The organism is Bacillus sp. NEAU-CP5 (assembly GCF_026420705.1).
Taxonomy (GTDB): Bacteria; Bacillota; Bacilli; order Bacillales; family Bacillaceae; genus Bacillus; species Bacillus velezensis.
Window position 1 is genome coordinate 230,687 of sequence record NZ_JAPMOV010000005.1, and the last position, 57,671, is coordinate 288,357.

50 protein-coding genes (2 of these 50 running past the window's edge) are annotated in these 57,671 nt (G+C 46.8%); 35 read left to right on the forward strand and 15 right to left on the reverse strand.

Features of this window, described 5'->3' with window-relative positions; all coding sequences use genetic code 11:
• The 3 genes from treC to OTK50_RS16475 form a co-directional block, all read left to right on the forward strand.
• On the forward strand, positions 1–114 hold the end of the coding sequence (gene treC, locus OTK50_RS16465) for an alpha,alpha-phosphotrehalase (RefSeq protein WP_007408498.1). It extends 1,572 nt beyond the left edge of the window; 114 of the gene's 1,686 nt are visible here — the last part of the coding sequence; its start codon lies beyond the left edge, outside the window; it ends in the stop codon at positions 112–114.
• Positions 115–135: 21 nt separating this feature from the next.
• Positions 136–852, forward strand: coding sequence for a trehalose operon repressor (treR, locus tag OTK50_RS16470; RefSeq protein WP_007408499.1), 717 nt, complete (start codon positions 136–138; stop codon positions 850–852).
• Between the two features lie 132 nt (positions 853–984).
• Positions 985–1,650 (forward strand): NAD(P)H-dependent oxidoreductase, encoded by a 666-nt coding sequence (locus OTK50_RS16475; protein ID WP_020955501.1) that lies wholly within the window; start codon positions 985–987, stop codon positions 1,648–1,650.
• Positions 1,651–1,685: 35 nt separating this feature from the next.
• On the opposite strand, the gene OTK50_RS16480 is transcribed toward OTK50_RS16475, so the two are convergent.
• The 3 genes from OTK50_RS16480 to OTK50_RS16490 form a co-directional block, all read right to left on the reverse strand.
• Positions 1,686–2,447, reverse strand: coding sequence for a YibE/F family protein (locus tag OTK50_RS16480; RefSeq protein WP_007408500.1), 762 nt, complete (start codon positions 2,445–2,447; stop codon positions 1,686–1,688).
• On the reverse strand, positions 2,444–3,583 hold the full coding sequence (locus OTK50_RS16485) for a YibE/F family protein (protein WP_007408501.1): 1,140 nt from the start codon (positions 3,581–3,583) through the stop codon (positions 2,444–2,446). The genes OTK50_RS16480 and OTK50_RS16485 overlap by 4 nt, the downstream gene beginning before the upstream one ends.
• 208 nt (positions 3,584–3,791) lie before the next feature.
• Positions 3,792–8,084 carry a multifunctional 2',3'-cyclic-nucleotide 2'-phosphodiesterase/3'-nucleotidase/5'-nucleotidase gene (locus OTK50_RS16490; protein ID WP_266121964.1) on the reverse strand — a complete coding sequence of 1,431 codons (4,293 nt, stop codon included), beginning with the start codon at positions 8,082–8,084 and terminating at the stop codon, positions 3,792–3,794.
• 220 nt (positions 8,085–8,304) lie between these two features.
• On the opposite strand from OTK50_RS16490, the gene OTK50_RS16495 reads away from it, so the two are divergent.
• Positions 8,305–8,820 carry a type 1 glutamine amidotransferase domain-containing protein gene (locus OTK50_RS16495; RefSeq protein ID WP_003155578.1) on the forward strand — a complete coding sequence of 172 codons (516 nt, stop codon included), beginning with the start codon at positions 8,305–8,307 and terminating at the stop codon, positions 8,818–8,820.
• Between the two features lie 20 nt (positions 8,821–8,840).
• Here the strand turns inward: OTK50_RS16495 and OTK50_RS16500 are convergent, their stop codons facing one another.
• The 5 genes from OTK50_RS16500 to OTK50_RS16520 all read right to left on the reverse strand — a co-directional run bounded on the left by OTK50_RS16500 (position 8,841) and on the right by OTK50_RS16520 (position 13,492).
• Positions 8,841–9,872: a LacI family DNA-binding transcriptional regulator gene (locus tag OTK50_RS16500; protein WP_150941072.1), complete on the reverse strand. Its 1,032-nt coding sequence runs from the start codon at positions 9,870–9,872 to the stop codon at positions 8,841–8,843.
• Positions 9,873–10,007: 135 nt separating this feature from the next.
• Entirely contained in the window at positions 10,008–10,892 is an 885-nt protein-coding gene (locus tag OTK50_RS16505) for a shikimate dehydrogenase (protein ID WP_007408504.1), read from the reverse strand.
• A 65-nt stretch (positions 10,893–10,957) separates the two neighbouring features.
• Complete coding sequence (gene aroD / locus OTK50_RS16510; protein ID WP_039062774.1) at positions 10,958–11,719, reverse strand: type I 3-dehydroquinate dehydratase; 762 nt, start codon at positions 11,717–11,719, stop codon at positions 10,958–10,960.
• A 26-nt stretch (positions 11,720–11,745) separates the two neighbouring features.
• On the reverse strand, positions 11,746–12,939 hold the full coding sequence (locus OTK50_RS16515; RefSeq protein ID WP_003155573.1) for an MFS transporter: 1,194 nt from the start codon (positions 12,937–12,939) through the stop codon (positions 11,746–11,748).
• A gap of 337 nt (positions 12,940–13,276) precedes the next feature.
• On the reverse strand, positions 13,277–13,492 hold the full coding sequence (locus OTK50_RS16520) for a DUF1128 domain-containing protein (protein ID WP_003155571.1): 216 nt from the start codon (positions 13,490–13,492) through the stop codon (positions 13,277–13,279).
• 155 nt (positions 13,493–13,647) lie between these two features.
• On the opposite strand from OTK50_RS16520, the gene OTK50_RS16525 reads away from it, so the two are divergent.
• The 3 genes from OTK50_RS16525 to OTK50_RS16535 are packed head-to-tail and all read left to right on the forward strand — an operon-like array spanning position 13,648 to position 15,312.
• Positions 13,648–14,121: a low molecular weight protein-tyrosine-phosphatase gene (locus OTK50_RS16525; protein WP_012117078.1), complete on the forward strand. Its 474-nt coding sequence runs from the start codon at positions 13,648–13,650 to the stop codon at positions 14,119–14,121.
• Between the two features lie 13 nt (positions 14,122–14,134).
• Positions 14,135–14,461, forward strand: a complete 327-nt coding sequence (locus tag OTK50_RS16530; protein ID WP_012117079.1) for a hypothetical protein — start codon at positions 14,135–14,137, stop codon at positions 14,459–14,461.
• An 11-nt stretch (positions 14,462–14,472) separates the two neighbouring features.
• Positions 14,473–15,312: a YihY family inner membrane protein gene (locus tag OTK50_RS16535; protein WP_032872320.1), complete on the forward strand. Its 840-nt coding sequence runs from the start codon at positions 14,473–14,475 to the stop codon at positions 15,310–15,312.
• A 185-nt stretch (positions 15,313–15,497) separates the two neighbouring features.
• On the opposite strand, the gene OTK50_RS16540 is transcribed toward OTK50_RS16535, so the two are convergent.
• Complete coding sequence (locus OTK50_RS16540; protein ID WP_224224109.1) at positions 15,498–16,676, reverse strand: MFS transporter; 1,179 nt, start codon at positions 16,674–16,676, stop codon at positions 15,498–15,500.
• 158 nt (positions 16,677–16,834) lie between these two features.
• Between OTK50_RS16540 and cax the strand changes: the two genes are divergently transcribed.
• Both cax and OTK50_RS16550 read left to right on the forward strand, forming a co-directional pair.
• On the forward strand, positions 16,835–17,890 hold the full coding sequence (gene cax, locus OTK50_RS16545) for a calcium/proton exchanger (RefSeq protein WP_007408511.1): 1,056 nt from the start codon (positions 16,835–16,837) through the stop codon (positions 17,888–17,890).
• Between the two features lie 70 nt (positions 17,891–17,960).
• The gene (locus OTK50_RS16550) at positions 17,961–18,755 is read left to right on the forward strand and encodes a YfkD famly protein (RefSeq protein ID WP_094031586.1); all 795 of its coding nucleotides are present in this window, start codon (positions 17,961–17,963) and stop codon (positions 18,753–18,755) included.
• A 28-nt stretch (positions 18,756–18,783) separates the two neighbouring features.
• Here OTK50_RS16550 and OTK50_RS16555 read toward each other — a convergent pair whose 3' ends face one another.
• Together OTK50_RS16555 and yfkAB are read right to left on the reverse strand one after the other, a co-directional pair.
• The gene (locus tag OTK50_RS16555) at positions 18,784–19,617 is read right to left on the reverse strand and encodes a mechanosensitive ion channel family protein (protein WP_224224110.1); all 834 of its coding nucleotides are present in this window, start codon (positions 19,615–19,617) and stop codon (positions 18,784–18,786) included.
• Positions 19,618–19,623: 6 nt separating this feature from the next.
• A complete protein-coding gene (gene yfkAB, locus OTK50_RS16560; RefSeq protein WP_094031587.1) occupies positions 19,624–20,745 on the reverse strand; it encodes a radical SAM/CxCxxxxC motif protein YfkAB in 1,122 nt (373 codons plus the stop codon).
• Positions 20,746–20,891: 146 nt separating this feature from the next.
• Between yfkAB and OTK50_RS16565 the strand changes: the two genes are divergently transcribed.
• Positions 20,892–21,077, forward strand: coding sequence for an SE1561 family protein (locus OTK50_RS16565; RefSeq protein ID WP_003155558.1), 186 nt, complete (start codon positions 20,892–20,894; stop codon positions 21,075–21,077).
• 100 nt (positions 21,078–21,177) lie between these two features.
• Positions 21,178–21,969: a delta-lactam-biosynthetic de-N-acetylase gene (pdaA, locus tag OTK50_RS16570; protein ID WP_003155556.1), complete on the forward strand. Its 792-nt coding sequence runs from the start codon at positions 21,178–21,180 to the stop codon at positions 21,967–21,969.
• A gap of 37 nt (positions 21,970–22,006) precedes the next feature.
• Here the strand turns inward: pdaA and OTK50_RS16575 are convergent, their stop codons facing one another.
• The 3 genes from OTK50_RS16575 to corA form a co-directional block, all read right to left on the reverse strand.
• On the reverse strand, positions 22,007–22,867 hold the full coding sequence (locus OTK50_RS16575) for an NAD(P)-dependent oxidoreductase (protein WP_094031588.1): 861 nt from the start codon (positions 22,865–22,867) through the stop codon (positions 22,007–22,009).
• 48 nt (positions 22,868–22,915) lie between these two features.
• The gene (locus OTK50_RS16580) at positions 22,916–23,563 is read right to left on the reverse strand and encodes a hypothetical protein (RefSeq protein WP_094031589.1); all 648 of its coding nucleotides are present in this window, start codon (positions 23,561–23,563) and stop codon (positions 22,916–22,918) included.
• 63 nt (positions 23,564–23,626) lie between these two features.
• Positions 23,627–24,586 (reverse strand): magnesium/cobalt transporter CorA, encoded by a 960-nt coding sequence (gene corA, locus OTK50_RS16585; RefSeq protein ID WP_007408518.1) that lies wholly within the window; start codon positions 24,584–24,586, stop codon positions 23,627–23,629.
• Between the two features lie 106 nt (positions 24,587–24,692).
• On the opposite strand from corA, the gene OTK50_RS16590 reads away from it, so the two are divergent.
• The 21 genes from OTK50_RS16590 (at position 24,693) to cyoE (ending at position 53,300) form a co-directional block, all read left to right on the forward strand.
• A complete protein-coding gene (locus OTK50_RS16590; protein WP_094031590.1) occupies positions 24,693–25,556 on the forward strand; it encodes a DNA-3-methyladenine glycosylase family protein in 864 nt (287 codons plus the stop codon).
• A gap of 134 nt (positions 25,557–25,690) precedes the next feature.
• Positions 25,691–27,091: a 23S rRNA (uracil(1939)-C(5))-methyltransferase RlmD gene (gene rlmD / locus OTK50_RS16595; RefSeq protein WP_007408520.1), complete on the forward strand. Its 1,401-nt coding sequence runs from the start codon at positions 25,691–25,693 to the stop codon at positions 27,089–27,091.
• Between the two features lie 223 nt (positions 27,092–27,314).
• Positions 27,315–28,484: a hypothetical protein gene (locus tag OTK50_RS16600; RefSeq protein ID WP_052941788.1), complete on the forward strand. Its 1,170-nt coding sequence runs from the start codon at positions 27,315–27,317 to the stop codon at positions 28,482–28,484.
• Positions 28,485–28,806: 322 nt separating this feature from the next.
• Entirely contained in the window at positions 28,807–30,861 is a 2,055-nt protein-coding gene (locus OTK50_RS16605; RefSeq protein ID WP_206701121.1) for a hypothetical protein, read from the forward strand.
• A 719-nt stretch (positions 30,862–31,580) separates the two neighbouring features.
• Positions 31,581–32,564: a tRNA dihydrouridine synthase gene (locus OTK50_RS16610; protein WP_094031591.1), complete on the forward strand. Its 984-nt coding sequence runs from the start codon at positions 31,581–31,583 to the stop codon at positions 32,562–32,564.
• A gap of 145 nt (positions 32,565–32,709) precedes the next feature.
• On the forward strand, positions 32,710–33,189 hold the full coding sequence (locus OTK50_RS16615) for a DUF6884 domain-containing protein (RefSeq protein WP_061581195.1): 480 nt from the start codon (positions 32,710–32,712) through the stop codon (positions 33,187–33,189).
• Between the two features lie 275 nt (positions 33,190–33,464).
• A complete protein-coding gene (acoA, locus tag OTK50_RS16620; protein ID WP_003155540.1) occupies positions 33,465–34,466 on the forward strand; it encodes an acetoin:2,6-dichlorophenolindophenol oxidoreductase subunit alpha in 1,002 nt (333 codons plus the stop codon).
• Between the two features lies 1 nt (position 34,467).
• Positions 34,468–35,496, forward strand: coding sequence for an acetoin:2,6-dichlorophenolindophenol oxidoreductase subunit beta (gene acoB, locus OTK50_RS16625; RefSeq protein ID WP_052827183.1), 1,029 nt, complete (start codon positions 34,468–34,470; stop codon positions 35,494–35,496).
• 14 nt (positions 35,497–35,510) lie between these two features.
• Positions 35,511–36,704 (forward strand): dihydrolipoamide acetyltransferase family protein, encoded by a 1,194-nt coding sequence (locus OTK50_RS16630; protein WP_094031592.1) that lies wholly within the window; start codon positions 35,511–35,513, stop codon positions 36,702–36,704.
• Between the two features lie 14 nt (positions 36,705–36,718).
• The gene (gene lpdA, locus OTK50_RS16635) at positions 36,719–38,098 is read left to right on the forward strand and encodes a dihydrolipoyl dehydrogenase (RefSeq protein WP_094031593.1); all 1,380 of its coding nucleotides are present in this window, start codon (positions 36,719–36,721) and stop codon (positions 38,096–38,098) included.
• A gap of 106 nt (positions 38,099–38,204) precedes the next feature.
• Positions 38,205–40,013, forward strand: coding sequence for a sigma-54-dependent Fis family transcriptional regulator (locus OTK50_RS16640; protein WP_266121965.1), 1,809 nt, complete (start codon positions 38,205–38,207; stop codon positions 40,011–40,013).
• 65 nt (positions 40,014–40,078) lie between these two features.
• Positions 40,079–40,261: an H-type small acid-soluble spore protein gene (locus OTK50_RS16645; protein ID WP_003155535.1), complete on the forward strand. Its 183-nt coding sequence runs from the start codon at positions 40,079–40,081 to the stop codon at positions 40,259–40,261.
• A gap of 170 nt (positions 40,262–40,431) precedes the next feature.
• Entirely contained in the window at positions 40,432–41,781 is a 1,350-nt protein-coding gene (glvA, locus tag OTK50_RS16650) for a maltose-6'-phosphate glucosidase (RefSeq protein WP_007610111.1), read from the forward strand.
• Positions 41,782–41,849: 68 nt separating this feature from the next.
• Positions 41,850–42,611, forward strand: a complete 762-nt coding sequence (locus tag OTK50_RS16655) for a MurR/RpiR family transcriptional regulator (protein WP_266121966.1) — start codon at positions 41,850–41,852, stop codon at positions 42,609–42,611.
• 16 nt (positions 42,612–42,627) lie between these two features.
• The gene (locus OTK50_RS16660; protein ID WP_012117097.1) at positions 42,628–44,214 is read left to right on the forward strand and encodes an alpha-glucoside-specific PTS transporter subunit IIBC; all 1,587 of its coding nucleotides are present in this window, start codon (positions 42,628–42,630) and stop codon (positions 44,212–44,214) included.
• Positions 44,215–44,390: 176 nt separating this feature from the next.
• On the forward strand, positions 44,391–46,718 hold the full coding sequence (locus OTK50_RS16665) for a peptidase G2 autoproteolytic cleavage domain-containing protein (RefSeq protein WP_266121967.1): 2,328 nt from the start codon (positions 44,391–44,393) through the stop codon (positions 46,716–46,718).
• A 296-nt stretch (positions 46,719–47,014) separates the two neighbouring features.
• Complete coding sequence (locus OTK50_RS16670) at positions 47,015–48,748, forward strand: ABC transporter ATP-binding protein (protein WP_094031595.1); 1,734 nt, start codon at positions 47,015–47,017, stop codon at positions 48,746–48,748.
• Entirely contained in the window at positions 48,729–50,546 is a 1,818-nt protein-coding gene (locus OTK50_RS16675; RefSeq protein WP_266121968.1) for an ABC transporter ATP-binding protein, read from the forward strand. The genes OTK50_RS16670 and OTK50_RS16675 overlap by 20 nt, the downstream gene beginning before the upstream one ends.
• Positions 50,547–50,712: 166 nt before the next feature.
• Positions 50,713–51,117, forward strand: coding sequence for a DoxX family protein (locus tag OTK50_RS16680; protein WP_007408534.1), 405 nt, complete (start codon positions 50,713–50,715; stop codon positions 51,115–51,117).
• Positions 51,118–51,133: 16 nt separating this feature from the next.
• Entirely contained in the window at positions 51,134–51,991 is an 858-nt protein-coding gene (locus OTK50_RS16685; protein WP_082999103.1) for a VOC family protein, read from the forward strand.
• 361 nt (positions 51,992–52,352) lie between these two features.
• Positions 52,353–53,300 carry a heme o synthase gene (gene cyoE / locus OTK50_RS16690; RefSeq protein ID WP_032872371.1) on the forward strand — a complete coding sequence of 316 codons (948 nt, stop codon included), beginning with the start codon at positions 52,353–52,355 and terminating at the stop codon, positions 53,298–53,300.
• 37 nt (positions 53,301–53,337) lie between these two features.
• Here the strand turns inward: cyoE and OTK50_RS16695 are convergent, their stop codons facing one another.
• The gene (locus OTK50_RS16695; protein ID WP_014304649.1) at positions 53,338–53,889 is read right to left on the reverse strand and encodes a PadR family transcriptional regulator; all 552 of its coding nucleotides are present in this window, start codon (positions 53,887–53,889) and stop codon (positions 53,338–53,340) included.
• A 233-nt stretch (positions 53,890–54,122) separates the two neighbouring features.
• Here OTK50_RS16695 and OTK50_RS16700 point away from each other — a divergent pair, with 233 nt between their 5' ends.
• From OTK50_RS16700 to OTK50_RS16710, 3 genes are all read left to right on the forward strand, one after another.
• Entirely contained in the window at positions 54,123–54,725 is a 603-nt protein-coding gene (locus tag OTK50_RS16700; RefSeq protein ID WP_032872373.1) for an NAD(P)H-dependent oxidoreductase, read from the forward strand.
• Positions 54,716–55,804, forward strand: coding sequence for an acyltransferase family protein (locus OTK50_RS16705; RefSeq protein WP_224224119.1), 1,089 nt, complete (start codon positions 54,716–54,718; stop codon positions 55,802–55,804). Before OTK50_RS16700 ends, OTK50_RS16705 begins: the two co-directional genes overlap by 10 nt.
• A gap of 325 nt (positions 55,805–56,129) precedes the next feature.
• Positions 56,130–57,671, forward strand: the 5' portion of a protein-coding gene (locus OTK50_RS16710) for a PEP/pyruvate-binding domain-containing protein (protein WP_224224120.1). The gene runs 870 nt beyond the window's last position; the window shows 1,542 of its 2,412 coding nt (coding positions 1–1,542); it begins with the start codon at positions 56,130–56,132; the stop codon falls past the right edge of the window.

Here is a 57,671-nt window from a genome sequence, read left to right on the forward strand (position 1 = left end):
GACGGCTGGCGGTTTACGGTGCTGCTGACGAATGATGAACCGAGGGAAGGGCGGCCGGAACGATTGACGCTCCGTCCGTATGAATCGATCGTTTATCATCTGACAAAAGCGTGATACACTAATCTGGGTGGTCAAATGAAAGTGAATAAATACATCACAATCTATAAAGATATGGTGCGGCAGATCGAAAGCGGCCAGCGGCAGGCTGAAGACGTTCTTCCGTCTGAAAATGATTTGTGCGATCAATACGGCACATCACGAGAAACCGTCCGCAAAGCGCTCAATATGCTGGCGCAAAACGGCTACATCCAGAAAATCAAAGGCAAAGGCTCCGTCATATTAGACAGAGAAAAAATGCGTTTTCCCGTCTCAGGCCTGATCAGCTTCAAAGAGCTTTCGGAAACGCTCGGAAAAGAGACGAGAACGACGGTTCACCGTCTCGGGCTGATCCTGCCTCCCTCAGAAGCCGCAAAAGAGCTTGGTACAGAAGCGGATGAAAAGGTGTGGGAAGTCGTCAGATCAAGACGGATTGACGGAGAACATATTATTTTGGACAAGGATTACTTTGTGAAAAAACATGTGCCTCTATTGACGAAGGCGATTTGTGAAGATTCGATCTATGAGTATCTCGAAGGAGAACTTGGCCTCTCCATCAGCTACGCGCAAAAGGAAATTGTCGTGGAGCCGGCGGGGGAGGAGGACCGGAAGTATTTGGATCTAGGCGGGTTCAGCCATATGGCGGTCGTGAAAAACCGCGTCTTTTTGGAGGATACCAGCCTCTTTCAGTACACGGAAAGCCGGCACAGGCTCGATAAATTCCGTTTCGTCGACTTTGCGAGAAGAGAAAAATAAAAACGGACTGCCGCGGCAGCCCGTTTTTTTGTCAGTATCAAAATGAATACTATCCAACAAAAATGTGCGTACTGGTACTTTCAAAAATAATGGCTACAATAGTACATAACGATTGAAAAGGAGAGATCATGAATGTCAGATAAAAAACAGCAGATCATCGAAGCGTATCAATTCAGACACGCCACAAAGGAATTTGATCCTGAGAAAAAAATTTCAGAAAGCGATTTTGAATTCATTTTAGAAACGGGAAGATTATCCCCAAGCTCACTCGGTTTGGAGCCTTGGAAATTTGTCGTCGTTCAAAATCCGGAGCTTCGTGAAAAACTCCGCGAGTTCACATGGGGCGCGCAAAAGCAGCTGCCGACCGCAAGCCATTTCGTACTTCTGCTTGCCCGGACGGCAAAGGATATCCGTTTTGACGCCGACTATGTCAAAAACCACTTGCGGGAAGTCAAAAAAATGCCGGAAGATATGTATGAAGGCTATATCAGCAAAACGGAAGATTTCCAGAAAAATGATTTCAATCTGATTGAATCAGATCGCGCGCTGTTTGACTGGGCATCCAAACAGACATACATCGCTCTCGGCAATATGATGACAGCCGCTGCGCAGATCGGAATCGACTCCTGCCCTGTAGAAGGCTTCAACTACAAAGAAATTCACCGGATTCTTGAAGAAGAAGGGCTTCTGGAAAACGGAAGTTTCGACATCTCTGTTATGGCCGCATTCGGCTACCGTGTCAGAGAACCGCGCCCGAAAACAAGATCTGCCTCAAAAGACGTTGTAAAGTGGGTATAAGATAAAAAAGGCTGCCGGGCGTGTCCCGGCAGCTTTTAACGTTTATTTGGTTTTGCTAAAAAACAGGCGGTGATCCAGGACGTAACGGGAATGATGATGCCGATCCCGATTCCGGCACAAAGAATGGTGACGGCTTCCGCACTGAATACTTTTGAGTTCACTATTTTTTCAGCTGAGTATGATAAGTCTTTAAACCAGATAATTAAAGCCAAATAGCTGCCGAAAAAAGCAAAGAATAACGTATTCGTATTCGTTCCTAAAATATCTCTCCCGATGCTTAATCCGAATGTGTACAGATCTTTTCTGCTCATGGACGGATTATGACTGTAAATTTCCCGCATGGGTGAAGTAATGGAAATCGCGACATCGGTAATCGCCCCTATCGTGCCCATGATGATCATGGCTGCGGTAACCTTCACAAAATCCACCCCGACAAACAGTGTGAATATGCCGATATCACCCAATTCTTCTTCACCGAATCCTTGAATTGAAGTATGTTTTGTTACAGACATAATAAAAAACAGCAGCAGTACAATCGTCAGCATTGCAGAAATAAAGGCGGTTACGGTTTTGACGTTTCCTCCATTTATATAAAAAAGAGTAATGCTGCAAATCACGGCGGAAGAGAGCAATGTTAAAACAATCGGATTGATATGCGGGTCTGTCATGAAAATGATGGTGAGAAAGAGAACACCGAAATTTAAGAATAACGCAATAAAAGACCTCGCTCCTTTTTTTCCGCCGATGATGACCATCAATAGAAATAAAATCGCCGCGAGAATTACGATGACATTCATGAGCTTGCCTTCTTTCGTTTAATAAAAAAGATAGAAGCATACAGACTGGCGGGTATGGCTAATACGATTCCGATCCCTCCGGCCAATGCTCTGGCTATTTCCAAGGAAATGTTCATAGAAAGAGTGAATCCTATCGGGGAATCATTTTTCAAATACAAAAGCATCATCGGAATAGAGCCGCTTATATAAGCAAAAAACAGAATGTTGGTCATCGCCCCCATGATGTCTTTTCCGATCTCCATCCCGGAACGTCTGAGAGCTTGTAATGAGATTCCCTTGTTTTCTTCATATAATCCGAAGACAGATGACGTCATGGTAATGGCTACATCCATGACCGCTCCCAGTGATCCGATAAATACCCCGGCCATAAACACCGTGTGATAAGGGCGGGTTAAATACTGCATTTCCTCATATCTGAGACCTTTCTCACCGGTTGCCAGCATTACCAGATACGTAATCAGCAGGGAAACGAAAGTGCCTGCGAGCGTCGCGGCAATGGCTGCGTATGTTTTCGCGTGAAAACCGCTGACAAGCAGCAATGAGATGACAGTAAAGATGAGAATACAGATACCGCAGATGAAAATTAACCCTATATTAGGATGCTTCCTGTACAAATCTAATGCAAACGACAGTAAAACGGCGTTAAACATCAGGCTGACGATCGAAAAGAAGCCTTGTTTTTTGCCGACGATAAGCAAGGTGAAGATGAAAACCCAAGCGATCAGCAAAAGCTGTTTATCCCGTTTTTTATCTATAATGCTTCCCGATATATCCTTGTTTGATGGTTTCCCTTTATCAATAGAAACGAATACTTCATCGCCAATCGAATATTTCTGATCATTCGCTCCGGATGATGAATACTGATTGGACAAATGAATGAGCTGTCCTTTCTGACTGCCGTTTTCAAGTCTGGCAGTGATCGTCTGATTGAAAATCTTATCTTTGTTTTTATGCATGTCCTGTACGTCAGACTGATGTTCCAATGTTGTTTTCGTCACTTTGGCAATCGGCCGCTCATAAAAAGAAGCATTGTGAGTGACAAAAATGAGCGAGCTGATAAAACAGAGCGCTGTTATCACGTAAAACAGCTTTTTCTTGTAAGACATGCGGTTTCGTTTGTGTCCTGTTATCTTCAAAAAAAGTCCTCCAAACAGGCGGCGCCGTATGAAAGAGAGGCCCTGCCGTGAAGTGTTAAACGATGCGGATGCAGTCTTTCGCGAATAACGTTCATATTTTATCACTCGGCCGTACGGCTGTCGACTCAGAGGGGGACCAAGAGAAAAAGCTCCCCTGATACCAGATCAGGAGAGCTTTTGGATGAACCGCCCGATAAAAGCGGTCTTTTTATGCGTCGTTCACTTTTTTTGCTTTTCTTCTTTGATGCAGATACAGTGCCGTTCCGAGCACGCTGATGAGTAACCCGGCAAGAAGGATGGAATACATCGTTGTGGCCGTATCAGGAAGCAGGCCGCCCGGCGATACCCCGTCCTGTGCAGGGCCGGATGACGGTTTTTGTCCGCTTGGCTGCTTTCCGGAGCCTTGGTCTCCGCTTGGCGGCGGCGCGCTCTTCGTGTTTGCGTTTAATATGGTGTATTCACTGAAATGATTTGTATAGCCCGTGACGAGATCGTGTGAAACCGAACCGTTGTCTATTTTTGTATAGACGTTCTTTTTCCGGTCTACATGGTAAATGCCCGGCTGTTTCGCCTTTTTCGTATTCTCAATGCGCAGGGTGAGCTTTACCGGCGCTTTGAATGTTTTGATGTCTTTGTTTTTCTGCTTCATTGTAAAGTCGTATACATTTGAAAGCGCCCCGCTTACTTTTCCTTTCGGCGTCACGCCGAATCGTGTATCAGCTGAAGCAGCGTTTGCCATCGGCATTTTCATGCTGAACTTGTCATGCAGGATCGTAAGGGAAGAATCCGATGTTCTGTCCTTTAACAGGCCGATTTGTTTTTTGGTCACGCTGAGATCAATCGGCTTTTTGGCGCCGTCATTCTTATCGTAATACACGATCGGCGTGTTGGCGTTTTTGGCATAGGCGGCAAATGCGCTGTCATCTTCAAGCGTCCACGAACCGTTTTTTTGTTTCGTCGGCAGGTACACTTCCTGCGCGCGGCCGTCAACTTTCGGTTCCACCGCTTTTCCCGCTTTTTCAAGCTGCTCGGTGAAGACCTCATAGTCGACAAAGCCAAGGTCTTCTTTATGGGACGCTTCGTTAAAGACGGAATATCCGTCTCCGCCTTCACCGACAAAGTTACTGGTGGCGACTCTGTATGTCTTCTTATCAGAAATCGGCTTTACGCTGCCGTCATCCTGTACGGCCGCAGCTTGAAGAACGCGGTGTCCCGGCTTTTTATTCAGTGTAAACGTGTATGTTAAACCGGCAACTTGAGGGAAGGCGCCGCCTTGAGCCTCAATTCCGCTTAACCCTTGCTCCAAGGCTTGTTTGATCTGTTTTCCGGTTAAATCCGCGACGTAAAGCGTGTTGCCGAACGGCATCACATTCAGCACATCGCCGAGTGTGATGTCTCCTTTATCAATGCCCGCGCGGATGCCGCCCCCGTTTGTGATCGCGATTTGGGCGCCGGCCGCTTCCTTCGCTTTTTGCAGCATGCCGTCCGCGATGAAGTTTCCGAGATTGGTTTCTTTGGAGCGGACATGCTCGCGCTGGCCGTCAAGTGCGACCTTTGTTGAGCCGACTTTTTCATTTTTGACGGAGACGAGCTCTTTTTTAAACGGATCAAGCTCTTTTTTCAGATCCGGGTCTTCTTTCGTCTGCTCGTTCACTGGCAGCGCCTGAAGAGAGGATTGTTCCGGCAGGACGATGCCGTTTTTGTCAAATGCGACATCGACACGGCCTAAATATTCGCCATATTCTTTTGCCTGGGCGACGATGGTCGGCTCTTCGTTTTTGACAACTTCCATTTTATCTACAAGCGTATGCGTATGTCCGCCGACGATCAAGTCGATGCCTTTTACCTTTTTGGCAAGATCGAGATCACGCTGATGCCCGATATGGGTCAGGGCGATAATTTTATTGACATGTTCCTTATTCTGTATTTCTTTTACCGTATCTTGTGCGGATTGGAAGGCATCATGAAAGACAATGCTTTTTCCCGGGCTTGATGTGACGGACGTATCTTCTGTCGTTAAGCCGAATACGGCGACTTTTTCTCCGTTTACATCAAGCAGAATGTATGGATAGATGCCTGCTTTTTTCTTTTTCCCTGCCGTAAATGTGTCTGCTTTTTTCATGAATGGTCTGAGTTTTGACTCTTTGGACACATCGACATTTGAGCTGACGAGCGGAAAGTCAGGCGCTTGAAAATTGTATTTTCCGGACGGGTCAGCCGCGCTTCCGTTCCCGCTCAGGAAGCTGGCGAGAGCACCCGGGCCTTTATCAAACTCATGATTTCCGAAAGTCATTGCGTCGTAACCCATGCTGTTCATCAATTTTAAATCAGCCAGCCCCTGCCACTTTGTGAAATAGAGATCGCCTGAGAAAACGTCTCCCGCATCCAGCAAAATGCTGCGGTCGGTTTCGCTTCTGATTTCTTTGATTTTCGTCATCCGCCTCGCCGCGTTATCAAGGTGGGCGTGCGTGTCGTTTGTATGCATAACGGTGAGTTTCCATGCGTCATCTTTCGGCGGATCTGTGCCCGGTTCATCATCTTTGAATTGGAGCTTGTACTGTCCGTAGCCCGCGTTTTGTGATTCACCGATATAGGCGACGTCATCTGCGCGGTCGGCAAACGGCTTTGCGGCCAAGGAAGATTCAAATGTCATGTTTGCCCCTTTGACCGGAAGGATGGACCAGTTATGATCAGCCTGCGGATTAATCGTTTTCTGCTGGATGATGTAATCCATTAAGACCTGCCTGTTCTCATCGGCAGAAGAGTATACGATTTTATCATTGCTTAAGTGAGGGAATCCTCCGCCGCCTGAAGCGCGGTAATTATTTGTGACGATCAGAAATTCCTGCTTGGCGCTGACGGGCTTTCCTTGATAAGAAAGGTTGACGATCCGGCTTGCATCGGGATGAATGACTGTTCCGTTTTCGTTGTATTTCGCCGGTTTTGTGACATCGACCTGATAGGTGACACCGTCAATGACATCAAAATTGTATGAGCGGTAGGCGTCATTTAAAAGCGCTTGGCTGCCGCCTTTTGCCTGATCGATCTGATTAAATTGCCCTGCGGACATTTCGAGCCAGTCTTTCACTTCGCTTCCGTTCAGCTTGACGATCTGAACCGTGTTGTCATACAGGTACAAATCGCCGATGTTTTTGATGGCGAGGTCGCCAGCGGAAATGTTTGTATAGTAGTTTGAGCCGTTCCGCCCGCCGGCTTTAAACGGGGCGCCCGCCGAGAGGATAGGCAGATCTTTGTATTCCGTATCCTTCATCTTATTTTCGGCGTACCATCTTTGCGCATCCGTTACGATTTGAATGGACGGATCATCTTTGACTTGGGCGAAGAAACTGTTGATATCGGCTTTTGTCTGGCCGACGGGTTCTCTGATGTATTTCAATGTGCCTTCGTGCGCTTTTTTGACGGTATTGACGACGGTTTCGTTTTCCGACGTCACATTGCCGGCAATCGGCTCGATGCTGCCTTTTGCATCTTCCACATGCCACGCGCTGTCTGTTTTTTCAAGCCGGAGGTCGATGACGCCCGCATATTTGCCCCAGCTGCTTGACATGACAACGGGGATGCCGTTAATCGTGCCTTTATCGACGTCAAATTGATCAGCGCCTTTGTATTCGGCATCAGGGAAAAGCCCGTGCTGATGGCCGGATACGATCGCATCAATTCCGCTGACTTTCGTTGCCAGGTCAAAAACGGCGTTTTCCGCTCCGGAAGACTGCGCTTTTTTTTCGATGCCGCTGTGGGCGAGGGCGATGACGATATCGGCTCCTTCAGCTTTCATTTTCGGAACGGTTTTCTTTGCGGATTCCACAATGTCTTCGACCTGAACGCGGCCTTCGAGATTTTTCTTATCCCACGTCATGATTTGGGGAGGAACAAAGCCGATGTAGCCGACTTTTATCTGATGCTTGCCGCCGTTTTCATCCGTGACGGTTTTGTCTTTTATGACATAAGGCGTATAACGGTTTTCGCCGCTTAATGTTTTCACATTGGCGTTAACGATCGGATAATCAGCGCCTTTGATTGTCCCGTCCAGAAATTCAAGCCCGTAATTAAATTCATGATTGCCGAGTGTTCCTGCGTCATAATGCAGACTGTTCATCACTTCAATGATCGGATGGGTCTTTGCGCCTGAAATAATATCATTTTTCTCATATTTTACGGCGTATTCTCCGAGGGGATTCCCCTGAATCAGGTCTCCGTTATCGACAAGCAGCGTATTCGGGTTTTCGCGCCTGTGCTTCTCAATAAGCTGAGCCGTTCGGGCCAGCCCGAATTCCGTTGTCGGTTTGTCGCTGTAGTAATCGTAGTCCATCATGTTAGCGTGAACGTCAGTTGTGGCTAAAATGCTGAGATTCACACTGGAGGATTTGTTTTCTTCTGCTTTAATGGGTGATGTTGGGAGGATTAGACTAAGTATCATAACTAGGGGCAGCAGAATACGGAGTGTCATATTGACGCTGCATCGTCTTTTCTGTATTCTCACCTGTTCTCCACCTTTCAACAAATTTTGTCATGCAGTACCATTGTAAGAATATTTTGTGAAAGTTCATATAGATTTCATGATGATTCTTGTAAAAAGATGAAAAATGAGGATAATGACCTATGTAAAACGGATGAGCGGCAAACGCGTTACCTATGTTTGATGTTAGTGTGGCTGGGGTACATGGATTTATGTAGACTTCATCAAGCAGGAGGTAGTAACTATGGGTAAAAAAATTGCAGTTGTATTAACGGATTATTTTGAGGATGTCGAGTATACTGAACCTGCGAAAGCTTTTAAAGATGCAGGTCATGAATTAACCGTAATTGAACAGGAAAAAGGAAAAACAGTCAAAGGCAAACAAGGGGAAGCGGAAGTGAAAGTGGATGCGTCCATCGATGATGTGAATCCGAAAGACTTTGACGCATTGCTGATCCCGGGCGGATTCTCGCCTGACATGCTGCGTGCGGATGACCGTTTCGTCCAATTTGCCAAAGCGTTTATGGATGACAAAAAACCGGTGTTCGCCATTTGCCACGGACCTCAGCTTCTCATTAACGCGAAAGCATTGGACGGGCGCAAAGCGACAGGGTTTACATCAATCCGAATCGACATGGAAAACGCGGGCGCGAATGTTGTGGATGAAGAAGTCGTCGTCTGCCAGAACCAGCTGGTCACAAGCCGCACACCGGATGACATACCAGCATTCAACCGCGAATCATTAAAACTGCTTGCGTAATATAAAAGCGGAGCGCCGTATCAGGCGTTCCGCTTTTTTTGTGAAGATTCCCGGATGACCAGCTCAGGCGCCAGAATAATGCGTTGTTTTTTGTGCTGGGAACTGGTGATTTTATGATGCAGCAATTGAGCCGCTTCTTTTCCCGACTGCCGCGGAAAGGAAGAAACGGTTGTAAGCGGGGGATAAGAAATTTCAGCTTCCGGCACGTTATCAAAGCCGACAATGTCAATATCTTCGCCCGGAATGAGCCCGGCTTTTCTGATCCCTTGCATGACGCCGAACGCGACCAAATCACTGAAGCAGAAAATCGCGGTCGGGCGCTCAGACCGGCGGAGGAGCTCCGTCACGGCTTCACAGCCTGCTTCGCGGGTCGGCGCGCTGTCAATGACATAGTCATTTTTCACTTCCAGATCCGCTTCACGGAGCGCTTTTTTAAACCCTTTCATGCGCTTCGTCCATGTTGACGAGTGCTTCACGCCGCCCAGAAACGCAATCTCCTGATGGCCTTTCTCAATGAAATGACGCACTGCCTTATAGGTGCCTTCCTCATAATCGGCTCCGACAAAATCACAGTCGGCCTCGGCAATCTCCCTGACGGCGAGCACGACCGGAATGTCAAGCTGCTCAAGGCGGGAAAGGGTTTCCTCAGCCGTACCTGAAACCGGACACAAAATCAATCCGCCGACCCTGTGCTCCAGCATGGTCGAGATCAGCTGCTCCTGCTTGGCGACGGAATCAAATGTCGTGCCTAACAGCACCGTTAATCCGACTTCCTCAAGCGTATTCTGAACGCCGATCAGAAACTCTGAGAAAAACGTATTGGAAATGTCAGTAATAATCAATCCGACCGTTGTGGACGTCTGTGATCGCAAATTCGCGGCGACCCGATCATATACGTACCCCAGCTCCCGCATGGATTGCAGCACTTTCTCACGGGTCGCTTCGGAAATTCGCGGATTATTGCGGACGATTAATGAAGCGGTGGATGTTGAGACGCCGGCATGTTCAGCGACCTGCTGCAATGTCACCCGGCGTTTTTTTTGCTGTTTCATACGTCGCATTCCTCACTTGGTTTTTATTCGTTACATCCATTATAAGCGTTTTGGCGCATGAGAAGAAAGAGAGAGGGGAGAAAATGACAAAGCGCCGGAAGACGGATTGTCCTTCGGCGCTTCTGTCACAATAGGTTATTCAAACATTTGCTCTTTAATATACTGAACAGGCATTTCACGGCCTGTCCAATATTCAAACGCCATGGCGCCCTGCCAAAGCATCATGCCGAGGCCGTTAATGGTGTTGCAGCCGGCCGCTTGAGCTTGTTCAAGCAATTTCGACGTAACGGGGTTGTAAACGACGTCTGTCACAATCAAATCCGGACGGAGCATGGATGTATCTTCAATGACGCTCAAGCCTTCAAGCGGTTTCATGCCGACACCCGTTCCGTTCGTGAAAATATCGCTTGAAGCGATTTCAGCACGCAGCGCATCTTGATCTTCGAGCGGGAAGACTTTCGCTTTGCAAGAAGATCCCTTCATTTCTTCATTGATGATGCGGACATTTTCTTCCGCTTTTTCGAAAAACGCGTCATTGCGGGCGAAAATAGAGATTTCTCCGAGGCCTTCCAATGCGGATTGAATCGCTATCGGAGTGGCGGCCCCGCCGGAACCGACCAGCGTCATTTTTTTGCCTGTGATATCGATGCCGTGTTCTTTTAAGTTGCGGACGTATCCCATACCGTCAGTGGAGTGTCCGATCAGTCTGCCGTTTTCATTAACGACTGTATTCACCGCGCCGGTGAATTTCGCTGAATCCGCGAGTTCATCGAGGTAAGGGAGAATGTTCATCTTGTTCGGCATCGAGACATTGAAGCCTCTGACGTTTAAGGCGCGCATTCCCGTTACCACATCTTCCAGCTGTTCATTGCCGACTTCAAACGCGAGGTACGCGTAGTTCAATCCTAATTTTTTAAACGCCAGGTTGTGCATCGCCGGAGATAAAGAGTGTCCGATCGGTGTCGCGAATAATCCGATAAGCTGAGTTTTTCCGTTAATCCGTCCTAAATCTTTCTTCATGATGTATTCCTCCGTTAGTCCATTCATTTGTTTTTCATCCCGCTTTAAGGGCAGAAAAACGCTGATTACATATGTTTATTTAAAATGCTGAGTACGCTGCGCAATTCTTCAACGGGAATTTGTCCGGGCGCTGATGCTTCTTTGCCCGCTCCGAACGTGCACGCTGAGCCGAAGACTTCGCCGGCCAGGCGGCTGATCAGACCTGTTCCCGCCATTGACATCGTGATGATCGGCCGGTCTGCGTATTGTGTTTTCATCGTGTGAGTGGCATCCAATAAGACGAAAACATCTTCAGTGCTTTGCGGCATCACCGCGATTTTCGGAATGTGCGCGCCGTACGCCTGCATGTTCCGCAGCCGGGAAATGATTTCTTCTTTTTTCGGTGTCTGATGAAAATCATGATTGGACATGACGACATATACGCCGTTGTCTTCAGCGGTTTTCACAATTGATTTGACTTCCGCTTCTCCCGTAAACAACTCAACGTCTGCAAGGTCAATGTGTTGTGTTTCGATGGCTGTTTTAAGCAATTCAATGTAAAAGCGGTCATCAATAACTTTATTTCCGCCTTCTTTATGAGTTCTGAATGTGAAAAGCAGCGGTGTTGCGCCTGCGGCTTTCCGCAGCTTTTCAAGCATGCCTTTTACGGCGTCCAGGCTGTCAACGTGCTCGTACACATCCGCCCGCCACTCAATGATATCCGGGCGAAGCCTGTTGACGGCTTCAATTTCTTCGAGCAGTTCTTTCTCTCCGGGCGCCATCAGCGGCACAATGATCTTCGGAAGCCCTTCGCCGATGACCGTGTTTCTGATCGTGATAGATTGCATGATAAATCCTCTCCCTTAAAAAATAGTCAGGCTTTCATCACTTGCTTAAAGCGGATTCCGATAAACAATGCGAGAAGGGCGCTGACGGCCGCAATTCCGATATCAAGCAGAAAAACAGGCGTCAGGCCGGCCGCTTTGGAGATCGCTCCCGTTACAAGCGGAATGACAATAAAAGATAAGCTTGATGCTATATTAACAAAAGATGTGATCGTACCTTTATTTTTAGGGAATAAAACAGCCATAACCGTCATCGCCAATTGCAGAATGCCCGCAGTTGAAAGTCCGATGACAAAGGAGCTGATGACCGATACGGCCGGCTGATGAATGAAAATCAGAGCAAGCAGCGCGATTGCCGCGATCACAGGGTACAGCACCATTACCGTAATCGGCTGAATCACTCTGTTTAACAGCACGGCCAGCAATAATACGGACACAAGCGCACCGATGCTGTAATAGCTCAACAATTTGACGGCCTGCACCTCAGGCATGCCCAAAACGGATTGCCCGAACTTAGGAAGCCATACTTGAACGAGCATAAACAGCGCCGTTGATGAAAAGCCTAACAGAATGATTGCAAGGCCTTCGCGCCATATCGACGGCTGTGATGTGAACGCGTCATCAGACGGAGAGGCTTCCGTCCGGCCGCCGTCTTCTTTTTGCTTATGATTCGGAAACGGAACTTTCAACAGGAAAAAGCCGTTCAGGAAGAAAATAATGCCCGGTACGAAAAACGTCCAGCCGTAAAACAAATGCCTGTCCGCAATAAACGCGATAAAAAACGGAAGCACCGTCGCGCCGATGGATACAAACGCTTTGATTAACACGGTTGCAGAGCTTGCGTTTTTCGGAAATCCTTCAATAAGCGCCGGATATGTCCCGGAATCCAAAAAGGAATTGGCGATCCCTGCGAAAATGGCGAAGATAAACGCGGCCGTATAGTTTGTCGAAAGCGGAATTCCGATTAGGAAAATCAGATACAGAAAGGCGCCCGACACGATAAACGGCCGTCTCCCGAATGTATCCGAAAGCTTCCCGGCAAACAGAAGCGAAATCAGCTTCCCGATCCCGATGGCGGAGACCAAATAGCTGACCCCGGCTGCGGATGTATGAAGCTGTTTTGATAATGCCTCCATATTGGATGCGATAATAATATTGATCATGCCCAGCAGGAAATAATTAATATAAAGACCCGCTGCCATTTTGGTGTATATGTTTTTCATGATGACATCCCCTAATGCGGTTAATAAAGAATTAAATTAATTTTTAAATTAACAAAAGCGCAGAACCATTCCCCTTTATTGAACCACTGCCTTTCTTTGAAAACTGGTTTGATAAAACGGTTGCAGATACAAAACTTGAATAACGCTGATATCACAACGAGTATATCGTTCTACTAAATAAAAAAAGATAAGCGGCCCGCTCATTTAGTATATCGTTCTACCAAGTTCACAGTTACTATACTCCTTCTTTTTATATGTGTCAAACCGATGAACTTTTATTTTTTACTTTTTTAAATCAAAAAAAGACCCGCCGTTTTTCGGCAGGTCTGACACGGGTTTATTTTCTGAGAGAGGCGAGCTCCTCGGCAATGGCCTGCATTTCACTCGGGCTGAATGATGCTTTTTTCATGACCATTTGATGAAGGTATGTAAGATCTTCTATTTTTTCATCACTGAAATCTTCCGCTCTGATGACGCCGACATTGAGCATGTTGAGCTTTTGCGAAATGTCTTCAATCATTTTGTTTAACGTTTCTGTTTGTTGGCTCGGCAAATTCATGCATCCTTTCATGACCGTTTTCGTACCCTTTATTCTAACAGAATTCATTTAGAATAAAAGCTTATTTCCACAGCAGCAGAAAAGTTGCTAAGATGATGATAAGGTTTTTGATCCTCAAAATGCGGGGAAAGAATAGGGAGGTTATCGATATGATACATGTGCTGTTTGTCTGTCTTGGAAATATTTGCCGGTCGCCTATGGCAGAGGCGGTATTTTCTGATATGGTGAAGAAAAACGGGCTGAACGGGCAGATTAACATTGATTCAGCGGGAATCGGCGCCTGGCATGCGGGAAATCCGCCGCATGAAGGGACAAAGGAGATCCTAAAGAAGAAAGGGATCAGCGCAAGCGGCATCACGGCGAGGCAGGTGCGTGAGTCTGATCTGACCGATTTTGATTACGTCATTGCGATGGATGCAGAAAATATCGGACATCTGCGCAGCATGGCCGGTTATAAAAAAGCGGCGCCGCGTATTGCAAGGCTGCTTGATTATGTACCGGAGTCGGACCTTGCGGACGTGCCCGATCCGTATTATACCGGGAATTTCAGCGAGGTGTACGCTTTGGTCGAGTCCGGGTGCCGTCATTTGCTGGAGACAATAAAGAAAGACCATCATTTATAAGGGGGATTGACCGATGAAGCAGACACGCATCATGGCAAAAGCGATTCTGATCGGCGCTGCCGCCGGCGGAGCACTGTCCTTATTACATAAGCCGACGAGAGAGGCATGTTTCCGGAACATGGACGCGTGCAGGCGGCGTGCGGCATTTTACCGAAAACATCCTGAAGCCCTGAAACAGCAGGCATCTGCAAAACTGGATCAAGTGAAAATCATCGCCAATACCGTATCGGAAGATCTGAGTTTTTTAAACGGGCAGATCACCAAGCTGAAGCAGACGACGCCGCAGGTCATTGACCTGTTAAAAGAAACGAAGGAGCATTTTTCGAAAAACGATCATTGAGGTGGGATGTCATGGGTTTTATAAAAGAGCTGTTTGCAAGGTTTTCACTGCATGAAGGACAAAGTAAATCGGCGGAGCTGGCGTATTTTTTCCTGCTGTCATTGTTTCCGTTAATGATTTTCATGCTGACGCTCACCGCCTATCTTCCCATATCGGCAGAAGACGTGCTCGGGGCGGTCGATCAATACGCGCCCGACAGCGCCATGTCCATGGTGAAATCCATAACGGAGCAAACGCTGAACAAGCGCAGCGGCGGGCTTTTGTCATTCGGGATTATCGCCGTCATCTGGTCGGCTTCGAATGGCATGAACGCGATTGTCAGAGCATTTAACCATGCCTACGAAGTCGAGGAAAACCGCTCATTTATCATCATTCGCCTGACCTCAATTTTTTTAACCATCGCGATGGTGGTTACGATTTTAATCGCACTGCTTCTGCCGGTGTTCGGCAGAGAAATCGGAATGCTGGCGGCAGATTTCATCGGCGCCTCCGGCCTGTTTTTGCAGGTGTGGTCGGTTGTCCGCTGGGGTATCAGTCCGCTTATCCTGTTAATCGTGTTTACCGCGCTTTACATTTTCGCGCCGAATAAAAGGCTTTCCCTCCGTTTTGTGCTGCCGGGAGCCGTATTCGCGGCAGCCGGATGGATTATCGTCAGTATGCTGTTCTCATTTTATGTCGGCACCTTTGCCAACTACAGCGCCACATACGGGAGCATCGGGGGAATTATCGTCCTTATGATCTGGTTTTATCTTACGGGAACACTGCTGATTTTAGGAGGAGAAATCAACGCGCTTTTACATAAACGTAAAAAGCTTCCTGATGAAAATCCGTACCGCGGGAGCAAGCTATAGAGGAACGGATGACGTTCAAGCTGAAAAACGGAGGGAATCGGCTATGACCAAGCATACGAAAAAAGGCGGAAGCCATAATAAACAAAACTCAAAAAACGGCCCGAAGAATAAAACAAGCGGAAGCGCTAACGGGCAGAACGGATATCACTAGAAAGAAGCCGCCTGACTTAGATCAGGCGGCTTCTTTATGAGGCCGGAAAAGAACGGGATTCGGATGCGGGACTGTGCTTTGTTTTCCCGAAGACGAGCGCAAGCCAAATACAGACCAGAATCACCGTAATAAAGTAAAACAAGTTGGCGCTTTCAAACCGCTGCATATACCAGCCGCCCGCCACCGGGCCGATCATGCTGCCGAGGCTGAAGGAAATGCCGCAGAGCAGATTGCCCGCCGGCAGGAGATGGGACGGCAGCAGGTCGCTCATATAGCTGATGCCGAGGGAAAACATACTGCCGACCGCCATTCCCGCCGTGAAAAAGCAGCAGCCGATGACAGAAGGCGACGGAAACAGTCCGGCCGTCAAAAAGCAAAGGGCACCCGTTAATAAGATGACGAGCAGGACACGTTTTCTCCCGAATCGATCGCTTAATAAACCGAGAGGGAACTGGAATACAATACTTCCGATGGCAAAAGCGGGCAATATCAGCGCGACGGCATCGACGGATATGCCTAAACGCAGGGCGTACACGGGAAAGCTTCCGTTCAGCGCCGTTTCTAAAAAACCGTACCCGAAAGCCGGGAGAAAAGCGACCCAGCCGAAAAGAAGGGCGCGGTAAAACCGTTTTGCGCTGTTATCCCCGGATGTTTCATCCGGACCTTGCGCCGGGTACTCGTTACGTAAGACAAATACAAACAGCCAGGCGGCAAGACTGATACAGCCGGATACGATAAACGGAAGGGACGGACTTGTTTTCACAAGAGGGACCATGAACGGGCCGACAGCGAATCCAAGCCCGAAGGACAGTCCGTACAGCGAAATGTTTCTTCCTCTGTTTCGGGGCGTTGATTTTGACGTCACCCACGTTTGGGTTGAAAAATGCAGCATATGATCCCCGATTCCGATAAAGAGCCGAAGAAAAAACCATAACCATATGGATTGAAGCCAAATAAAACTGAATAAGCTGATGATAACAAGAAATCCGCCCATGACCATCAGAGGTTTGAATCCGAGTTTTCTCAGCGGCGCTTCCATAAACGGCGACGCCAGGAGCACACCGATATAAAGGCCGGTTGCGTGAAGTCCGTTTATAGCGGCTGATTCCCCGTTCGTTTCAAAAATGACGGAGATCACCGGCAGAAGCATGCCTTGGGAAAATCCGGAGATGGAAACAAGCAGAACCAAAATAAAGAAGTACAGTCGTGACATCGCGTATTTCTCCTTCTTCAGTCTCTTTCTTGATCGTACACGGATTTGTCGCGTCCGGCAACCTGAAAATGCCAATTCGGGCTGCCGCGGAAGTGTAATTGAGGGAGTTTTTGAGAAGGATATAAAAAGACTCATTCGAAAAAAGGAGCCAGGCAGATATGAATCGGATTTTTTTCTTTACGGCTGCGGCGGGAGTGCCGCTTTCAGTCATCGGCGGCCTGATGCACTGGCCGTCAGCGGTTTTGTTTATTATTTATTGCTTGACGATTATTGCGCTTGCAAGTTATATGGGGAGAGCGACTGAATCTCTTGCCATTATCGCGGGACCGCGGATCGGCGGTCTGCTGAATGCCACGTTCGGCAATGCGGTAGAGCTTATTATATCGCTTTTTGCCTTAAAAGAAGGGCTGACGGGCATCGTGCTTGCTTCACTGACCGGTTCGGTGCTCGGCAATCTTCTGCTCGTCGCGGGATTGTCGTTTTTTATCGGCGGTTTGAAATACAAGCGGCAGGAATTCAATATTCATGATGCCCGGCATAATTCTGGCCTGCTGATTTTTGCCATTATCGTAGCTTTTGTCATTCCCGAAGTATTTTCCATGGATATGGGGGAAAAAAACAAGCTTGATTTGAGTGTCGGCATCAGCATCATCATGATCCTTTTGTACGTGGCAGCTCTTTATTTCAAGCTCGTCACCCACCGCGGTGTTTATCAGCCGAATCAGCCGGAGGCAAAGGAAGAAGAGGAGCAGCCTGAGTGGTCGGGGAAAAGAGCGACAGCCGTCTTATTTATTTCAACCATTATCGTCGCCTACATATCTGAAAACCTTGTCCATACGTTTCATGCGGTGGCTGAACAGTTCGGCTGGAGCGAGCTGTTTATCGGAGTGATTATCGTCGCAATCGTCGGAAATGCCGCAGAGCATGCGTCGGCGATTATTATGGCGTACAAAGACAAGATGGATGTCGCCGTTGAAATCGCGGTAGGCTCGACTTTGCAGATCGCCATGTTTGTGGCTCCGGTTCTTGTGATCTGTTCCATCTTTTTTCCGGTCAATATGCCGCTTGTATTTACATTGCCCGAGCTTGTCGCGATGATCTCATCCGTCCTTTTGATGACGATGATTTCAAATGACGGTGATTCGAACTGGTTTGAGGGGGCTACGCTCCTTGCCGCTTATGTCATCATGGCGATCGGTTTTTTCCTGCTTTAACCTGTAAAAAATGCGGATAACAACGATTGCGGAGGAAAAGACTAAAGGAAAATGCTATAGAAAGAGTGATATGATGAGAAAGCTGTTTCATGCCACACTGATTCTGCTGTTATCCTTTAGTTTTTTCGCAACGCCGTCTGCCGGTGCAAAAAAACCGTTTAAAGTTCCCAACTCTGTCGTAAGCATTTCAAAGGAAAATACGTATCCGAATGCTTCACAGGATCAGCCGATGCTTCAGCCGAGCAAATTGGCAAAGGAATTGTTAGATACATCCGAGATCAACATCGAAAATCCGCATCTGATAAAGATGCTGAATGAATCCTCGGTTTCCGGTTCACCGCTTGCCATCGGATACCGGGCGACAATATTTCTCGGGAAATGGGCGCTCGGCTATCAATCGAACGAAACGGTCGCCAACTGGGAATATAAAAAAATCAATACGAACAGAGCGGATAACCGGGGCGGGCAGCAAACCGCGGTTATCTCATACGCCCAAGAACAGCAATACAAAATCAAAGGCGGGCTCACTGCGAAGGTGCCGAACGCAGAAGACGTAAAAAGCATGATGATGCAAAAAGCGATGAAGAAAACAAAACTGCCGCTCGCGTTTGAAACGGTTATCGGCGCAGGCACAAAACGTGATCAAACCTACAAAATTTCTCCGCAGCGGCTCGGCTACCTGCACGCCTACGCTCCGGCCGTTAATGAAAAAGGAAAAGTAACATACGGTGAAGTGTATTTGGTGCTGAAAGGCAGCAAGCGGAAACTTGTCGTCAAAAATGTGACTTCGCAAGGAATCGGGGCTTGGATTCCGGTGCAGGATCACGTCACATTCGGTTTTCAAATGACAGCGCAGCCGAGATAAATAAAAAAAGCTGATTCCGGTTCGGGAATCAGCTTTTTTGTGTGTGATACATTTCCTCAAGCAATTGCACATTGTTTTTGTACAGCTCCCGGGCAAGAACGCGTCTCACCGCAAGGCTCGCCGAGAAGTATTCTGTGTCTTGAACCATGCCTTTGACGGTAAATTCTATGCCTCTTGTCAATTTGTTCAGGCTCATGATTCCATGCACTTGAAACGGCTCCGTCGCATTGAGAAATTCATCCCGCTTCAGTGAATCGTGAAGCTCATCATTGAGCATGTCGCAGGCTTTTTCTAAGACGGCATATACCCGCTCGGGATCTTCCTTGTAACTGATCACGACGGACTCGGTAATCCGCATAAAATCAATGTTATAGTTTTGAAGCTGTCTGACCTCACCGTTAGATATGGTAAGCAGCTTGCCGGTCCACTCACGGATCTGGAGGGAACGGAGTCCGATTTCTTCGACTGTGCCGTTGAACAGATTGTTAATCGTCACGTAATCACCTTTATGAAGCTGGCGTTCGTATATTAAAAAGACACCGGCCAATATGTCCTTGATTAACGACTGGGCGCCAAAACCGATGACGATACCGGCAACACCCGCCCCGGCTAAAATTCGGCCGAAATCATGAACGAATAAAGAAATGACGTAAAAGATAAAACCGATCGTCGCCGTATACTGGGTGATGGATCGGACGAGGCTTTCAATCGTTTTCCCTTTCCGTTCCTCCAAGAAATCCGTGCGTTTAAATAACACCTGGACAAAGCGGTTGATCAGAAAAACACCGGCGTAAAGCACGAGAGCGACGATGATGATCTCAACCACTTTGCTTTTCAAAATGTCCGTAATTGTCGTTTCCATCTTTTGTTAACCTCTGGCTTTTCGTAATGAAAAATCTGTGTCCTGATAATAACTGTTTTTGACAAGGACGTTCGGGCCGAGGCACCGGACGTTTGTGCAGCGGCAGTTCAGCTCTTTGCTCAGCTTCGTCTGTCTCCACTTGTCATATGCTTCAGGAAGGCTGTCTGTTTTAATATTGCCGAGCGGCGGTGTATCGCCGAAATCCGTGACAATGATATTTCCGTCAAAAATGTTGACATTCAGGCGGGAGCGGCCGTCAGGGTCGTTTCGCACCGTAACGTTTCTCGCTTCCCGCAGGCGGCGGAGGAGCTTCTGGTCTTCTTCATCAGGGCTGCATGCGTAAAACGGGAGCGTACCGAACAGCATCCATGTCTCTTCATCGCGAATGTCGAGCAGATGATGAATGGCCTGTCTCATGTCCTTCAGACTGAGTGATTCAAGCGCGCTGGCGAAATCACTCGGATACATCGGATGGACTTCGTGCCGCTGGCATTTCATTTCTTCGGTAATTTGCCGATGAATATGTTCAATATGCGGCAGCGTCCGTTTGTTCAGCATCGTTTCCGCTGAAACCATTACGCCTGCTTCGACCAGCGTGCGGCTGTTTTCAATCATTTTGTCAAAATAGCGCGCCCGCTGTTCAAATGTCGGTTTCTTCTCCATCATTGCAAATCCGATGTCGGCAAAGTCCTCGACCGTTCCCCAATTGTGAGAAATGTGAAGAACGTCTAAATAGGGAATAATCCGTTCGTAGCGCCCGATATCAAGCGTCAGGTTTGAATTGATCTGTGTGCGCACGCCGCGTTCATGGGCATATTTCAAAAGCGGGACGACGTATTCCTTTACCGATTTCAGCGAAAGCATCGGTTCGCCGCCCGTAATGCTGATAGAGCGTAACAGAGGAATTTCATCAAGCCGCTTTAATAAAAGGTCGATCGGCAGCGCATTCGGGTCTTTCGGCTGGAGCGTGTACCCGACGGCGCAGTGCTCGCATCTCATATTGCACAAAGTCGTCGTTGTGAATTCAACGTTCGTCAGTTTCATATCTCCATACTGGTCGACATCCATGTACGCTTCCCAAGGATCGTACTCCGGTGTGATCGGACGCAGTGTTGTGTTTTGTGTCATGACTATCTAACTCCTTTATAAATGGGGCATACTAACGTCTGCCAACTGTTAATTTTAGACCTGATCTGCCAAGATCGCAAGTAGCGGAACCATTGAAAAACGGCAAAAAATACGCTACCATTATAAAAAATGAATGGAGTGGAAGTATGGGGAATGCAGTAAACAGCAAAGATCAGCAGCTCGATTACCTGAAGAACAGACTCGATATGTTTATGAATGTCATTGATTCCTTAGACCCTGAATCAACGGACGTTGAAGATATAGACCGGCTCATCGGCATGCTTGATGATCTGGAAGCAAAATACGAACGCTTTAAAAAGGATTGGGAATAAACCCCGGCGGATGCCGGGGTTTTTCTTTTTCCATAATGCGGCTGTATAAAAGAGCAGAGCCTACTGCAAAATAAGGAAAAATGCAGAAGGAGTGCTGGTCATGAAATGGTTTTGTTCAATTTGCTGCATGGCCGTTTTACTTGCGGGAGGCATCAACAGCGCAGAAGCCGTGCCGAATGAACGGATAAACTGGGGATTTAAACGCAGCGTCAATCATCAGCCGCCGGATGCCGGCAGACAGCTGGACAATCTGGTCAAAAAATATGATGCCTTTTATTTAGGCAATACGAAAGAAAAGACCATCTATTTAACGTTTGATAACGGATATGAAAATGGGTACACCCCGAAAGTGCTTGATGTGTTAAAAAAACATCACGTCACGGGCACTTTTTTTGTCACGGGTCATTTTGTGAAAGAGCAGCCTGATTTGATTAAACGGATGTCAAAGGAAGGCCATATCATCGGCAATCATTCTTTTCATCATCCTGATCTGACGACAAAAACGGGCGATCAGATTCAAGACGAACTCGATTCCGTCACGGAAGCTGTGTACAACATTACCGGAAAGCGGGACAACCTGTATCTCCGTCCGCCGCGCGGCGTATTCAGCGAATATGTCCTGAAAGAAACGAAGCGCCTCGGCTACCAAACCGTTTTCTGGTCCGTCGCATTTGTCGACTGGAAGGTTAACGAGCAAAAAGGGAAACAATACGCCTATGATCACATGATAAAGCAGGCTCATCCCGGCGCGATCTACCTTCTCCACACCGTTTCAAAGGACAATTCAGAAGCTCTGGACGATGCCATTACCGATTTGAAAAAAGAAGGCTACACGTTTAAAAGCATTGATGACCTGATGTTTGAGAAAGAAATGAAACTGCCGCGCCTGTAGAAAACACCTCTCCTGGTAATGGAGAGGTGTTAATTTGTTATTTTAAGCTTTTAATCAGTGCAGCCCAATCCAGATCCCCGAAGCCTTGTGCGATCCCGCTTTCAAAATGGCTCTTGGCCAGTTCGGCAAGAGGGAGTTTTGCAGAAACCTGTTCTGCGGCGGCGAGCGCCAGATTGGTATCCTTCAGCCCTAAAGACATTTTGAAACCGGCCGGCTCAAATTTCTGCTCAGCCATCATGGTTCCGTAATTTTGATAGACGGGAGAGCCAAAGAGCGCGCCGGCGATTTCTAAAAATTGTTTTTGCTCTAACCCGTACTTCTCCATCATTAAGAATGATTCAGATAACGCCTCAAGCATGGACACCAGCAAGAAATTGACGCTGATTTTCGCGGCATTGGCCGTTTTTGTTTCTTCACCAGTGTCAAATACTTGCTGACTCAGGATGTTAAGCAGCGGTTCGGCCTTTTTCTTCGCTTCTGCCGGTCCGGCTGTGATGATGCGAAGCTCGGCCTTCTCGGCGGCATCGGGGCGGCCGAGGACGGGAGCGGCAATAAAGGACTGCCCTCTGCCCGAATGTGCGGCGGAAAGCTGTTCTGACAGCGCCGTACTGATTGTGCTCATTGAAATATGAATGCCGTTTTCAGATAACCCGGCAATAATGCCGCAAGCTCCGAAAGTCACGTCTGTTACGGCGTCATCGTCTGACAGCATGGACAGCACGATGTCGGCATGTTCAGCTGCCTGGCGGGGCGTTTCGGCATATCCGGCCCCTTTTTCCAGCAGATCAGCCGCTTTTTCTTTCGTCCGGTTATATACAGTCAGGCTGTATCCGGCTTTCATGATATTTTCGGCGATGGGGCGGCCCATATTGCCGAGTCCGACGATGGCGATCTTCATTTGACAGTCCCTCCAATAAAGTTTTCCACCATTATACATGCAAAATGGTTAATCTGCTGTGTACAGGATTGCCACTTTCAGTTCAGGTTCTGAAGACCATCCGGAGTCTGAGGCGGCTTTCCCCTTATAAAATCCGGTAAATCGGGTTTTGATGATTGTTTTTGAACGGGGTTTTACAGTGAACGTTTTTGATTTGAATGTGACGTCCTTTATGTTTTCTGATAAATCCGGGGTGACAGAAATGGTTTGTTTCCCTTTTCCGTAATGATTGATATAAAGCGTGCAGCTCATGCCCGCTCTTTTTCGCTCAACCAGATGACTGCATTCGCTGCGGTGCTTCACATATTCGACAGCCTCTTTTTCGGGCGCGAACTGTTTTAAGGAAAAAACGGCATATTCGGTGGCAGGACTGATACCGGAAGCGGCCCCCATACTGAGAAAGATCAGAAACAGCCCCGCCGCGGGAAGCGTCCGCCTGAACGCGGCGGCACACCAGATTAACGCCGCAAAGTAAAGCACGACCCCGGGAATGACGGAGATATGGGCTCCATCTTCCGGCCAAGAGGAAAAGCCGAGTAACTCAAAGATGTAATCAGACACCGTACGGCCGTTATACAGCGGGGCAATGGACATGACACTGAAAGCCAGGAGGACAGAAGAAATGATTTTGTGAGAAAGGATGGTAACGGCGCACACCTCTTTACGTTTTTTTCCAGACTATCATGTTTTCTCAAAAAAAAGAACAGCCGGCAGCCGTTCTTACTTGAAAATATTAAACCAGCCTTTGCGGGCGAACCAAAACAGCATGGCGGCCACAAGAACGGCCATTACGCCCAAAACGATAAAATACCCGTATTTCCAATGAAGCTCAGGCATGTTATCGAAATTCATGCCGTAAACCCCCGCGATGAACGTCAGCGGGATAAAAATGGTCGAGACGATGGTTAATGTCATCATAATGGCGTTCATCCGGTTTGAATTCAGCGTCACATAGCTGTCCCGCAAATCTGACGTCATATCACGGTTTGACTCGATCAGCTCAGCCAGTTTTAACAGGTGGTCATAAATATCGCTGAAATACGCTTTCGTTTCACGGCTTTCTTTTACATGGTCAAGGCTCAAAATCCGGTACATTAAATCGCGCATCGGAATGATCGTCCGCCTCAGGTTCAAAAGATCAGTCCGCAATTCAAACACTTCATTCATTAAAGTGCCGTAAGATTTATGTGTTCTGCTGTCTTCAATTTCATTCAGCCGGTCTTCAATTTTGTACAGCACGGGGAAATATTCATCGACAAGCTGATCCATAATCATATAAGTGATGTGCCCGGGCCCTTTTTTGGCTAATCCCGGAGAAGCGAAAAACCGTTCTCTCACCTTTGAGACGCCGGGCGATTCGTGCAAATGGAAGCTGACGATGAAACGGTCGGACTGAAAAATGTCCACCTCTTCCATTTCCAGTGTGTCCGGGTTCAAGGCGTGGAGCACATAAAAACGGTAGCCGTCATAATGGTCGATTTTCGGCCGCTGCATATGCTGAAAGCAATCCTCGATCGCAAGCGGATGAAAGTGAAAATAATCACGCAGCAGCTCGGTTTCATGCATCTCAGCGCCGAAAAAATCAATCCAGTACCATGCGATGTCCGGTTGTTCTGTACGTGATAGGGGGATATTATCTAATATCTCATTATGTGTTGTGATTGCGGTTATATGTATCATAAACAACCCTCCGCCTGCCATTATATCATGCGGCGTTATGAAGAAAAGTATACGAATTGCCGCCCGGCCGCTTCATGATATACTTGGACAAAAAGGGGTGGAGCATATGTGGAAGGAAACGGTTTCGGTCACACCGCCGTATCATTTTGATAAAGTCCTTGAAAGGCTGTCGCTCGATCCGCTGAATGCGGTCGATCTTCATGCAAGATCAATCAAAGTGCCGCTCAGAACACGGGACGGCAAACTGTCCGTCATCACGGTTCAAGCGGAAGGCACCGCCGCAGACCCGGTCTTCCTCGTCAGCGGAGAAACGGACCGCGAGGAGATGATTGAACGGATCAAACACATTTTTCAGTGGGAGCAGCCGCTTCAGCCTGTGCTTGATCATTTCTCAAAAACAAATCTGTCGGCGCTTTTTGAGGAGCATGCGGGAACCCCGCTCGTCTTGGAATATGACGTCTACAACTGTCTCATGAAATGCATCATCCACCAGCAGCTCAACCTGTCCTTCGCTTTTACTTTAACGGAACGGTTCGTCCATGCCTTCGGTGAACAAAAAGACGGCGTCTGGTGCTATCCCGAGCCGAAAACGATCGCGGGGCTTGAATATCATGACTTGCGGGAGCTCCAGTTCAGCATGAGAAAAGCGGAATATGCGATTGACATTTCACGGATGATTGCAGAAGGAGCGCTCAATCTGGCGGAACTTACCCATTTGTCGGATGAAGACATTATGAAAAAGCTGATCACCATCAGAGGCATCGGCCCGTGGACCGTCCAAAACGTCCTCATGTTCGGCCTCGGCCGCCCGAATCTGTTTCCTTTGGCGGATATCGGCCTGCAAAACGCCGTCAAACGCCGCTTCGCCCTAGAGGATAAACCGTCAAAAGACGTGATGCTCCAGGTAAGCAGCGAATGGGCGCCGTATTTAAGCTATGCGTCCTTGTACTTGTGGAGAAGTATTGAATGATGAGGATTTTTGGAAACTTCCAGTGAAAAACATGAAGGAACCGCCGGCTGCATGTTATACTGAAAAGATGTGATATTTCAAAGCAGCCGTTTTCCCAGGAGAAAGGCTTTATATAGAAACGGAGAGAAAAAAACGTGAATCAACATCAAAAAAAGGCGCCTGCCGAATTGAAAATCGGACAGACATTTCCGCTGACCATCAAACGTCTCGGCATTAACGGAGAGGGCGTCGGCTATTTTAAGAAAAAAGTTGTCTTCGTTCCCGGCGCTCTGCCCGGTGAAGAAGTCGTTGCCGAAGCGACAAATGTGCAGCCGAAATTTTCAGAAGCACGCGTCAAAAAAATCCGCAAGCCGTCTGAACACCGCGTCACGCCGCCATGCCCGGTCTACGACCAGTGCGGCGGCTGTCAGCTTCAGCATCTGGCATACACCCAGCAGCTTCGCGAAAAACGCGACATCGTCATTCAGTCTCTGGAACGTCATACGAGATTCAATGTCGAAGAAATGAACATTAAAGATACGATCGGAATGGACAACCCTTGGAATTACCGGAACAAAAGCCAGTTTCAAGTCGGACGCTCGCAAAGCGGCAGCATCATTGCCGGCTTATACGGACTTGATTCCCATAAAATCGTTCCGATTAAGGAATGCATTGTCCAGCATCCGGCGACAAACAAAACAACGGGTATCGTCCGCCGTATTTTGGAAAAACACAACGTATCCGTTTATAACGAACGGACCAAAAAAGGCGATGTCCGCACCATCGTGACGAGAGTCGGTTTTGAAACAGGCGAAGTGCAGGTCGTGCTTGTCACCGCGAAAGAGACACTGCCGAATAAAGACGAGATCGTCAAAGCCATTCAGAACCGTCTGCCGGAAGTGAAATCGATTATTCAAAACGTCAACGGCGCGCGCACATCCGTCATTTTCGGTGACAAAACAAAAGCGCTGGCCGGAAGCCATGCCATTCAAGAAGTGCTCGGCGACGTGTCATTTGAACTGAGCGCCCGCGCCTTCTTCCAGCTCAACCCTGAGCAGACGGTCAAGCTGTATGACGAAGTGAAACAAGCGGCTCAGCTGACAGGAAAAGAAAAAGTCGTAGACGCGTATTGCGGCGTCGGTACGATCGGCATGTGGGTCTCAAGCGGCGCAAAAGAGATCCGCGGCATGGACGTCATTAAAGAATCAATTGACGATGCGAAGAAAAACGCCAAAAAACACGGCATCAAAAACGCGGCATATGTCACAGGAACAGCCGAACACTGGCTCCCGAAATGGACGAAAGAAGGCTTCCGTCCTGACGTGGTCATCGTCGACCCGCCGAGAACCGGCTGTGACAGAACATTTTTAGATACCATCAAAAAAGTAAAACCGAAACGCTTCGTCTACGTATCCTGCAATCCTTCCACACTGGCGAAAGACTTGCAGACGCTGTCGAAGGACTATCGTGTCGAATATATTCAGCCTGTTGATATGTTTCCGCAGACGGCTCATGTGGAAGCCGTGGCGAAGCTTGTATTAAAATCGTCTAACTAAAATAAACAATTTGTAATCAGACCTGGATTTCGGTAAATTAAACAATTCCGATTTCCGGGTTTTTTTATGCGCAGCCTTTGCCCTGGCTGTCTTTTCGATTCTTTTTTCCTCCTTTTAATAGTAATTCTAAAATATAAGATTTTTGGAAATTCTTCAACGATTTTTGTGTTAACTTCAACTATAATTGAATTGTAGTCTGTTTAATATAGGAGGAAGGGATATATTGGTCAAAAAATCATTTATTGTAATTGAAAAACCAAAAGGAAACATAACAAAACTACCTTATTCACCTATAAAAGAATCTCTGTTACTAAACTTAAAAACTAGGAATGAAAAGGGAGAAATAGAATTAAGGTGTGAGTGTTCTGATAAGATAGTGCTTAAAGTTTCCAATGCAAAATCACCGTATTTATATAATTCTACCAGACAATTTAAACATTCCAAGGATTGTTGCCGACATCCTCAATTTGTGGGTTCAAGCCCATATGAAAAGGCCTGGAGCTACGATGAGGAAGAGGGATTACATATTGTTAGAATTAAAGAATTACATCTTTCTCAGCTAGGGGATAATAACGAAAGAAACAGTAATGTGAGAAATAATGTGATTTATCATGAAGGAACGGGATCTAATAAAAATGTATCAACGATTTTTGGCTTAGCCACAAGAATAAATATGATGGCGTGGGAAAGTATGGTGTTAGGAAAAAAACATAGAGTTCCTAATGATAAATATGAGTTAGCTAAACATGTTTATGGTATATCGGCTCGAATTAGGTTATCGAGAAAAAGAAAAACTTTAAACGAGATGTTTTATAAACAAGTAGGCATATGGAATGTAAAAGTAAAAAAAGATATCTATTTTGTTTACATGTATGTAAATAGTGTAATACCGCTTGGAGAAGATACTCTATTTGATAATACAAAAAAAGATATTCTGTATTGTGAAGATGCTTTTGGGCGAACTAATCGCTTCTATGTTGAAAAGGAGGAATATGAACACAAGAAAAAAATAGAACCGCATAGCCCTGAATATGTGGTAGCAGGTTTTGTGTATAAAGAAGACAAGTATCATAAATGTATGACTCTAAAAAATTACTGTTTAATACCGATATCTGGTAGAGGTTTATATTGTGAAAGTTCTCATGAAAAAAATATATATGATCGGTTATGTGAAGATAATCTAACATTTTATAAGCCTTATTTGCCAATAGAAGGTTATGGAAGTTTTATTCCGGATGGATACGTTATCAATAAAGACAAGGATATAATATTTGAGGTGTTTGGTATTACTGGTATGTCCTCATATGATGAAAGAAAAGCAGAGAAAATTGCCTTATCTCAAACGGATTCCTTTAAGAGTATGTATAAATTTAAATATTGGGAAGTAAACTAATAGGAATGGAAGTTTTCATTTAATGAGGGATAGTTCATAGTTCCCATTAAGAAATTAATTCGTACCCAAAGTACATAAGCGAAGTTCAGGAAAGTATAAAGTTGCTTATTATAAGGGAGATTAATTGGGTTATTATAAACCAAGGAGAAGATTTGACTGTCTATAAGATCCAATTGCATGCGGGTTTTGGTAACGGAAATATAAAGCTGTAATAGATATACAATACAAACCCCATGCGATAGAAGTCTTGATTATAGCTAGACATAAATGGAGAAATATATATAGTGGATTTGTTGAAAAAAATATAGAAGGAGAGAACAACTTGAAAATATGGAACCATTATGAACTTGAGGCTTTGTTTAAAGATTCAAAGGAATTTATTCCTTTTTTAAACGAATTTATGCAAAACAATTCTCTGGAAGATACTTTAGAAATCGTTAGAGTCTCAGGCGTTTGTTTTAACATCTACAATAATAGACAAAAGATATCAAAAAAAGTCATATCTAACATTAAAGCAGTTTATAAGAGTGATATTAAGTTAATTGATAATTTTGAAGAAAAAATTAATATAATTAATTCAATTTTTAAGGATTTTTATAAATTGAGATCATCCAGGAAATTAGACCAAATTCCTCAGAAGAGAGAGGTAATAACATTTATTCTTTCTTTAGAGATTATGTTAGGTTCTCTAATTGAGTATATTAATGGGAATTCTATACATAGAATTAAAGAGGTGTATCCATACGTCATCTCATTGTTTGATGAAGGTAAACAAAAAATATTACCTGCTCAAAAAGATATAAATCGTGTATTAGGTATAGCTGATAGTATTGCAGAGTTTGCGGGGAGTTTACTGAAGTCTATGGGAGGTGGAAAAGGTAATATAGGAAAACTTGAAACTATGCGCATGAGTCACATAAGAGTCGCAAGAGAGCATATTGAACTATTTGATTTGTGGTCGTCTCTTTTGAACATTGAACAAAAATGGCGTTTTATCGGTACAGATTTTGATATAGATAATAAGAAAATTCACATCCAGCCCAAGAATGAAGATTTTTTACATGCACAAGAAATCTCAAAAGTGAGATTTAAGGATCAAAGAAGTAAATGGTATACGGATTTTAATTTAGCCGATAAAACAGAATTGGAACGTAAAATTGATCAAAATGCAAAGAAATTACCTCCAGCTCATTATCTTTGCGAGAATGAAGCATATTATTGTATTGCGATAGGAGAATTTCTACACACTCATGATCTAAATATAAGGCTTTTAGGTGTGTCACTCGCAGAATGGATTAGAGCTTACGTTGTAATTCAAATTGAGGCTGAAAATTATTTAAAGGAAAGATTCGAGTCAAAAGTAGTTAAACCATTAAACTTAAATAATTGGACTATTATGAAAACTGAAACTTACTGGATAAACTTATTTGTTTCAAAGGGAGTAACTCAAGCCAGTGCTCTTAAAATCATCAATAACTTCAAATTTAATCAAGATGCAAAAGATTTGTTAGATTGTCCTTTTGTCGTTCATAATGACAGTTTGATTATTATTCCTTCTGTGGCATCACATATAGATCCTTCAATGTCATTGATATCTCTGTTAAATAAGAAGAAAGTGGATATTTCTTTTAAGGGTACTGGATTAGAAGAATACATATTAAATAAACTAAACAAGCTAGATATTGGTGCGAAAAGACTAAAGAGAATTGTTAATGGTGAAACATATGAATGTGATGTAGTTTTTACTATTGACAATGATTTGTTCTTTGTAGAATTAAAAGCCTTTGGTCAACCACTAACTATTAGGGAATATTATAATTTCTTAATAAAGATAATACAAAGGGAAACGGAAAAGATAAATAAAAGCCATAAAGAAAGAAGTGCTGTCGAGCAACTAAATCGTATTGTTGATTATTACGTGGAGAATATAAACATTGTAAGAGAAGAATTGAAACTAGAAGAAGAATGGCATCCTAAAAATATTTATAAAGTTATTGTAACGACAGCAATGCTTGGTGAAAGTATGTATTATAATGATTGCTATATTGCTGATACTTCAGCTTTTGTTCGGTTTTTAGATAGGAATCCTCCGGGTTTTTCAATAGGAAATAGATCTTTAAAACCGTATCACGAAGATTTTGAAGGAAATATAACATCTGAAAAGCTAATTAATATGTTGAAAAATCCTCCACAAATAGAGTTGGGAAATATAAGAGTCAAAAAGAATTATAGAAACCTTGCGATAAATGATTTAACTGTTCAATACCCATATTATAATGATCAATTAGGTGATTTTATCGAATACGATAAAGAATTATTGCAAAGATTAGGTTTAGAGAAGGATGAAATTAAAAAGATTAAAAAAATTGCAGAATAAAAAAAATAAGCTCCACTCATTGAATGCAAGCTTAAATTTATGCCTACAGCTAAACTTAGAGATAAATGGTGGGTCTATTTTTAAGATGTAATTACTATTAAAGATATATGTTAGGCAAGCTAAGCGTTGATAGATAAATAGGGAATTTTTTCATAATGTGGATTTTTGGAGGAGATGATAATGGATTTGAAAATCAAATTACCATAGGAATTCTTCATTAAGGGAAAGGCTAATCATACAATTAATTTTGAAATTCCTTTGCCTGAACATATAAAATGGGCTAAAAGATCAAAAATTTAGATCAATGAAAGGTGTTTATGTAACAGATTTAAAAAACCAAACTCGTAATTGTATATATGTGGGGGAAGGTAGCATGCGTAATAGATTAAGTAGACATAAGTATACATTAAAGAGTCTTCTTAGTAATAATGAGCATTGTCGATCTTCGGTCTTTTTCTTGCGCGGCCCTCTCCAGATTTTCATTTTAAAAAATGAAACATAAGAGGACAGGCGATCACGTTGATTAGAGCAAAAGCAAGTAATATGAATGATTTGTTTCAACCTAATACCATTTATGTGTGTTAATGAAATGTTCAAAATTTACTATCGTTTGATAAGAAGTGCTGACACATGCTATAAGTGTAAAAGAAGCATGGTCAGTTTTTAATTTTGGGATAAAGGTTTGGCTGTATCCCATCATGAAAGGATTTGGATTTGTTATGACAGATAATTTCTGGCGTGAATTACCACGGCCATTTTTTGTACTGGCACCAATGGAAGATGTGACGGATGTCGTTTTTCGCCATGTTGTGAGTGAAGCAGGCAGACCTGATGTGTTTTTCACAGAGTTTACAAACTCAGAAAGCTATTGTCACCCGGATGGGAAGGATAGTGTGCGCGGCCGTTTGACATTCACGGAGGATGAACAGCCGATGGTTGCCCACATATGGGGAGATAAGCCTGAAAACTTTCGCCAAATGAGTATTGGGATGGCGGAATTAGGGTTTAAGGGCCTGGATATCAATATGGGCTGTCCTGTACCTAATGTGGCGGGGAATGGAAAGGGAAGCGGCCTGATTTGCCGTCCTGAAGTTGCAGCCGAATTAATACAGGCGGCGAAAGCAGGAGGTCTGCCGGTAAGTGTGAAGACCAGACTTGGCTACACGGATATAGACGAATGGCGCGGCTGGCTGACACACATACTGAAACAAGACATTGCGAATCTTTCCATTCATCTGCGTACAAGAGCGGAAATGAGTAAAGTAGATGCGCATTGGGAGCTCATCCCGGAAATCAAGAAACTTCGTGATGAGATAGCGCCGGATACCCTATTGACGATCAATGGGGATATTCCTGACCGTGAAACCGGCTTGAAACTCGCTGAACAATACGGTGTTGACGGGATTATGATTGGACGAGGCATTTTTACTAATCCATTCGCCTTTGAAAAGGAGCCGAGAGAGCATAGCAGTAAGGAATTGCTTGATCTTTTGAGATTGCACCTGGATCTTCATGATGAATATTCAAAAGCAGAAGCTCGAGCATATAAACCGCTCCCCCGCTTTTTCAAGATATATCTCCGCGGATTCCGTGGAGCAAGTGAATTAAGAAATCAATGCATGAATACAAAGTCAACAGATGAAGTGCGTGCATTGCTCGATGACTTTGAGAGAAAGTATCTTGAGGGGATGGAGCAAGAGTGACCTAAACAAGTCTTCATCCGGCCCGGATTTCGGTTTGAATTCCGGGTCTTTTTGTGTGCAGTTTTTATCCAGACAGATCCGTCATGCAGAAATAAACGAATAATGGTACATTGATAGGAGATACATCATAAAGGGGGAGAGAAAAATGAAACGACTGTGCATCATCCCCTGCGGCAAGAAAAAAATTTGGGATGTCCATTCAGATACAGGTCCGGTAAGGGCGGAAGACGCTTATCTCAGCCCGTTTCATCAGGCGTGCGAGCGATATGCGAAAGCATTTTTCGATGAGTGGGTGATTTTGTCGGCGAAGCACGGATTCCTTCGTCCGGACGATATGGTTCCCGGAAATTACGATGTCACTTTTGGAACCGGTCATCCGGAGATCATGGCAGCGGACGAGCTGCGCCGTCAATTTCATGAAAAAGGCTTTTCCGACATCGAAGAGCTTGTCATGCTTGGCGGAAAAAAATACCGAAGCGTCCTAAACGCCGTCATCGGAGAGCATCAGCATATCACCTGGCCTTTGTCATCGTATAAAGGCATTGGCTACATGCTTCAAGCGCTGAATCGGGCTGTTGAAGAAAAGCATGAACTGCAGCACGTGGATATGAAAAAAAGAGTGTAACCACTCAAACGCCATGATAAACTGTATGCAGAAGAATGAAGCAATAAAAGATTTCCGAGGAAATAAATACGTCGATCATTGTCAAAGACAGGGTGATGCCCGGTCTTTTTTGTATGCCTTAAAACGAGACAAAGGGAACAGATCGAGACAAAATGAGACACCTGTCTCAAACTGTCTCCATTGTAAAAGTAAAAACATTCATTTTACGGGCTTCAAAGGCTGGCATGCTTCTTGCATTTATAAGTGTGAACCCTAAATAGAAGGAGGCGCACAAAATGGAATTGTTAAAACGAGAAGGCTTGTCATTAACTGAGGAAAAAGCGCTGTGGATGTACCAAAAGATGCTGGAAATCAGGGGCTTTGAAGACAAAGTGCATGAACTGTTCGCGCAAGGAGTGCTTCCCGGATTCGTCCATTTGTATGCCGGTGAAGAAGCGGTAGCTGCGGGGGTGTGCGCTCATTTAGATGATGGCGACAGCATTACAAGCACGCACAGGGGACATGGCCATTGTATCGCCAAAGGCTGTGATCTGGACGGCATGATGGCGGAAATATTCGGAAAAGCGACCGGACTGTGTAAAGGAAAAGGCGGTTCTATGCACATTGCGGATCTTGATAAAGGCATGTTAGGCGCAAATGGAATCGTCGGGGGCGGATTCACGCTCGCATGCGGATCAGCGCTCACGGCTAAATATAAACAAACTAAAAATGTAAGCGTTTGCTTTTTTGGGGACGGAGCCAATAACCAAGGGACCTTCCATGAAGGGCTGAACTTAGCGGCAGTATGGAATCTTCCTGTCGTGTTCATCGCCGAAAACAACGGTTACGGCGAAGCCACGACATTTGAGTACGCATCAGCCTGTGATTCAATCGCCGATCGGGCGGCTGCCTACAACATGCCGGGGGTCACGGTGGACGGAAAAGATATTTTAGCAGTTTATCAGGCAGCCGGGGAAGCGATAGAAAGAGCAAGAAACGGCGGAGGCCCGTCTTTGATTGAATGTATGACTTACAGAAACTACGGCCATTTCGAAGGGGATGCCCAAACTTATAAAACAAAGGATGAAAAGACTGAGCATCTTGAAGAAAAGGATGCCATCCAAGGCTTTAAAAACTATCTTCTAAAAGAAACAGATGCAAATAAACTGTCAGACATCGAACAGCGTGTCAGCGAATCGATTGAAAAAGCCGTCTCGTTCAGCGAAAAGAGTCCATATCCGAAAGAGTCTGAGCTGTTGACAGACGTCTACGTGTCATATGAAAAAGGGGGAATGTGAGATGGCGAGAGTCATAAGCATGTCGGACGCGATCAATGAAGCAATGAAGCTTGCGATGAGAAAAGACGACAATGTGCTTGTAATCGGTGAAGATGTCGCCGGGGGAGCGGCGGTCGATCACTTGCAAGATGATGAAGCATGGGGCGGTGTATTGGGGGTCACAAAGGGGCTCGTACAGGAATTCGGCAGAAGCAGGGTGCTGGACACACCAATTTCTGAGGCGGGCTACATGGGTGCGGCCATGGCTGCGGCATCCACGGGGCTGAGACCGATTGCGGAACTGATGTTTAACGATTTTATCGGAACGTGCTTTGACCAAGTGATCAACCAAGGGGCGAAATTCCGCTATATGTTCGGCGGTAAAGCGCAAGTGCCGATCACCGTCCGCACCACATACGGAGCCGGGTTCCGGGCAGCCGCTCAGCATTCGCAGGCGCTGTATGGCCTGTTCACCAGCATCCCGGGTCTGAAGACGGTTGTGCCGTCCAATCCATATGACGCCAAAGGTTTGCTGCTTTCGGCAATAGAAGACAATGATCCGGTATTCTTTTTTGAAGATAAAACGTCCTACAACATGAAGGGCGAGGTGCCGGAAGATTATTATACAATTCCGCTCGGAAAAGCGGATATCAAACGCGAAGGCAATGATGTCACGCTCTTTGCAGTCGGCAAGCAGGTCAATACTGCGCTTGAAGCGGCTGCGCAGCTTTCTGAGAAAGGCATCGACGCCGAGGTGCTTGATCCCCGGAGTCTGTCTCCTTTAGATGAGGAAGCGATTTTCACATCGTTAGAAAAAACAAACCGGCTGATCATCATTGACGAAGCCAATCCGCGCTGCAGCATCGCCACGGATATTGCTGCGATTGTCGCCGATAAGGGCTTTGATTTGCTTGATGCGCCGATTAAACGGATTACAGCGCCGCATACACCAGTGCCGTTTTCGCCGGTGCTTGAAGATCAATATTTGCCGACATCAGACCAAATTGTCAGCGTCACGCTTGAATTGCTTGGCGAGCCGGCAATGAATTAAAGGAGGGATATAGAATGGCTGTAAAAGTAGTAATGCCGAAGCTGGGAATGGCGATGAAGAAAGGTGAAGTATCCGTCTGGAATAAAAAAGTCGGCGACCCGGTTGAAAAGGGAGAAAGCATCGCCAGCATCAACTCGGAAAAAATAGAAATGGAAATAGAAGCGCCTGAAAGCGGCACGCTTCTCCATATTAAAGTCAAAGAGGGAGAAGGAGTCCCGCCGGGAACGCCCATCTGTTATATCGGGGAAAACGGCGAAGAAGTGCGGGAGAAGGAGGCGCCGGCTCCTGAAAATGCAGGGAAACCGCAATCTGAACCTGAACATATTCCCGCTCCCAAAGCCGTGCAAAAGCGTAAACACCGCGTGAAAATATCTCCCGTTGCCCGAAAAATGGCAGAGAAAGCCGGGTTGAAAGTTGAAACGCTGAACGGGACGGGGCCTGGAGGCAGAATCGTAAAAGCTGACGTCATCAAGGCCATGAAGACGGAATCTGAACCGCAGTCTTCGGATCAGATGGCACAGCCGGAGGGAAAACCGGCTTCAGCGATGAGAAAAGTGATTGCAGACCGAATGCACAAAAGCCTGCAAAACAGCGCCCAGCTGACGCTGACGATGAAAGCGGACATTACGGAGCTTGTAAAATGGCAGCAGCAGCTCGCCGACAGCGCGAAAAAGCGGAGCGGTGTTAAACTGACGGTCACACATTTCGTATCCCGGGCCGCGGTGCTTGCGCTGAAACAGCATCCTGAGCTGAACAGCTCTTATCAAGAGGAGCGGATCATCACCTATCCATATGTCCACCTCGGGATGGCGGTTTCTCTTGAAAACGGTCTCGTCGTGCCGGTGATTCGGGATGCGGAAAAGCTTTCATTCCTTGAGCTTGCGGATCACATCAGCACATCGGCACGCCGGGCGCGGGAAGGCAATGCTTCCGGAGATGATCTGCACGGATCGACATTTTCTATTACAAATCTCGGGGGTTACGGAATTGAGCATTTCACCCCGATTCTTAATCCGCCTGAAGCCGGTATTCTCGGAGTGGGCGCAAGCTATGAAACGCCTGCGTTTAAAGGAGATGAGCTTGTCAAAAGCATCATGCTGCCGCTGAGCCTTACCTTTGATCACAGAGTATGTGACGGCGCACCGGCTGCGGACTTCCTGAAAACGGTCAAAGCGCTGCTTGAAGAGCCGGCCGGATTGATTTTATAGAGAGGGTGAAGAGATTGACACTAGCCATTATCGGCGGCGGGCCTGCCGGATATGCAGCTGCCGTGACTGCCGCGCGGAGGGGAGAAGAAGTCGTTCTGATCGACAAAGGGCCGCTCGGAGGCACTTGTCTCAATGAGGGGTGCATCCCGACAAAGTCGCTTTTGGAAAGCGCGAATGTGCTCGATAAAATCAGGCACGCAGATACATTCGGCATCGAACTGCCGCAAAACATTACACTCAATTGGGCCCGCATGCAGGGGCGCAAACGGCAAATCGTCAGCCAGCTCGTGCAGGGAATTCAATACTTAATGAAAGCAAATCAGATTAAAGTCATCAGCGGGACAGCTTCATTTCTCACAGAGCAGACATTGCTTGTTGAAGGAGAAGGAGGCGCAAAAGACATTCTGGAAGCGGATCGGATATTGATTGCATCCGGATCTGAACCGGCGGAGCTGCCGTTTGCCCCATTTGACGGCGATTGGGTGATCGACAGCAAAGACGCGCTTTCTTTACAGAAAATCCCTTCTTCTCTGCTTATTGTCGGGGGAGGTGTGATCGGCTGTGAATTTGCCTCTTTATTCAGCCGGTTTAAAACGAAAGTGACGGTGATTGAATCGGCTGACCGGCTGCTCCCGGCAGAAGACGGAGAAATCGCCGCCGTTTTCGAAGACTCTTTAAGAGACAGCGGGGCTGATATTCAGACGAAAGCCGCCCTTCAGCGGATTGACAAAGAAAGGAAAACCGCGGTGTGGACAAAAGACGGCAAAGAAATTGAGGCTCAGGCTGATCACGTTTTGGTTGCAATTGGGAGAAAGCCGCGTTTGCATGGCTTGAATCTGGAGCAGGCCGGCATCCGGTATTCTCCGCGCGGCATTGAAGTCAATGACCATATGCAGACCAATGTGCCTCATATATATGCGTGCGGCGATGCGGCCGGAGGAATGCAGCTCGCGCATGCCGCCATTCATGAAGGAATCACAGCCGCCGCGCATGCCTCGGGAAAGGACAGCAAAGTCAATATGCGGGCGGTGCCCCGCTGTATTTATACATCGCCGGAAATGGCCGCTGTCGGGCTGACGGAAACACAGGCGAGAGAGGCATACGGAGATGTGAAAATCGGAGAATGCTCATTTTCTGCTAACGGAAAAGCGTTAATTAAACATCAGCATGGCGGCAAAATGAAAATCATTGCCGAACCGGAATTCGGAGAAATCGTCGGCGTGTCAATGATCGGGCCGGACGTGACGGAATTGATCGGTCAGGCGGTCATGATGATGAACGGTGAAATGACGGCTGATATGTCGGAGCACTTTATCGCGGCGCATCCGACTCTGTCAGAAACGCTTCAGGAAGCCCTGCTGAATGTCACCGGACTTGCGGTGCATTCCGTATAACCGGAATACCCTTTCTCAGATGAGAAGGGGTATTTTTCGTTGAAAGCGCTTTATTTTTCCCCTACAATATATGAAAAGATGGTCTGAACAGGGGGGAGCAAATACAATGAATGTCATTCGGAATGATTTTAATACCTGGAAGCGCTTTGTGAAAGAAGGCGTGCTTGATGAATCCCGTATTCAGAAGCGGGTGGCGGCCTCATGGCACCGCTGCAAAAAAGCCGACGTCAACCCTTATCTCGAAAAGGGGCCGAATGTGATGCCGGCAGATCATTTAGAAAGGCAGGCCGAAAAGCATGCGTTATTTTTAGCGGCCTCAATGCCTCATGCAGAAAGAATGAAAACGGCAATGCGGGAAATGGAAATGATGGTCCTCCTGATTGATTCAGACGGCGTTGTCCATTCAGTTGACGGCCACCCGCGCACCATTCATGAAGCGAACCGCATCAATTTCTTAAAAGGCGCCCGCTGGACGGAAACGGCCGTCGGCACGAATGCGATCGGGACGGCTCTTTATACAAATGAGCCGGTCATGATACACGGCTCTGAACATTATTCGCTCGCTTCTCATCAATGGAGCTGTTCCGCCGCGCCGATCCGTTATGAAGACGGGCGGCTGGCGGGTGTCATTGATATTTCCTGCCCCGCCGCCCGCGCTCAGCCGTTTATGCTCGGAATTGCCTCCTCCATTGCTTATACGGCGGAACGGGAGCTTGCCCTAAAGATCAAAATGACAGAACTTGACATGATCAGCAAGTTCGCCGGGCTTACCCGGTCTCACGATCCGATCGTGCTTTGCAATGAAATGAGCCGGGTTATCGCCGCAAGCCGTCCCGTTCAGCATTTTACCGGACATACGCTGCGCGAGCTTGAGGAACAGGGATTTCACATCAAGCAGGCGAAGCGGGAGGAGAACGGCTACACATGCGTTTATTTATCCAAACGAGAAGAAAAGCCGTCTTTTATATTCCATGGTGCGGCAGGCAAAAGCCCGTCATCCCGACATATGCTTCAGCAGCTGGAGCTTGTCGCCCGAACGGACGCAACCGTTTGTCTTACGGGAGAAACCGGGACGGGAAAGGAGGTTGCCGCCCGGGCGATTCATAACAACAGCTCCAGGAAAAACGGCCCGTTTATCGCCGTCAATTGCGGAGCGGTCCCCGAAAAGCTGATTGAAAGCGAACTGTTCGGCTACTCGGAAGGCGCCTTCACCGGGGCCAAACGGAAAGGACATAACGGCGCTTTGCAAAAAGCCGATAAAGGCACGCTTTTCCTCGATGAAATCGGAGAAATATCACACTCCATGCAGGTCGCTCTGTTACGGGTGCTGCAGGAACGGAAAGTCACCCCGGTCGGCGGGACAAAAGAGATTCCCGTTGACATCAGAATCATCACTGCCACCCACACTGATCTGAGACAGCTTGTCGAATGCAAAAAGCTGAGAGAAGATTTATTTTACCGGCTTCACGTCTGTCCGATCCACCTCCCTCCATTAAGAGAACGCACCGAAGACATTCCCGGCCTTTTCCTTGAATTTCAGCGAAATCGCGGCTGGCGGGGGGAGCTTCCTGATGACTTTTTAGACCTATTAAAGAGCCGGAAATGGCCGGGGAATATCAGGGAATTGTTTAATGTATTTGAACGTCTTTCCGTCATGTTCCCGGACGGACGGCTGTCAGAACGCCCCATCGCAGCCCTGCTTGAAGCGTCAGGTCTTAAAGAGGCGGCCGAGTCTTATGAACAGGAAGAAGCGCCCCCTGTCTCCATCCGGGAGCACATTCAGAAAAACATCATCGTAAACGCGCTTGAATCGGCGAAGGGGAATGTCACGCTGGCCGCCAAAATGGCCGGAATCCCGCGGAGCACGTTTTACAAACGTCTCAAAAAATTCAAACTCACCGCCGGACAATTGTAAGAAACAAGCATACTTCTCTTGGCTGCCGGACACGTTATGTGTGAGGCCTAAAGGAGGTTTGAGACGTGAATACACAGCGTGCGAAAGACATTTCAGAATCCGCCGCCATGGCGTATGTGACGTACGAAGGAGTTCCGATTTATATTCAGCATGTCAACGAAGACAAGGAAACAGCCAGAATTTTTCCGATCGGAAATCCGCAATTTGAGCAGGAAGTGCTGCTTTCTGATTTACAAGAGCATTTTTGAGAATGGGTCTGCTGATGACAGCAGGCCTTTTTCGTACCTGTGGGAACTTTCCCGCTTTTTGAGAAAAATAACTAAAAATGATTAAATGATCTAACTCCTCCAAACCCGGTACAGATCGGACCTTCTCATGATATAAATAAAATGTAAACGTTATCAGAGGAGGGCTTCACATGACAGACAAATCATTCTCAATCGTTATTGCAGGCGGCGGCAGCACATTTACCCCCGGAATTGTATTAATGCTTTTGAATCACCTGGAAGAGTTTCCGATCAGAAAGCTGAAACTTTATGACAATGATAAAGAAAGGCAGGAGCGGATTGCGGGTGCGTGTGAGGTATTTATAAAAGAAAAAGCGCCGGACATTGAATTTCTGGCGACTGATGACCCAGAGACGGCTTTTACGGATGTTGACTTCGTCATGGCGCATATCCGCGTCGGAAAATATGCGATGCGCGCGCTCGATGAACAAATCCCGCTGAAGTACGGCGTGGTCGGCCAGGAAACATGCGGGCCGGGCGGAATTGCATACGGCATGCGCTCTATCGGCGGTGTTCTGGAGATTCTTGATTATATGGAAACGTACTCGCCCGACGCATGGATGCTGAATTACTCCAATCCGGCGGCGATTGTGGCCGAAGCTACACGGCGCCTCAGACCGAATTCAAAAATATTGAACATCTGCGACATGCCGGTCGGAATTGAGGATCGCATGGCGAACATCCTCGGATTATCTTCACGGAAAGAAATGAACGTCCGTTACTACGGCTTGAACCACTTTGGCTGGTGGACGTCCATCACAGACCGGCATGGCAATGATTTAATGCCGAAGCTGAAAGAGCATGTCCGTGAATACGGCTACGTTCCGAAGACGGAGGCCGAACAGACTGAAGCAAGCTGGAATGACACATTCAAAAAAGCGCGCGACGTACAGGCGGCTGATCCGGATACGCTTCCGAACACATATCTGCAATATTACTTATTCCCGGATGATATGGTGAAAAAATCAAACCCGAACCATACGAGAGCCAACGAAGTCATGGAAGGGCGGGAAGCTTTCATTTTCAGCCAATGCGATATGATTACGCGCGAACAATCGTCGGAGAACAGTGAAATTAAAATTGATGATCATGCTTCCTATATCGTCGACCTTGCCCGGGCCATCGCTTACAACACAGGGGAGAGGATGCTGTTAATCGTTGAAAATAACGGCGCGATCGCAAACTTTGATCCGTCAGCCATGGTTGAGATTCCTTGTCTCGTAGGCTCAAACGGACCGGAACCGCTCTCAGTCGGGAACATACCGCAATTTCAAAAAGGCCTGATGGAACAGCAGGTGTCTGTCGAAAAACTGACGGCTGAAGCGTGGGAAGAGCGGTCATTTCAAAAGCTGTGGCAGGCGCTGATCCTGTCAAAAACAGTGCCGAATGCCCGTGTGGCAAGACTGATTCTTGAAGATCTGATGGAGGCTAATAAGGACTACTGGCCTGAGCTTGATGTGAGTCCGTCTCCTATTTCCTGATGACAATCTTCCCCGTTTTCTTTATCTGTTATTCTATATAATAGAAAGAAAACGGGGGGATTTTTGGGATGAGTCTTGAAGAACTGGTTAACCAGCATTACGCGAAATTAAATGACAACGATTTTTATATTTTAAAATATATATTGAATCATAAACATACGTGCTACCATCTCGGGATCAATGACATGGCGAAAGCCTGCAATGTCTCTCGGTCTTCCATCCTGCGGCTCGCCCAAAAACTGGGCTTCAGCGGCTACAGTGAATTCCGGGTTTTTCTGAAATGGGAGGATCAGCCTGAAGAGGGCGAGAATATGACGTTTGAAAAGCTGCTGGATGATATTGAAGCCAATGTAAAATACGTGAAGTCAAAAGATATGACGGAGATGTGCCGGCTGATAGATGAAGCAAAACGGATTTTCGTTTACGGATCGGGGACGGCTCAGAGGGTGTGCGCCCGTGAGCTGCAGCGGATGTTTGTATCCCGGCGGAAGTATCTGATTTTAATTCAGGACATCACAGAGTTTGATATCATGTGTGATGATTTTAAGATTGATGACGTATTCATCATTATTTCTTTATCAGGCGAAACACCCGAATTAATTCCGCAGGTAAGGACCCTGTCCGCAAAGGGAGTTCCGTTTATTTCAATCACCAATCTGAAAAACAACGTACTGGCGCAAACGACGCCGTATAATCTTTATGCGACCAGCAAGCCGGTGATGTTAAGCGATAAAACGGAAATTGTCGCATTTGCCCCGTTTTTTCTGGTGGGCGAAGCGTTATTCCGTGCATATGTTGATTATAAAGAGCTCGAAAATTTTGATAAATAGCGGGAGGTCACGTGAAATGATGCAAAAAGTCCAGCGCTTCGGCAGCGCGATGTTTGTGCCTGTTTTGTTATTTGCATTTTCCGGTATTATTGTCGGTCTGAGTACGCTGTTTAAAAATAAAACGCTGATGGGGCCGCTGGCTGATCCTGACGGGCTTTGGTATCAATGCTGGTACGTCATTGAACAGGGCGGCTGGACCGTCTTTAATCAAATGCCGCTCCTGTTTGCGATCGGCATACCTGTCGCCTTAGCGAAAAAAGCGCAGGCGCGGGCCTGTTTGGAAGCGCTTACAGTTTATCTGACATTCAATTACTTTATCAATGCGATTCTGACGGTTTGGGGCGGGGCTTTTCATGTCGATATGACTCAGGAAGCCGGCGGAACGAGCGGGCTGACGATGATCGCCGGGATCAAAACGCTTGATACGAATATTATCGGCGCCATCTTTATTTCATCTATTGTCGTGTATTTGCACAATCGTTATTTTGATAAAAAACTGCCGGATTTTCTGGGGATTTTTCAAGGATCTTCCTACATCGTTATCATTTCTTTCTTCATTATGATACCGATTTCGCTTGCGGTGGCATACGTGTGGCCGATGGTTCAGTCCGGAATAGGCTCGCTGCAAAGTTTTCTCGTTTCTTCCGGGGCGATCGGCGTGTGGATTTACACGTTCCTGGAGCGGATTTTAATTCCGACCGGCCTGCATCATTTTATTTACTCTCCGTTTATTTACGGTCCGGCTGTGGCTGAAGGCGGTATCGTCACCTATTGGGCCCAGCATCTCGGGGAATACTCTCAAAGCGTCAAACCGCTGAAAGAATTGTTCCCGCAGGGGGGCTTCGCGCTTCACGGCAACTCGAAAATCTTCGGCATTCCAGGAATCGCGCTCGCTTTTTACGCCACGGCTTCAAAGGAAAAGAAAAAAATCGTCGCCGGCCTATTGATCCCGGTCACCTTGACGTCCATTGTCGCGGGAATTACAGAGCCGATTGAATTTACATTCCTTTTTATCTCGCCGTTTTTATTTGCGGTTCATGCTTTGCTTGCCGCTTCCATGGCAACCGTCATGTATATGGCCGGCGTCGTCGGAAATATGGGAGGCGGTTTGATCGAAGCTGCGACCTTGAACTGGATCCCGCTGGCGTCAAGCCACGGCTTGACGTATGTATACCAGATCATTATCGGATTGTGTTTTACCGCTGTTTACTTTTTTGTCTTCCGTTTCCTCATTCTCAAATTCAACATCGCCACACCGGGCAGAGAAAAAGAGGAAGGGCAGGAAACAAAGCTCTATTCGAAAAAGGAGTACAGAGAACGGAAGCAGGCTTCAAAAGAAACAGCGGCGGCAGACGAAACACAGCGGGATACAGCCGCTTTGTATATTGAAGCGCTGGGCGGAAAGGACAATATTACGGAGGTCACCAATTGCGCCACCCGTCTCCGCGTCACTGTCGCTGATGAATCAAAGGTCAAAAGTGACGCCGATTTCAGAGAGCTGGGAGCCCACGGGGTCGTCAGAAAAGGCAGGGCGCTTCAGGTCATTGTCGGATTAGGCGTTCCGCAAATGCGGGAGCGTGTCGAGAAAATATTGAATGGTTAAAATACTGCAGCAGCAGACTATGTGCAGAGCGCTTGTTAATCCGGCGCTCTTTTTATGTTTTGAAGAAATGTATGAATTTGTCATACCTTTGCCACCTGTACATGCAGGAGTGAAAACGAAAGACTTCTGTGGTGTTCGGTGTTTTAAACAGCAATTCAAAAATAGGAGGTAAGGCAATGACAAACTATACGACTTTCTTAGGACTTTACAAACCCGATAAGACGGAGGGGATTGAGGTTGAAAGCATTGCTCAAAATTTTGAAGCGATTGACAGCAAAATCGGTGCTGCGCTTAGCAATGGCACGTCAACTTATGAAAATTTAAACGAAAGACTTAAAATGTATGAAAACAGATTTGAACATGTGACAGAGCGGAACGTTATGGATTTTGGAGCTAAAGGTGACGGCGTAACGGATGATACGCAGGCATTTCATGATGCCATGGCTGACGGAGGTTATGTCGTAACAGTTCCCGCGGGTGTATTCAGAACATCGGGATTGTTTGTTCCTTCAAATACAATGCTTGTCGGAGCAGGCAAGAAAAGAACGGTCATTAAATTATTAGACGAAACACCGGTCGGCCATTCTGTTCTGACCAACAGTGATTATACGAACGGTAATGAAAATATTTATGTCGGCCATCTCACTTTGGATTGGAACAAGGATACGCGTCCTTCCGGCTGGAAGATTCCGAAAGGCCCCACTTCAAGCTGTTTGCTTTTTGCGAATGTTGACTATTCTTTTGTTGAGCATGTGTTTGCGAAGAACGCCGGCCTGCACGGCTTTGATTCCACGAGCCCGAACTATAACAGACATGGAGAAAAAGATGATCCAACTTATTATCAGCCCAACGGCTGTAACTTTGTAACGTTTTCACATTGTGAAGCAACAGGGTCCGGCGATGATAACTTTACTTGTCATTTTGGGAAACACACGACTTTCAGTCATTGCCTCTCTTATCATCCTATGGGGCTAAACGATGGAACTTCTAACACGAACTGTTTTGAAATTGATGACGGCTCTCAAGACGTAATGATTGATAGTTGTATCTCAATTGGAGGAGTCCGAGGCTTTGAGATTAAGGCACACGGTTATGCACCGGCTGCGAAGAGAGTGCAGCTTGTTAACTGTCGCGCATACGAAAATGCCATTGGATATAGCATTCGCCATATCGGTCACCACACAGCAAGCGATCCTCAGTCAGCGACAGCCCATGATGTGCAGCTTGCGAATTGTATCGCATATAACCCTAAGCCGAATGATCTTTACAAAGGGGCGGGTCCAAACGCGTTGCAAATCTCCGGATATGATGGTGTGAGTGTTGTGAATTTCCATGCTGTTTGTGATGATAGTTCAATTGATTATAAGGGTAATTCGGTAGTCAGCGTATTTTATAAAGGACGCTTAATTAGCTTAAAGAATATAACCATTCGCGGATTTAAGACTGCAGACAATGATTTATATATTGTCGGCGGGGATAACTCAGTAGGAAAAGTAATGGTGGATGGTGTCACCTTGATTGACTCCGGAAAAAAAGGAGTTGCATTTGGCAGCGGAATGTACGAGTCTGTTGTTAGTAATGTTTGGGGACAGAGATCTCCAAAAAATAATAGCGGGACAGTTGGAATTTATTCCTCAGATCCAGATCTTAATGTATCCAATTGTGATTTTTCAGGTTATGAAACTGACTTTAACATTGGAGGAGCAGTCACTCCTTATTTCTTATTCAAACATAAAGGAAGCGGGGTCATTGGCTCCCGTGAATCTCACGCTACAGGCAATAATAATTTTGTGGCTGGTTCTGTTCGGGGAAGAGCAACCGGAGCGGCTCAATCTTCAGTGCTTTCTTCGTACAATACAATTAATCCGAATTCAGATTCTGTAGCACTTGGCTGGGGTGCCGGCAGCACTCCGTCATCAGCCAACAGAAAGATTGAGCTTCACGCAAAAGAAGGAACAATTAAGGCTACGGGAGGCGTAACAGGTTCCTCGACATTCTCTGACTACGCCGAGTATTTTGAAAGCCTGAGAGGGGAAAAGATTCAGACGGGAACACTTGTCACACTTGAAGGTGATAAGATCAGACCGGCTGAAAAAGGTGACCTCATGCTTGGGGTCATTTCCGAGACCGCCGGAGTGATTCTTGGTGAGTCGAGTTTTCACTGGTCGGGACGATACGTAAAGAATGAATTTGGCGGCTATGTTTATGAAGAACAGAAAGATGCGAATGGCCATACGGTCATGGCGCCAAAGGAAAATCCGGACTTTCGGCCTGAAGAAGACTACGCTTCAAGAGAAGAGAGAGACGAGTGGAACATTGTCGGACTCATCGGCCAGGTATATGTCAGATGCGATGAGACTGTGAAAGCGGGAGATTTTATTCACGCTCATAATGGGATTGCAACAAAATCTGATGCTCCAAACCAGCGCTGGCAGGTCATGAAAGTGATCAATGAGTTTGATGCTGATAAAGGATTCGGGGTCGCTCTCGTTTTTATTCGTTAAATGAAATGACACGGTATGAATGATCATCTGACTAGCGGACGTCTTTTAAAGGCTCCGCTAGTCATTTTAAAATAAAAGGCTCCGGTTCAGGAGCTGGTAAAAAGAAAAGATAAGACAGCCTCCATATATCTGCACGCCTCATTCCCACAATTTTTATCCTCAATGATATTTCCGTTTTTTTTTACACAAAGTACATAATAAAAGTGCAGGTTCAAGGGTTAATCCTTTATTCATTTAAGACAAACAAATAAAATAAATATACATACATATTGAACAAAGGATTTGGAGGCTTACACATGTCAAAGGCTTTATCATATGTAAAACCGTATTCTCTTTTGGCAGGAATCGCTTTGTTTTTCATGCTCATCGAGCTTGCGGTAGAGCTGCTACAGCCCCTGCTGATCGGGAAAATCATTGACGAAGGAATTTTAAAGCAGGATCTCGATACGGTTTGGCTGTGGGGCGGCGTGATGATCGGACTGACCGCTGTTTCATTCGCATCGGGCATTTTAAATTCATTCTACTCCGCCCACATCAGCCAGAGCTATGCGTATGATACGCGAAAAGGGCTTTTTCAAAAAATTCAATCCTTCTCCTATTCGACGTTTGCGCAATTCTCATCCACATCGTTTATCACCCGGCTGACAAACGATGTGACACAGGTTCAGAATATGCTTTTCATGAGTCTCCGGTTTATGCTCCGGGCGCCGTTAATGATTGCGGGGGGCATTATTCTCTCGCTGACCGTCAATGCGAAACTCGGGTTTTTTCTGCTGATCACGGTGCCGATTTTGCTTTTGTTTTTGCTGTGGGTGCTGAAAAGAGGCGGCGCGCTGTTTCGGTCTGTGCAAAAGCGGCTTGATCAGGTCAACACGATCATGCAGGAAAACCTGACGGCGATCAAACTGATTAAAGCGCTCCTCCGTGCAAACCACGAAGTGAAACGTTTTTTGAAATCGAATACGAAGCTGATGGAAAAAACGGTCTCCGCTTTTCGTCTCGTGGAAGCGGCGATGCCGATTTTAATGCTGCTGATGAACATTTGTATTTTGTTTATCTTATGGTTCGGCGCCAAAAGCATTGCTCAGGGCGGAGCGCAGGTCGGCGATGTCGTTTCCGTCATTAACTATGCGACGCGGATTACAGGCGCGCTGTCCGTCCTTCCTTTTCTCATCATGGTATTTTCCCGGGCGAAGGCTTCCGGAGAAAGAATCGGCGAGGTGCTGGAAACAGAAGGCGGCGAGGGAACGGGGCAGGACCCGGCACGGGCGCTTGCAGGCGGGATTGAGTTTCGCGAAGTGTCCTTCCGCTATCCGGGCATGGAAAAAGACGCACTGCATCACGTGTCCTTTTCAGCCAGCCCGAAAGAAACGGTTGCCATTATGGGCGCGACAGGTTCAGGAAAATCAACGCTTTTTCAGCTGATTCCGCGCCTGTACACGGCTGATTCGGGCAGTATTTTCATAGACGGCAAACCGATCGGTGAATTCTCCGCTTGCGGGCTGCGCAGGGAAATCGGCTATGTTCCGCAGGAAGTGCTTCTGTTTTCGGGCACCATCCGTGAAAATATCGCCTGGGGGCGGGAGGATGCTTCACTAGATGAAGTAATGGAAGCGGCCAAAGACGCGCAAATCCATGACACGATTATGAAGCTGTCAAACGGATACGACACGGTGCTGGGACAGCGGGGCGTCAATTTGTCAGGCGGGCAGAAGCAGCGGATTTCCATCGCGCGCGCTTTTATCAGAAAGCCGTCCCTCCTGCTGTTAGATGACAGTACGAGCGCGCTTGATCTTCAAACGGAAGCGAAGCTTTTACAAGCGATCAGATCCTATGAATGCACGACACTGATTATTACGCAGAAAATAACGACTGCGATGAAGGCTGACACCATCTTATTGCTTGAAGACGGCGAACTGCTGGCCAAAGGCACGCACAAAGAGCTGATGGCACAGTCTCATCTGTACCGGCAGATTTATGAATCACAATTCGGAAAGGAGGGAGCTGACAATGCAAAAAGACATTCGTAAACCTTTCCGATATCCGAAAATACCGCTCAAATCAAATGAAGGCGGCAGAAAACGCGTGAAAGCAAAAGATACAAAAGGCACGCTGCGCAGAATCTGGTCTTATGTAGCCGAGAAAAAAGGGCTTTTAACCCTTGTGATCATCATGGTAGTCATAAGCGCCATATTCGGCCTGCTCGGACCGTTCGTCATCGGGAAAGCGATTGATCATTTTATCGTCGGACAGACGACAGACGGATTGGCGGGGGTGCTGTTCATCCTGTTTGGGATTTACCTCGTGCAATCATTGTCCTTATGGTTTCAAAACTATTGGATGATCAATATCTCGCAAAGCACCGTGTTTAAAATGCGGAGCGAGCTGTTTACCCATCTGCATGAGCTGCCGATTCCGTTTTTTGATAAACAGCGGCTCGGGGACTTAATGAGCCGGGTCACCAATGATATCGAAAATGTCAGCTCCACTTTAAATACATCCGTCATTCAAGTGCTGTCGAGCGTCATTACATTCGTCGGCACAATCTCCGTCATGCTGTACATGAGTCCGCTTTTAACATTGATCACGCTTTTGATTATTCCGATCATGCTTTTGAGTATTAAATGGATCACCAACCGGACGGGATTGCTGTTTAAACAGCAGCAGAAAAACCTCGGCGAGCTGAACGGTTTTATTGAAGAGTCGATATCAGGGGCGAAGGTCATTAAAGCCTACTCGAGGGAAGACCGCGTCATGGAACAATTTTTAGAAAAAAACGCGGCGTTACAATCATCGGGGTTTTGGGCGCAGACAATTTCGGGATTCATTCCGAAAGTCATGAACTCTTTAAACAATTTAAGCTTTACGATTATAGCGGCGGTCGGCGGGCTGTTTGCGCTAAAGGGATGGATCTCGATCGGATCTATCGTCGTATTCGCCGAATACTCGCGGCAGTTCACGCGCCCTTTAAATGATTTAGCCAATCAGTTCAATACGATGTTATCGGCCATCGCCGGGGCTGAGCGGGTGTTTGACGTGCTGGATGAAAAAGAGGAGCGGGAAGATGAAGAGCATGCGCTGTACCAGCCGATCAAAACGGGAGAGATTGAATTCCGAGATGTCTCCTTCGGCTATCAGGAAGACAGCCCGATCTTAAAACACCTGTCCTTCAGCGTTCCGAAAGGACAATCAATCGCCTTCGTCGGACCGACCGGAGCGGGTAAAACAACCGTTACGAGCCTGATCGCCCGTTTTTACGAGCCGAATAACGGAAAAATCCTCATTGACGGAACGGACATCAAAAAACTGACGAGATCCAGTCTGAGAAAAAACATGGGGTTTGTCCTGCAGGATTCCTTTCTCTTTCAGGGCACCATCAGGGAAAATATCCGTTACGGCCGTCTGGACGCATCTGATCAAGAGGTGGAGGCAGCCGCAAAAGCCGCCAATGCCCACGGATTCATCGAACGGCTCCCGAAAGGCTACGATACCGTCCTTACCCAAAACGGCGCGGGCATCAGCCAAGGACAAAAACAGCTTATTTCCATCGCGAGAGCTGTGCTGGCGGACCCGGTGCTGCTCATCTTGGATGAAGCGACGAGCAACATTGATACGGTGACGGAAGTGAAAATACAAGAAGCGCTCGGCCGTTTAATGGCGGGCAGAACAAGCGTCATCATCGCTCACAGGCTGAACACGATTCAAAAAGCAGATCAGATTCTTGTGCTGAAAGACGGCGAAATGGCTGAAAAAGGAACCCATGCCGAACTTCTCAGGCAGAACGGGTTTTACCGGGAATTATATGAAAGCCAGTTCCGGGAATCATAGATAGGGAAAAAGACCTCCGACAGAGTGCGGAGGTCTTTTTTTGCGAAGGCAAATAGTACTTTTAAGTTATTTTCGTTAAATGTAACAAAATTACTTGACGTAAATAAGTTATGTATATATACTAGCTTACATAAAGTAAGTGATAATAATTTTCAAGGAGGATTTTATGAATAAATCATTCGAAACAGGAACACTGCTTTTAAGGGTTGTAACAGGTATTATCTTTTTTGTTCACGGTTTATCCAAGTTTCAAGGGTTGGAAGGAACTACGCAATTTTTCCAGAGCATCGGGATTCCGGCCTTTATGGTCTATGTCATCGCGACGATTGAGCTTGTCGGCGGGGTTCTGATCTTTTTCGGTTTGGCAACGCGCATTATCGGCGTTCTGTTTGCCGTCACATTAGTCGGCGCCATCTTCACGGCGAAGCTTTCCTCACCATTTATGGGCGGATCGGAATTTGATTTCATCTTACTGGTTGCGTCAATTCACTTAGCGCTTTCAGGAAGCCGTCTGCTTTCATTGGATCAGCTCCTTTTCAAATCAAAAAAGGGAGAAACTTTTTCAGCATAAGAAAGAAGGCGTTCAAATGACCGGTATTCATCAAGATACGGCAATCGGCTATGTCAAATTGACCATTAAAAATATGGAACGCTCGCTCGGCTTTTACCGGAATGTAATCGGCCTTCAAGTCATCTCGCAGACAGATCGTTCAGCAAGACTGTCAGCAGACGGAAAACGCGTCCTGCTGGTGCTTGAAGAAAATCCAGGCGCCGTCGTTCTGCCGGAGCGGTCTGTCACCGGCCTTTACCATTTCGCGATACTTCTGCCTGACCGGAAAGAACTCGGTATCGCATTGGCCAGGCTGATTGAAAACGGCATCGCGCTCGGTCAGGGGGATCACGCGGTCAGTGAGGCTCTTTACCTGTCTGATCCGGACGGCAACGGCATTGAAATATACGCCGATCGTCCCCGCAGCACGTGGCGCCGGGATGCAGAGGGCAATTATGTTATGCAAACGGCGCCCGTCGATGTGGACGGGCTTTTGGAAGAAGCCGGAGCTGAACGGAAAAGCCGTCTCCCAGAAGGAACTGTTATCGGCCACATCCATCTTCATGTGACGGACTTACAGGAAGCCAAAGCGTTTTACACCGATATTCTTGGTTTTGACATTGTCGGCAATTACGCGGGCATGTCTGCTCTGTTTGTTTCGGCGGGAGGGTATCACCATCACATCGGTCTGAATATATGGGCCGGAAAACATGCGCCGCCGAAACCGGGAAACGCAAGCGGGCTGGATTATTACACCATCGTGCTCCCGCATCAAAAAGAGCTGTCACGTGTGACAAAAGCGCTGACCGATGCCGGCTTTGAGATTGAAGAAAAAGAAGAGGGCGTATTCGTCAAAGACCCTGTATCAGGAGCGGATATCGCATTTACACTGTAAGAAACAAACCTTGCCGTCTAATCGGCAAGGTTTGTTATTTTTCTGAAGTTTTCTTGAAAAGGCTCGGGAAAGAACGTCTGTGACTGAAGAGAGCGAACATCTCAGTGAGGCGCAAAAATGACGCGTAGAGCCCGCCATCGCCGGCCCGAGCTCAGGGCATCCGCTGGATTGAAAATTGTGTCCGTTCGGCGGATCAGGGTGTTGTATGGGCAGAATTTGAATAGAAAAAGGCAAAAGCCGCATCCGGTCACAAGATGCGGCTTTTCATATACAATTTACAATTATGTGAAAAATGTCCAAAATAAATTGTTCTTCCTGATTCTTCCTGATATGATAAGCCGAAAAAGGAGAACCTGAACAAATGAATTCAAATGCAGCACAGACGGAACAGCCGATGAAGCATAACGGAAACCGGGTGACGGTCAAGGACTTTATCATTCTAGCCAAGCCGGGGATTATCATCTCAAATTCACTCGCCGCATTGGGCGGATTTTGGATCGCATGGCTTCAGTCGGAAAGGACGGGCGGAGGGCCCGGTATATTTGCCGCCATGGCGGTTGCCATGATCGGAACGGCGTTAGTCATGGCATCAAGCACTGTTTTTAATAACTTCTTTGACCGCGGCATGGACGCAAAGATGGCTCGAACCCGCACCCGCGCAAGCGTCACGGGGAGAATACCGCCGCCGGTCATGATCCTGTACGGCACATGTCTCGGCGCATGCGGATTCATCATGCTTGCCTCGCTTAATGTACTGACCGCCGTTCTTGGCCTGCTTGCATTTTTGCTGTATGCCGTCGTTTATACGCTTTGGTTTAAAAGACAATCCGTCTGGAGCACATTTGTCGGCAGCTTTCCGGGGGCGGCTCCGCCTTTAATCGGTTATTGCGCGCTGACCGGGTACATTGATATGCCCGCGATTTTGTTATACGCGATTATGTTTTTGTGGCAGCCGCCGCATTTCTGGGCGATCGGAATCAGGCGAAAGGAAGAGTATCGTGCCGCCGGCATTCCGCTTTTGCCGATTATAAAAGGCAATCGCGTCACAAAAATAAAAATGCTGCGCTATATTGCCGTTCTGACTGCGGTTTCGCTGCTCGTTCCTCTATATATAGACGTCAGCCCGTTTTATACCGCGTCCGCTCTCCTGCTCGGGGCCATCTGGCTGTACCGGAGCGTCAAAGGCTTTCAGGCGGCGGATGACACGCAATGGTCGAAGGGGATGTTTTTTTATTCGATTGTGTATTTCAGTCTGCTTTTTCTTATTTTAATGGCTGATTCGTTTATCAATGCGGTTCTCAGAACGTAAACAGGCGGCTTGCAGATACAGAGCCGCCCCGTTTTGTTTATGCTTTTTTGATGAGAGCCAAAATATCTTCAAGCCAGGAAATATAATTCCGTTCCCGCTCAAGCGCTTTTGTCAGCACGAGATAATGGCCGAAATCAGGAGAAGAAAATGAATCCGCCTCCGCGGACGATGTCATCAGTTCTTGATAACTGTTTTCCAGATCGGACAATTTCTCCTGCCGCTTTACGAGCTGATCGGTGAATAGCTCATCCGCTTCTTCCTGCGTCAACGCTGAGATGAAATAAGCCTTCAGCATAAATTCATCCTTCACCGTTTCCGGAATCGGGTCTTTTTTCGTCAGCCAGGCAGCAAGCTCCAGCTCTCCCTTGTCAGTCAGCGTGTACATTTTTTTCTCAAGCTTTGTTCCTTGAATCGCAGTGCGAAACGTAATAAATCCCTCAGCCGTCAGTTTTTTTAATTCCGGATAAATCTGGCTGTGCTTTGCGCTCCAAAACTGGCCGAGCTCTTCCTTAAAATAGCTCGATATATCATATCCGCTCAATTCGCCTTTTCGCAAAAGCCCTAAAATCGCGTACTTTAAAATTCTCATGTTGTCCTCCAAGCCCATTCATTTGACAGCTAGTATACCATACGGCCGCTCAAAAACGCAGAAGTGCCGGATGCTTGAAATTGAATCTGCGGCGGCAAAATCAGCGAAAATATGCAGAAAGGGGTTATTGAAAAGGCAGCGGAACTGGAAAAAGCCTTTCTCATGTCTTTGCCTCATTCATATGACATCATGATATAATCATTGTAAAAATTGAGAAATACTGGGAGGGACATATGAAGACGGTGATTGTGTATGCAAACCCGGATGAGAACAGTTTCAATGCGGCTCTCGTAAAATACGTCGTCATGGCTTTAAAGGACAGCGGCCGAAGCTATACGGTCATTGACTTATACGCCGACCAATTTGATCCCGTGCTGAAGTACGGCGGCGAAAAAAAGCGCTCTGACATGAACCGGGACGCTGAAACGAAGAAATACCGGAAACTGATGAAAGAAGCGGATCATCTCATTTTCATCTACCCGCTGTGGTGGGGAGGCGTTCCGGCGATTATGAAAGGCTTTTTTGACAGAGTGCTTGTCGCCGGAGAAGCCTACACATATGAAAACGGCCGCGTAAAAGGACTGCTCCGGGCAGAGACGGCACAGGTCTTTTATACGGCGGATTCCCCGGGCTGGTACTTAAAGTGGTTCCGGAAAAACTCGGACTGGATTACGCTGAAAAAAGGCATTCTGCAATTTTGCGGCATTCAAAAAGCCGAGCGGAACCTTTTTTCTGTCGTTAAAACGAGCACACCCGAGCTGCGGGAAAAATGGCTGCGCCAAGCATACGCTAAAGTCCGGCGCGCTTGTGAAAAAGGAGCGGCCGCATGCAGATAAAAGAAATTTTCGTGATTCGCTGCCTGTCCTGTTTAAGTGTGGTTCTGCTTCACGCAGTTTCAATGGTGCTGATGATTCAGGAAGAGTCCTTAGCCAGTGCCGCCCATACGGTTGATGCTTTTCGGACCCTGTTGATGTTCAGCACGCCGGCGTTTATCTTTATTTCGGAATTTCTGCTTGCCAGGTCATACCCGGGAGGCGTTCCCGCGGGTTTTTTAAAGAAAAGGGGCAAAGTCATTTTCGTGCCGTTTCTGTTTATTGCCGCGGTGGATGCTATTTTAATGAAAAGCGTGGCGGAAGAAGGAGCCGGATTCGTTTCAGTGATCGGTAAATTTTTAGAAAATGTGTTTTTAGGAAACTTCATCGGCTACTTCATTCTTGTGATCTTTCAATTTTACATTCTCCATATGCTGCTGCACCGCTGGCTGAACAACACATCTCCCGTGTGGGTGCTGTCTGTTTCGTTTATCATCAACGCCGTCTATCTGGCTTACTTTTCCATCGTTCATCCGCCGGCATCATCGGGGCTTGATTCTATTTTTCCGTTCTTTTGGGTTCCGTTTCCGGGCTGGGTGTTTTATTTCTGTCTGGCATTTTATTGCGGAAAGGAATATCCGCGTTTTTTAGCGCTCATCAATCAGTACCGTTATGCGGTTTACTCCAGTGCGGCCGTATCGGCAATATTGATTGTGGCCGTTTCATATATCAGCGGCGGCTCCATTTCCTCTAAGCGTCCGGATATTATGATTTACGCGGTCAGTATGATCTTTCTGTGTTTTCATCTGTTTTCAAAGCTCAAAAAAGTGCCCGCGATTGTGATGATGATCAGCAACTATTCGTTTTCAATCTATCTGCTGCACTCCTACTTTTTAATCAGCGGATATCTTCTGGAAGGCTATTTGCGGTCAATGCCTTTGCCGGCTGCCATCCTTCTGCTGTTTTTGATCTGCACGCTCGGTCCCATTTTCGTATCTTGGGTGTGCAACCATTTCAGATACGGATACCTGTTTGTCGGGAAAGTGTATCAGCCGAAGCAGACCAAAAGAAATACGGCGGCGCATCAAGGCCGCACAGTCTGAAAAAAAGGCGGCGTTTCGGCCGCCTTTTTGATACGGGTCCGCCTTATCCGGCACGAGGACGGATAGTTGTACATCCTGCAAACGAAACCCACCGCGGCAAGCAGGACCGGGCAGCCTATCTCTAATTTTAATAGCGCTTTCACTATGATGCTGAAGCCCCCGCCTGCGGCCGTTTTGACGGATGCATTTATGACAAAATAACGCCATCGATTTTCTCCCTTGTGAAGACCGATATATTGTATACTTATAGGAAATACTTTCAAAAAAAGTGAAAAAGAGAAAAACTGTGAACTTGGATGAACGACTAAAAAGGAGCGGGGACATTATGAATGACTGTGTCAAAACATTCGGAGAACTTCCGGCCGAACTTTATTCCTTTGCGGGAGGAAAAGGAAGCATTCTCTCTAAAATGTATCAAAGCGGGTATCCTGTGCCTGAAGGGTTTGTGATTTTGCCGTCTGCCTTTCAGGACGGACAGCTCCGCCATCAGGCGAGAGAGGCTGTTGATCAATATGTGAATTCCATCCGCAGCTGCCATGCATCTGCGTTGTTTGCCGTACGCTCATCCGCGCTGAGCGAGGATTCCGCTCAGGCTTCCTTTGCCGGAGAATTCGATACGGTGTTGAATGTCAAAACAGATCAAGACATGTTCAGGGCGATTGATGAAGTCCGCCGATCGACACAGTCAGAAAGAGTAAAAGCGTACAGCGCCGTTCAGGGAATGGAAGATGAGCATGAAATCGCAATCGTCATCCAGCTGATGATACCGTCTGAGATATCCGGAGTGCTGTTTACCGCAGATCCGATTACGGGGAGCAGGCGGGAGATGACAGGCAATTACGTCTACGGTCTCGGGGAGCAGCTCGTTTCCGGGGAAGCCGATGCCTATTCTTTTAAACTGGCACGGCCTAAGAAAAAATATGACGGCCCCGGGGAATTTCGTAAATATGCGTCAAAGCTCTATAAACTGGCGAAAAAGCTGGAAAAAGATCTTGGAGGGCCGCAGGATATTGAATGGGCCGCCGCGGGCGGGACATTGTATATTCTTCAATCCCGCCCGATTACGACCTTACAAGCCGGAAATCTGGAAACCTATGAATGGAATGATTCTTTCAGCGGTGATTTTTTATGGACAAACACAAATATAGGAGAAGCGATTCCCGATGTGATGACGCCGCTGACATGGTCGCTCCTCCGGAATCTGGATGAAGAGTCGGGCATCATTCCGGGCTATTATGTCTGGTCCGGCAATATTTGCGGCAGAGCCTATAACAATATGAGCCAGCCTCTTTCCGTTCTCGCCGCTTTCGGTCTGAATCCGAAAGGCGGAAAAATAGGAAAAATGATGAGCGATACATTGGGAGAAATCCCGGCGGAAATGAAGATTCCTTTATATCCGTTCTCAAAGTATGAACTTTTGAAGATCATCCCGAAAAAACTGAAACCGTATCTGTCGAAAATGAAGCAAGCGAAAAAAAACATGTCCTCCTACTTGGACGAATCGCCGGAGTGGTGCCGAAATATTGAGGAAAAGCTGATACGTGCCGAGACGGAGCGGGCATTATTAGCGATATGGAACAATGAGATCTATCCGTATTTATGCAACGCGTGGTTTGCGTTAATATCCGGCGGGCGTGATTCTGCGCAATCCTCTTCGTCGTTAACCTCTCAATTAACAAAACTCGCAGGGATAGAAGATGCGAATCTCCTGCTTTCCAATCTGAGGGGAAAAGGCGGACTGGCCAGCCTGGAGCCGATTATCGGCATTGATCAAGTCATGAAAGGCCGTATGAGCGAGGAAGAATACCTCAGGAACCAAGGCCACCGTGGCCCGCATGAATACGAACTTTCCATACCGCATCCGGGA

Excerpts from the sequence above, each read along its gene's own strand:
- treR (WP_007408499.1), top strand. The coding sequence starts at position 136 with ATGAAAGTGAATAAATACATCACAATCTATAAAGATATGGTGCGGCAG.
- OTK50_RS16475 (WP_020955501.1), top strand. The coding sequence starts at position 985 with ATGTCAGATAAAAAACAGCAGATCATCGAAGCGTATCAATTCAGACAC.
- OTK50_RS16480 (WP_007408500.1), bottom strand. The coding sequence starts at position 2,447 with ATGAATGTCATCGTAATTCTCGCGGCGATTTTATTTCTATTGATGGTC.
- OTK50_RS16495 (WP_003155578.1), top strand. The coding sequence starts at position 8,305 with ATGGGTAAAAAAATTGCAGTTGTATTAACGGATTATTTTGAGGATGTC.
- OTK50_RS16500 (WP_150941072.1), bottom strand. The coding sequence starts at position 9,872 with ATGAAACAGCAAAAAAAACGCCGGGTGACATTGCAGCAGGTCGCTGAA.
- OTK50_RS16505 (WP_007408504.1), bottom strand. The coding sequence starts at position 10,892 with ATGAAGAAAGATTTAGGACGGATTAACGGAAAAACTCAGCTTATCGGA.
- aroD (WP_039062774.1), bottom strand. The coding sequence starts at position 11,719 with ATGCAATCTATCACGATCAGAAACACGGTCATCGGCGAAGGGCTTCCG.
- OTK50_RS16515 (WP_003155573.1), bottom strand. The coding sequence starts at position 12,939 with ATGAAAAACATATACACCAAAATGGCAGCGGGTCTTTATATTAATTAT.
- OTK50_RS16525 (WP_012117078.1), top strand. The coding sequence starts at position 13,648 with ATGATACATGTGCTGTTTGTCTGTCTTGGAAATATTTGCCGGTCGCCT.
- OTK50_RS16530 (WP_012117079.1), top strand. The coding sequence starts at position 14,135 with ATGAAGCAGACACGCATCATGGCAAAAGCGATTCTGATCGGCGCTGCC.
- OTK50_RS16535 (WP_032872320.1), top strand. The coding sequence starts at position 14,473 with ATGGGTTTTATAAAAGAGCTGTTTGCAAGGTTTTCACTGCATGAAGGA.
- OTK50_RS16540 (WP_224224109.1), bottom strand. The coding sequence starts at position 16,676 with ATGTCACGACTGTACTTCTTTATTTTGGTTCTGCTTGTTTCCATCTCC.
- cax (WP_007408511.1), top strand. The coding sequence starts at position 16,835 with ATGAATCGGATTTTTTTCTTTACGGCTGCGGCGGGAGTGCCGCTTTCA.
- OTK50_RS16550 (WP_094031586.1), top strand. The coding sequence starts at position 17,961 with ATGATGAGAAAGCTGTTTCATGCCACACTGATTCTGCTGTTATCCTTT.
- OTK50_RS16555 (WP_224224110.1), bottom strand. The coding sequence starts at position 19,617 with ATGGAAACGACAATTACGGACATTTTGAAAAGCAAAGTGGTTGAGATC.
- yfkAB (WP_094031587.1), bottom strand. The coding sequence starts at position 20,745 with ATGACACAAAACACAACACTGCGTCCGATCACACCGGAGTACGATCCT.
- OTK50_RS16565 (WP_003155558.1), top strand. The coding sequence starts at position 20,892 with ATGGGGAATGCAGTAAACAGCAAAGATCAGCAGCTCGATTACCTGAAG.
- pdaA (WP_003155556.1), top strand. The coding sequence starts at position 21,178 with ATGAAATGGTTTTGTTCAATTTGCTGCATGGCCGTTTTACTTGCGGGA.
- OTK50_RS16575 (WP_094031588.1), bottom strand. The coding sequence starts at position 22,867 with ATGAAGATCGCCATCGTCGGACTCGGCAATATGGGCCGCCCCATCGCC.
- corA (WP_007408518.1), bottom strand. The coding sequence starts at position 24,586 with ATGATACATATAACCGCAATCACAACACATAATGAGATATTAGATAAT.
- OTK50_RS16590 (WP_094031590.1), top strand. The coding sequence starts at position 24,693 with ATGTGGAAGGAAACGGTTTCGGTCACACCGCCGTATCATTTTGATAAA.
- OTK50_RS16610 (WP_094031591.1), top strand. The coding sequence starts at position 31,581 with ATGACAGATAATTTCTGGCGTGAATTACCACGGCCATTTTTTGTACTG.
- OTK50_RS16615 (WP_061581195.1), top strand. The coding sequence starts at position 32,710 with ATGAAACGACTGTGCATCATCCCCTGCGGCAAGAAAAAAATTTGGGAT.
- acoA (WP_003155540.1), top strand. The coding sequence starts at position 33,465 with ATGGAATTGTTAAAACGAGAAGGCTTGTCATTAACTGAGGAAAAAGCG.
- acoB (WP_052827183.1), top strand. The coding sequence starts at position 34,468 with ATGGCGAGAGTCATAAGCATGTCGGACGCGATCAATGAAGCAATGAAG.
- OTK50_RS16630 (WP_094031592.1), top strand. The coding sequence starts at position 35,511 with ATGGCTGTAAAAGTAGTAATGCCGAAGCTGGGAATGGCGATGAAGAAA.
- OTK50_RS16640 (WP_266121965.1), top strand. The coding sequence starts at position 38,205 with ATGAATGTCATTCGGAATGATTTTAATACCTGGAAGCGCTTTGTGAAA.
- glvA (WP_007610111.1), top strand. The coding sequence starts at position 40,432 with ATGACAGACAAATCATTCTCAATCGTTATTGCAGGCGGCGGCAGCACA.
- OTK50_RS16655 (WP_266121966.1), top strand. The coding sequence starts at position 41,850 with ATGAGTCTTGAAGAACTGGTTAACCAGCATTACGCGAAATTAAATGAC.
- OTK50_RS16660 (WP_012117097.1), top strand. The coding sequence starts at position 42,628 with ATGATGCAAAAAGTCCAGCGCTTCGGCAGCGCGATGTTTGTGCCTGTT.
- OTK50_RS16665 (WP_266121967.1), top strand. The coding sequence starts at position 44,391 with ATGACAAACTATACGACTTTCTTAGGACTTTACAAACCCGATAAGACG.
- OTK50_RS16670 (WP_094031595.1), top strand. The coding sequence starts at position 47,015 with ATGTCAAAGGCTTTATCATATGTAAAACCGTATTCTCTTTTGGCAGGA.
- OTK50_RS16675 (WP_266121968.1), top strand. The coding sequence starts at position 48,729 with ATGCAAAAAGACATTCGTAAACCTTTCCGATATCCGAAAATACCGCTC.
- OTK50_RS16680 (WP_007408534.1), top strand. The coding sequence starts at position 50,713 with ATGAATAAATCATTCGAAACAGGAACACTGCTTTTAAGGGTTGTAACA.
- OTK50_RS16685 (WP_082999103.1), top strand. The coding sequence starts at position 51,134 with ATGACCGGTATTCATCAAGATACGGCAATCGGCTATGTCAAATTGACC.
- cyoE (WP_032872371.1), top strand. The coding sequence starts at position 52,353 with ATGAATTCAAATGCAGCACAGACGGAACAGCCGATGAAGCATAACGGA.
- OTK50_RS16695 (WP_014304649.1), bottom strand. The coding sequence starts at position 53,889 with ATGAGAATTTTAAAGTACGCGATTTTAGGGCTTTTGCGAAAAGGCGAA.
- OTK50_RS16700 (WP_032872373.1), top strand. The coding sequence starts at position 54,123 with ATGAAGACGGTGATTGTGTATGCAAACCCGGATGAGAACAGTTTCAAT.
- OTK50_RS16705 (WP_224224119.1), top strand. The coding sequence starts at position 54,716 with ATGCAGATAAAAGAAATTTTCGTGATTCGCTGCCTGTCCTGTTTAAGT.